The sequence below is a fragment of the Exiguobacterium sp. s26 genome (assembly GCF_018618235.1).
Lineage (GTDB): Bacteria > Bacillota > Bacilli > Exiguobacteriales > Exiguobacteriaceae > Exiguobacterium > Exiguobacterium chiriqhucha.
The window spans coordinates 1-57,671 of sequence record NZ_JACSLS010000002.1 but is presented as its reverse complement, the minus strand read 5'-3'; the positions used below and the strand labels follow the sequence as shown (position 1 = coordinate 57,671).

The following is a 57,671-nucleotide window of genomic DNA, read 5'->3' as shown; positions in this document are numbered from 1 at the left end:
CGGCCGCCGCATGCAAATTGAATCAGACCGAATCGAGGTGAGGGCCGGTATTCGTCACGGGGTGACGACAGGGGCCCCTATTTCGTTCTGGATCGAGAACAAGGACCATACTCATTGGCGGAACGTCATGCAGGCCGAACCGATCGATGCGGACGTGGAAATCAAACGCCGCGTCGTCCGCCCGCGACCAGGACATGCGGACCTCGTCGGCGGCTTGAAATACGACCATCGTGACCTGCGAGACGTCCTCGAACGCTCGAGCGCACGTGAGACGGCCGCCCGGGTCGCCGTCGGCGCCCTGAGCAAACAACTGCTCGCTGCTGTCGGGATGTCGCTCGTCAGCTATGTCAAAGTGATTGGCGGGGTCGAGGCCGATGCCTCATACGAGTCGCTCGACACATTGCGCGCCACGATCGAGGCGTCACCGGTCCGGACGATGGATGAGACGGCAGGCCAGGCGATGATGCATCGAATCGATGAGGCGAAAGCCGCCGGTGACTCGCTCGGAGGTGTCGTCTGTACGGAAGTGCATGGTGTCATCCCGGGGCTCGGATCGTACGTCCAATATGACCGGAAACTCGATGCGGTCATCGCTCGCGCCGTCATGAGTGTCAACGCCATCAAAGGCGTCGCGTTCGGTGATGGGTTCGAGATGGCGTATCGACCAGGGTCGGAAGTGATGGACCCGATCGCTTATGGTCCCGACGGCTATACACGCCTGAGCAATCATCTCGGCGGTTTCGAAGGTGGGATGACGACTGGGATGCCGATTGTCTGTACCGCAGTGATGAAACCGATTCCGACACTTTACAAGCCGCTCCAATCCGTTGATGTCGATACGAAACAACCGTTCCTCGCCCAAATCGAGCGAAGTGACGCCTGTGCCGTCCCGGCCGCATCGCTCGTCGTCGAGGCCGTCGTCGCGTTTGAGCTCGCCCGTGAGTTATGCGAGACGTTCGGACATGATACGGTCGGGCGCATCCAAGCGCGCGTCGACGCGTACCGCGAGGAGATTCGCACGTGGTGACGATTCGCGTGAACGCCTCGACTCCATATGACGTCACAATTGAACGAGGGGACGCCTGGCTCGACCGCGTCCCTTACTTCTCGTGCTCGACCGTGTGGGTCATCACGGACGAGACGGTAGATCGCCTGCACGGGAAGGCGTTTCGGACTCGTCTCGAGGCAAGCGCGCGTCCAATCGTCTGGTCGGTCGTCCGTCCGGGCGACGCATCGAAATCGCTCGCGACGATCGAACGTCTCGTCGCGGACGGGTTGACGTCTGGCTGTGACCGGGACACGCTCGTCGTCGCCTTTGGCGGCGGCATGATTGGCGACTTGGCCGGCTTTTTGGCGAGTGTTTATATGCGTGGCCTGCATTACATACAAGTGCCGACGACAGTTCTCGCCCACGATTCAGCCGTCGGCGGAAAAGTCGCGGTCAACCATCCGCTCGCCAAAAATGCGATCGGTGCCTTTTATCAGCCAGCGGGCGTCCACTATAACGTCGACCGTCTCGAGACGTTGACGGACCGAGACATACTGAGTGGGCTCGGCGAGTTAATTAAACATGCCTACTTGTCACGATACGTCCTCGGGCACTCGTTCGAGACCGAGCTGTTCACCGCCTTGGCGCAAGGACCGCTCGATTGGGAGGCGTGGCTCGCGCGTGGGATTGAAGTGAAACGACAGGTCGTCGAGACCGATGAACGGGAACACGGCGTAAGGACTTGGCTGAACTTTGGTCATACGTTCGGCCATGCGTTGGAGTCGGTCGAGGCGTACCGATTAGCGCACGGGGAGGCCATCCTATACGGAATGGTGTACGCCTTCCTTGTCGCCGGAGACGTCTCACGCGCGGAAACGCTCGCCGGATACGTGAAACAGCAAGCAATCACGCCGGTCGTCTGGCAGCCATTCGAGGCGTATCTCGAGGTGATGGGCCACGATAAAAAGAATCGAACTGGACAGATTCGCTTCGTACTGCTCGGTGAAGAAGTGACCGTGACGAGCGTCACGGCCGAACGGCTCGTCGAAGCGTATAATCAGTTGAAAGGGTGGTTTTAAGATGGGATTGAACGGATTGATACGCGTACCGAGCGATAAGTCGATCACGCACCGGGCGTTATTGCTCGGGGCCGTGGCGCACGGACAGACGACGGTGTACGACCCGCTCCTCGGTGAGGATTGCCGGTCGACGCTCGAGGCGATCCGTCGTTTGGGCGCACAAGTCGATGAACAAGCGGAACGACTCGTCATCACTGGCAGCCCGTCGCTCACGTCGGCGGAACTCGATTGCGGGAACTCCGGCACGACGATGCGTCTCTTGACGGGACTGCTTGCAGGCTACGACGGTACGTTCACGCTCACCGGCGACGCCTCGCTCTCGAAGCGACCGATGCGTCGCGTCACTGCCCCGTTGCGCGCCATGGGAGCCGACCTTGCAGGTGACGTCGCTCCGCTCCACATCCGAGGGCGGGCGTTGACGGGCATCGATTACACGTTGCCTGTCGCGAGCGCGCAAGTGAAATCGGCCATCTTATTGGCTGGACTCCGTGCGGACAGTCCGACGATCGTGCGCGAGCCGGTCTTGTCGAGGGATCATACCGAACGCATGCTGCCGCTGTTCAACGGGCAGATTGACATCACCTCGGAAGAGGGGGTTCGGACGATTCGGCTGTCGCCGTCCGTCCTGGAGGGCGCGACGGTGGCCGTACCGGCTGACCCGTCCTCGGCCGCCTTTTGGTGGGCCGGGGCCGCGCTTGTCCCGGATAGTCGCGTCACGACGACCGACGTCTGTTTGAACGAGACACGGATTGGCTTTTTGCGCACGCTCGAACGGATGGGGGCGCACGTTGACGTGACGAACGTCCGCGCACTCGGAGAAGAATCGGTCGGGGACGTCACCGTGTCGACGAGCACGCTCCATGGCATCCGGTTGGACGGGACCGCCATCCCACATCAAATCGACGAGTTGCCATTATTCGCCCTCGTCGCGTCGCAGGCATCGAGCCCATCGTCGGTCCGGGATGCGGGGGAGCTCCGCGTAAAAGAGACGGACCGGATTCAGACGGTCGCGAGCGAATTGAAGGCGCTCGGTGTCGACCTTCGCGAGACGGATGACGGCTTTGACGTCTATCCGAGCCGTTTGCACGGGGGACACGTCACCTCGCACGGAGATCATCGCTTGGCGATGATGCTCCAAATTGCGGACTTATTGACGACGGAACATGTGACGATTGACGACGTCGAGGCAGCGGATGTGAGTTATCCGCGCTTCCGTGACGATTTACAACGACTCGGTCGTGAGATAGAATAACGTCAATACGAGTAGCCGCTAGGAGGAATTTTGACGATGTTAGACGAAACAGAATTAAACCATATCATTGAGATGCTTGAAAAAGGTGAGACGGAGCATGCCCTCATGCATCTCGAATCGCTCGAGAAGGAAGGGTCGGACGAGGACCGGTTGGCCATCGCCGATCTCTACCTCGAACTCGGCCTCGCCGATCGGGCCGTCAAGTTGCTCGCGGCGCTATATGTCGATTATGCGGGCAACCCGCACGTCGCCTTGTCGCTCGCCGAGGCCTACTTGGACAGTGACCGGGAAGAAGAGGCGATTGCCGTCCTCGAGAAAATCGATACGACGGACAAGGAAGCGCATATGCGCAGTCTCGTCCTCCTCGCCGATTTATATCAATCACAAGGGTTGGACGAGGTCGCCGTCAAGAAACTGATGGAGGCGCTCGAGACGAACCCGGACGAACCGCTCCTCATCTACGGATTGGCCGAGTTGTACGCGTCGATCGGCTCGTTCGAACAGGCGGTCCCGCTGTACGCGCGTCTGCCGCACTTGCGCTTGCCGGAAGAACTCGATTATCAGGCCGATTACGCGGAGGCGCTCACGATGATCGGCTCTTTCGAAGAGGCACTCGATGAGTATGAGAAAGCGGAAGACCGCAACTTGAACACGATTTTCGGTCACGCCATGACGGCCCACCGCATCGGCCGTGACGAAATTGCCGTCAAACAGTTTGAGTCGCTTCGCTCGATGGACCCCGACTTCACGTCGCTCTATCTGCCTTACACGGAAGCGCTCGACGAACTCGGCCGCTTCGATGAGGCGCTCGAGGTGATTGGCCAAGGGATTGACCGCGACGACTATAACGATGAGTTGCGCACGGTAAAAGCGAAACTGTTCTTGAAACAAGGTCGGACAGATGAGGCGGTCACGGAATTGCGCGAGGCTCTCGCGTTGAATCCGGAGTCGCTTCAGGCGACTGAGCTGCTCTTATCGGTCTTGTTCGAAGGTGGGGACATGGAGGCCGTCCTCGAGACGATCGATGCGCTCGAGGAACATTCGACTTCCCCGCTCATGACATGGTACAAGGCGAAAGCGGCCTATGAACTTGAAGACTATGATACGGCCGTCACGTTATACCGGTCGATCGAGCAAGTTTATAAAGAGGACGTGTCATTTGCGATTGAATGGGCTACACTATTGATAGAAGAAGGACAGCGTGACCAAGCGCAACGAGTGCTCGAGCAAACGCTTGCGCTCACTGTCGATGTCGATGACCGCCAAGCACTTGAAGAGCGGCTCGAACGGTTGACGGATCACGATTAAACGATATAAAGGAGATGGGGTCATATGGTCGAGCGGAAAAGAACATTTTTAAAGCGATTCCTCGCTCATCATACGCTTCGTAAACGAGAAGCCAAGTGGATTATCGACTACTGGCTCAGACATCCAGAAAAACTCGGGAACGTTCATTTCGTCACGAACGCCTCGGTCTCACCGCGCAGTTTGATCATGACGGCGTATGGATTTGACGGCGAACCGTTCCGTTACCGTCGGGGTGACCTCATCACGGTCAATCCCGAGAAGGCGTATCACGACATCCGGCTCCACGACGGCGCCATCTACGTGGAGTTGAACTTTCAAGGCATGATGATTGATGAGCTGTGGATTGATATCGTGGAATTGAATCCGTTCGAACCCGTCGCCGAAGTGAAAGACGAAGTGACGACGTCGGCCCAGACGGTCATTCGGGCCTCGGTTGCCCAGTTCGAGGAGGAGCGTCTGCTCGTCGAAATCGATAAGGCACTCGACCGACGGGACGAGAAATTGTTCCGCAACTTGACGAGCCAGCTCCATCAAGTCCGAGCCTCAAAATTATTTTAATAAAAACAAGCGCTTCCGTTATGGTAAGCGCTTGTTTTTTGGTATATTAATGACGTAGGAATACACAATAATTTCACATTTCGTTCATAAGTTTCGCAGAGGGAACGATTGTAGGTACGCTACAATGAACATAATGATGTATGTCTAATGGAGAGGAGGAGGAAGATGAGGTTCGATGGTCTAGACGCGATGAAGTCGCTCTCAGAACGCCAATACGTCGATACGCTCGTCGTCCCGCTCGTCGAACTGGCGTTTGATGAGGACATGGTGCGCAAAGCCGAAGGAAACGAAGTCATCCAGGCGGTGGCACTTGAAACCGAGCGCCAATTGTCCGGCCGGACGATGCTAAGCCCGACAATCAGTTATGTCGACGCGGAGGCAGGGCGTGCGCTCGCCGAACAAGTTACTGTTCAGGCGACGGCATCGGGGTTTACCCACGTGTTGTTCATCTCCTCGGATTTGCGTTTCAAGGGCTCTGAACTGCCGATTATTTTCGTTCCGCCGCTTGCGTTGAAAGGCATGTCCGGCGAGCAGTCGCACACGATGGTTCAAAATTTTGCGACGCAAGTCATTACCGATCTTTCGAGCCGTTGGATGGCGACATGAAGCGGTTGACGTGGAGGTTTTATTGATATACTATTTTGTTGAGTGAGAAATTTTTGTGAAGAATGCATAAAGAATTATGGGGTTATGCACACGAATGAGGGGGGAACGAAATGGCTCAAAATGGGTCAAAAGTCACACGCCGTCAGTTCTTAACGTATACGTTGACTGGTGTAGGTGGCTTTATGGCGGCAACATTGATCAGTCCGATGGTCAACTTTGCGATCGATCCGGTCTTAAAAAAATCGGGAGCGGGCGATAAAGTAAAAGTCATCAGTCTTGATGACATCACGACTGAGCCGCAACGTGTCGACTTTAAGAAACAAACGCAAGATGCTTGGTATGAATTTGAAGAAACGCTTTCGGCGTGGGTATTTAAAGATGAGAGCGGCGAAATCATCGCCTTGTCTCCAATTTGTACGCACCTCGGCTGCCAAGTAGGATATGGTGGAGACCCGACTCGACCGACAGAATTCTTCTGCCCGTGTCACTTCGGTCGCTATGAGAAAGATGGAACGAACATTCCTGGTACGCCTCCGACTGCACCACTTGCACGCTACGAAAAAGAAGAAAAAGACGGCTTCCTATACTTGGGCAGTCCAGTCGCACAGTTGTGAGAGGGGGAATAGTCGATGTTACAAAAAATTTATGATTGGGTCGATGAACGCGTCGACATCACGCCGTTATGGCGCGACATCGCTGACCATGAAGTTCCAGAACACGTCAACCCTGCCCATCACTTTTCAGCATTTGTTTATTGCTTTGGCGGTCTGACGTTCTTCACGATCGTGATTCAAATTCTGTCAGGGATGTTCTTGACGATGTACTATGTACCAGACATCATCAACGCGCACGCGTCGGTGTACTATCTTCAAAACGAGATCGCGCACGGACAAATCGTTCGTGGGATGCATCACTGGGGCGCATCGGTTGCAATCGTCATGTTGTTCTTACATACGCTCCGCGTATTCTTTACCGGGTCGTATAAGAAACCTCGCGAACTCAACTGGGTCGTCGGTGTTCTCTTGTTCTTCGTCGTCTTGGCGCTCGGTCTTACAGGGTACTTGTTGCCGTGGGATATGAAAGCGTTGTTCGCGACGAAAGTTACACTTCAAATTGCCGAGAGTGTCCCGGTCATTGGTGGTATCGCCAAAACGCTTCTCGCCGGTGGCGAGATCGTCGGCGCACGGACGCTCACGAACTTCTTCGCCATTCACGTCTTCTTCTTACCGGCGGCCTTGTTCGGACTCCTCGGAGCCCACTTCTTGATGATTCGTAAGCAAGGGATCTCAGGACCGCTATAAGCCGATTCGAAGACAAAAAGGAGGAGAAACGATATGCATCGCGGTAAAGGGATGAAATTTGTAACCGACTCTCGAGTAGGAATCTCGAATCGGAAACAAAATATTGCTAAAGACTATTCAGAGTATCCAGGACGCACGGAAGCGTTCTGGCCGAACTTCTTGTTGAAAGAGTGGATGGTCGGTTCGGTCTTCTTGATCGGATTCATCGCCTTGACGATTGTCGAGGCCCCACCGCTCCAAAACATCGCCGATCCAACGAACACGTCATACATTCCGCTTCCGGACTGGTATTTCTTGTTCTTGTATCAATTGCTCAAGTATCAGTTCGCAGCAGGGGATTGGATCTTGCTTGGAACGGTCATCTTGCCAGGGGTCGCTTTCACGGCGCTCTTGATCGCACCATGGCTCGACCAAGGACTCGAACGCCGTCCGGCCAAACGTCCGGTCGCCATTAGCTTCATGCTTCTCGGCGTGTTGTCGATTTTCTACTTGACGTGGGAATCGGTTCAAACGACGCACTGGGATCAAGTTCATGAACAAGGGATCTTGGAAGTTCCGGGCGAGGGCCCTGAAATCGATACGGCCGCACCTGGCTATGAGATTTATTCGGCTCAGTCTTGTGTGAACTGTCACGGTCAGAACCTCGAAGGCGGGGCAGCAGCTCCTGCACTCGTCGGCACACAGTATACGGCCGAAGAGATCGCGGATATCGCGGTCAACGGTGTCGGTACGATGCCAGCCGGTCAATGGGATGGTTCGGATGAAGATCTCCAAGCCATGTCTGAATTCATCGCTTCATACGGTGAAGGCGGCGAAAACAACCAATAATCGATTGGTTCAAGAAGCGTGGCCCGTCTAACGGGTCACGCTTCTTTTTACTTCGCCTCCGTTGCGCTACAATAGAGAAAAAAAGGATGGAATACACGAATGATACATATGTTACGCCCGTTTCTCACCCATCGGACCGTCTTGGTGCTCCTGTTCATCATCAACTTGTTCGGAACGATTTACGGATATGTCTGGTATGAGCCCCAGCTCCGTGACACACCGCTCATCTATTGGCCGTTCGTGCCGGACAGTCCGACGGCCTCGTTCTTCTTCACGGTCGTGCTCGGCTTATGGATTGCCGGGAAGAAGTCACCCCTCATGGAGACGCTCGCCTTCGTGACGCTCATCAAATACGGGGTATGGGCCGTCATCATGAACATCTTGTTCTTACGGGAACTCGGTCCCGATGCCGAGACGTTCACTGTGCTCATGGCCGTCATGCTGATGGTGTCACACGGGGCGATGGCGTTCCAGGCGCTGTTGTACGCACCGTTCATGACATGGACGGTCCGCTCGTTCGTCTTGACGCTCATCTGGGTCATCCATAACGACGTCGTCGACTACGTGCTCGGACAATGGCCGCGTTATCCGTCACTGGCCGAACATATCGCCTGGATCGGCTACGGGTCGTTCTGGTTGACCGGAATATGTTTTTTTATGGGATACCACATCATCCTACGCACTTCGCTTGATAATAAGTTCATTAGAATGTAAAATCAGATTATCAAATACACGCAGAGGTGATAGAGAACATGTCATTAGGTGGCTATATTTTCTATCTTGCACTGATTATGCTCATTCCGTTATGGGCCCAGATGCGAGTGAAAAGTACGTACAAAAAGTTTCTCCAACAACCGATTCAAAGCGGAGTCACGGGTGCACAGGTCGCTGACTTCATCATGAAACAAAACGGCGTTCATAACGTCCGGATCGAGATGGTCGATGGTTTGATGAGTGACCATTACGACCCGGTCAATAAAGTCGTCCGTCTGTCGCGCGAAGTGTATCAAGGGTCGACGATTTCATCGGCTGCGATTGCGGCCCACGAGATTGGCCACGTGATTCAAGATGCATCCGACTATAAGTTGATGCGGGTCCGTCACCGTCTCGTCCCGGTCGTGAACATCACGTCGAACTTGTCGTTCCCACTTCTCTTAGGTGGTTTCTTGCTCGGCGCGATGGGGCTCGCCCAACTCGGTGTCATCATGATGCTCGGGGCGGTCGTGTTCCAACTCGTCACGTTACCTGTCGAATTCGATGCCTCGAAACGGGCTATGGCTGAATTGACGAGCCACGGCATCGTCACGGCAACGGAAGAGTCGGGCGCACGCAAAGTGCTCAACGCGGCGGCTTGGACATATGTGGCGGCCACACTTGTCGCCGTCGCCGAACTGATCCGCTTGGCGCTCATCGTCTTCATGCCACGTGATGAGTAGAATCAAGGGTCCCGTCCACGTGACGGGACTTTTTTAATTTTGCTTTCGAAAGGAGTAGCAGATGAATCAACCACAATTGACGAAAGCGGGACGGCTCCGCTTACAAGAACAGCTGGAGACGTTGCGCGGGGATAGCCGGCATGAAGCGCTCGAACGCGTCAAGACGGCCCGAAAGTTTTGTGATTTTCGTGAAGACGTGACGTACGTGGAGGCGGTCCGAGAACAAGAGCGGATTGAGACTAAAATTATCGAACTGGAGCGTCTGCTCGCCGATGCCGTTATCGTCGACGAGGGTCGGCCCGACGTCGTCGCGTTCGGGAGCCGAGTCGTCATTCGGGAATTACCGGACGGGAATGATGAGACGTATCGCCTCGTCGGTGAGCTCGAGGCTGATTTGGCGGAAGAAACGATTTCCGTATCGTCCCGCGGTTCATCGTGGCGTGAATCCCGTCAGCGATGGCCGTAAGATGGTCGCTGATAATCATGGCGGCCTTGCCAGCGTATGTCCCTTCTTGCATCGAGTCGATGACGCGGGCGCCGATATAGACGGCGAGGAGTGTGTACATCGCCTCGCGAATATCGAGATACGTCAAGCTGAGGACGATGACGAAAAAGTCGAACACGAGGAACGTCTTGCCGATTGACCATCCGACGTAACGTTGGACGAGTCGGGCGATGATATCGACGCCTCCCGTCGTCCCACCGTTATTGAAGATGATGCCGAGACCGACCCCGATGAAGAGACCGGCGAATAGACTCGCGAGCACCATATCGTCCGTCAAATCGATGATTAGATTCGAGTACTTGGCGATGAGGGCGTACCAGAGCGAGAAACTGAACGTCCCGATGAGCGTATAGATGAACGTCGTCCGCCCGAGCAGCTTGTAGCTGACAAAAAAGAGCGGGATGTTGAGCGCCAAGTTCGTGATCGATGGCGACCAGTCGAACAAACCGCGCAGAATCAAGGTGATGCCCGTGAATCCGCCTTCCGCCAAATTGTTCTGGACGTTGAAATGATAGACGCCGAACGCGAAAATAAAGGAACCAATTAAAATAAAGAATATATTGCGAAACCGAATCGGTAATTGTACCGTCATTTGGTTCACCTCCCACCTAGTAGCGTACTCGAAAAACCTCTCGATTGACTACCCTCTACATATGACATTCCGCGATGAGTCCGATATACTTTTCACAGAAGAGGTGATTTTATGAAAATAGTAGCAATTGGGGCCCATCCGGACGATATCGAAATCGGAATCGCCGGCATGACCGCCCAATGGACCAAGGCCGGGGTCGACGTTCTATACGTCGATTTGACGAGAGCGGAGCTGTCTTCGAATGGGGACGTCGTCACGCGCGGCATCGAAGCCGAAACGGCCGATCGGGTGCTCGGCATCCGTCGCATCAATCTCGGGTTCCCGGACCGGGGCCTGACCGGGGACGCAACTCAAATCGAGGCGATCGTCCGATTGATTCGGTCCGAGCGTCCGACACACGTTCTGTATCCATACGGCATCGACCGCCATCCCGATCACGGCGCCTGCGCCCGACTCGTCGAGGAGGCGCTCTTTAATGCCGGAATCCGTAAATACATGCCCGACGTCCCGGCATATCGGCCGTCGAGTGTCTATCAATATATGATTAACGCCCATACGACACCGGACGTCTGCATCGACATCACGGGGACAATCGAGCAAAAACTTGACGCCTTGCGTGCCTATGCCAGTCAGTTCACACCGGTCGACGGCGTGGCAACGCCGCTCACGGACGCCTATCTCGAACGGGTATTGGCGAGGGAACGTCACTTCGGTAGCTTAATCGGGACCGCATATGCGGAAGGGTTGATGACGAGCCGCCCATACGTGGTCCATCAGGCAGGTGAGCTCACATGAGTCTAAGAATCGGAGTTCTCTGTTATCCATCGGTCGGGGGCTCGGGCATTCTCGCCACTGAGCTCGGGATGAAACTCGCCGACCGGGGCCATGATGTTCATTTCATCACGTCGAGCATCCCATTCCGATTGAACGCTTATCATCCGAACATCACGTTCCACCAAGTCGAAATCAATCAATACTCGGTGTTCCGGTATCCACCGTACGACATCACGCTGGCGTCGAAGATTGCCAGCGTCATCCGGGCGTTCGGCCTCGATGTCATCCACGCCCACTATGCGGTGCCGCACGCCGTTTGTGCCGCCCTCGGACGCGAGATGGCGGGGACGAAGACACCGATCGTGTCGACACTCCATGGCACGGATATCACCGTGCTCGGCGAAGATGAGGAATTGAAGCCGGCAATTTTGTACGGCTTACGCCAATCGAACGCCATCACGGCCGTCTCGGACAGTTTGAAGCAAGAGACGCTCGAGCGGATCGGGTCCGACTTATCGATTGATGTCATCCACAACTTCATCGATGAGGCGGTCTATCAACCGCAGGCCGACACGTCCCTCCGCGAACGGTATGGCTTGTCCGATCAAGACCGGGTCGTCATCCATATCTCGAACTTCCGGCAAGTGAAGCGAATCGATCTCGTGCTCGAGGCGTTCCAGCAGATGAACGTCCCACATAAGAAACTGCTCCTCGTCGGCGACGGTCCGCTCATGGGAGCGATGCGCCGCCTCGTGAGCGAAATGGAACTCGAAGAGCAAGTCATCTTCGCCGGGAAGCAAGAACAAGTGGCGGCGCTCTTGTCGATTTGCGACGTCCACATCCTGTTATCGGACAAAGAGGCGTTCGGTCTCGTCGCGCTCGAGGCGATGGCGACGGGCGTCCCATCGGTCGTCAGCGATGCGGGCGGATTGCCGGAAGTCATCACTGACGGCGTGGAAGGGTTCGTCGTCAAACGCGGCGACGCGCTCGCGGCGACGAGAGCGCTCGAAGCGATTTTGCTCGACGGGGAACTGCATGCACGCTTCCGCACGAACGGGCTCGAACGGGCCAAACAGTTCGCGTCGGCCGATATCGTCACGGCATATGAATCGCTTTATGAACAGGTGGTGCGCCCATGACGGAATGGGAATACGCCAAACGGATTATCGAGACGATTAACGCCCACGGCGGCGAAGCGTATATCGTCGGGGGGGCCGTCCGTGACTATATGCGCGGTACGCTTCCGGATGACATCGATATCGCCACGTCGCTCTTTCCGGACGAAGTCATGCGCTTGTTCCCGAAATCGGTACCGACCGGAATCGATCACGGCACAGTGACGGTCATTCTCGACCATCATCCGTTCGAAGTGACGACGTTCCGGTCGGAAGGGACGTATTCGGATTCGAGACGGCCCGACCACGTGTCGCTCGGCGTCTCGCTCGAGGAGGACATGAAACGGCGCGACTTCACGATGAACGCGATGGCGTTCCACGATGGCAACGTCGTCGATTTGTTCGGCGGTCGGATGGATCTTGAGGCGCGTGTCATCCGTACCGTCGGCAGCCCGTACGAACGCTTCAATGAGGACGCGCTCCGCATCATGCGGGCGTTCCGCTTCATGGCCCAGCTCGATTTCCGTCTCGATGATGACGTGCAACGAGCTTCCCGCGAACTCGGTCATAAACTGCAAGACATCGCGATGGAGCGGGTCGCCATCGAGTTCGAGAAGTTGATGGTCGGTCCGGCGTATCGAAAAGCGCTGGCGGCGATACTGGACCTCGGCATCCATCAGTATTTACCGAACGTCTCGGCAGAACTGATTGAGCGCGTCATCGCCGACAGACGGACGCCGGTCAATCCGGTCGGCGGCTGGGCGCTGTTCGTCCATCATGCCGCTGCGACCGATTGGTTGACGCCGTGGAAACGCTCGAACGCGCTGAAACGGGAAGCGAACGTGCTCGCCCGGTTGTTCACGACCGGCCTCGACACGTTCACGATTTACGAGACGACGACGGCGACGCTCTCGACGTATCTCGACATGTCGGGTCGGACGGAGACGGCTGAACAGTTGAAGCGGCAGTTGCCGATTCAATCGCGCCGGGAGCTTCGCTTCGACGGCCGTGATGCGCTCCAAATCGGGGCCAAGGGCCCGCTCATCAAACAAGTGCTCGCCCACGTCGAACGGCTCGTGCTGGAAGGCGAGCTCGCCAACGAACCGGAACCGTTACGAAAGGAGGCGAAACGATGGCTTCAACACGCGGAAAAGTATTAAACCTGTTGCAGGACGGGGCGGTCTGGAGTGGTCAAGAGTTGGCCCGTCAATTAAATATTTCACGTACCGCTATTTGGAAGCATATCGAGACGTTAAAACAAGATGGGTATGCGATTGAGACGATTCCTCGAAAAGGGTATCAATTGTTCGGCCAGACCGACCGACTCGATGAGCCGGCGTTCGTATCGTTCCGAAAAGGGCGGTTCGGACAAGCCGTCCATGCGTTTGATCAAGTCGATACGACCCAACGCATCGCCCATGAATTGGCGCAAAAGGGCGTCCTCGAAGGAACGCTCGTCATCAGCGAGGAGCAGACAGCGGGACGAGGCCAACTCGGCCGGAACTGGTATAATCCGAGCCACGTCAATATCGCGGCGAGTGTCATCCTGCGCCCGGCGCTGCCGATTCGCGACGCCTCGAAGCTGACGCTCATGGCGGCGAGCGCGTTCGCGCGCGCTTTGCACGCGCAAGGTATCCCGGCCACCATCAAATGGCCGAATGACTTGTTGCTCAATGGGAAAAAAATCTGCGGCATCTTGACCGAGATGCAGACGGAGGGTGACCGGATTCAAGCCGTCATCCTCGGGTTCGGGTTGAACGTCAATAGCGATGTCATCCCGGACGAGCTCGCCCATCGCGCAACGTCCATCAAGCTGGAAACCAATCAGACGTATCGGAGAAGCGAGTTGCTCGCTCACTTGCTCGCCGAGCTCGAGACGGAATACGATTTGTTCCTCGCGTCAGGATTTGATTCTGTGCGCGCCCATTGGCTCGAACACGCCGCCTATCTGAACGAACCGGTGACGTTGACGGCGTCAGGGAAGCCAAGACGCGGGACGATGCGCGGCATTTCAGAGGATGGGGCACTCCTGTTGGAACATGAAGGAACGGTCGAGCCGATTTACTCTGCCGAGATCGCAGTTTGGAATGATTGATGGAAACGGGTTCGTGGTCTATAATGAATGTGCCGGACGCTATCGCTCGCGAAGTGTACCAGTACTGCAGACCGTCACTACATTTTTTTGTCTGCCTTGATCATTTTGACAGGGACAGAAGGACACTCATCTACTTGAGATTGTTTTCGTGCGCCTTCTTACCATTCGTGTAGGAAGGCGTTTTTTCTAACCTGTCTCCACATTAGGAGGAGAACTATATGCATACGATGACTTCGTTATTGAAGAAGATGAAGCAAGAAGAGAAATTGGTCATGTTGACCGCCTACGATTACCCGTCCGCAAAACTGGCCGAGGCTGCAGGCGTCGATATCATTTTAGTCGGGGACTCGCTCGGGATGGTCGTGCTCGGTTACGATTCGACGATTCCTGTGACAATCTCGGACATGGTCCATCACGCGAAAGCGGTTCGCCGCGGGGCCCGTGACACGTTCGTCGTCGTCGATATGCCGTTCGCGACATACCACGGTGATTTCGACCGCACGCTCCAAGCGGCCGCGACGTTGTTCCAAGACGGACAAGCCGATGCGATTAAACTTGAAGGGGCTGGCGAGGTGCTTGAAACGATCGAGCGTCTGACGAAAGTCGGTATGCCGTGTGTCGCCCACCTTGGCCTCACTCCGCAATCGGTCGGTGTGCTCGAAGGTTATAAAGTACAAGGCAAATCGCTCGAAGACGCAGAACAGTTGATTGCCGATAGCCTCGAGGCGGAGCGGGTTGGCGCGAAGATGCTCGTCCTCGAATGCGTGCCACATCAATTGGCCAAAAAGATTGCCGAGGCGCTCAGCATCCCGGTCATCGGAATCGGTGCGGGTGCCGATGTGGATGGCCAAGTACTCGTCTATCACGATATCTTGAAATATGGCGTCGACCGCCTTCCGAAGTTCGTCGAGGCATATGCCGACGTGAATGAAGTGGCGACGACGGCAATCCGCAATTACGTCGATGCGACGAAAGACGGCTCGTTCCCGCTCGAACGGCACACGTTCACGATGGATGAGTCATTGCTCGACACGCTCTACGGGGGCAAGGCATGAACATCGTCACGACCCCACGTTCGTTACAAGAAGCATTGACAGGTGTCGGGACGATCGGTTTCGTCCCGACGATGGGTTATTTGCATGAAGGGCACCTCAGTCTCGTCGAAGCGGCCAAGTCAGAAAACGACCTCGTCGTCATGAGCATCTTCGTCAACCCGACCCAGTTCGGACCGAACGAGGATCTCGACCGCTATCCGCGTGATTTCGAGCGGGACGAGGCACTCGCCCGCGAGGCAGGTGTCGACGTCTTGTTCTACCCGAACACGGAGACGATGTACCCGCTCGACATGGCACGTGTGACGGTGCGCACCGGCGCTGATGTATTATGCGGGGCCAGTCGTCCCGGTCATTTCGATGGCGTCTTGACCGTCGTTTCGAAACTGTTCAATCTCGTCCGTCCGACCCGCGCTTACTTCGGGTTGAAGGATGCGCAACAGGTCGCTCTAATCGAAGGCTACGTCCGCGACTATTTCGTCCCGGTCGAGATTCGCCGCTGTGCGATTATCCGTGAACCGTCGGGCCTTGCGAAATCGTCCCGTAACGTCTATTTATCGGAGTCAGAGAAGGTGGATGCGAGTGACATCAACCGTGCCTTGATCGAGGCGCGAGACGCCCTTGCGCAAGGTGAGGCGATTCGAGACGTGATGGAACGGCTCGAGGACCGCTTGAGCAACATTCCGAACAGCACGATCGACTATGTCGAAATCAAAGACTATCCGACGTTGACCGAGGTGACCTCCGCGTCAACCGAACTATTGATTGCTGTAGCGGTGCAGTTCGAACGGGCCCGCTTGATTGATAATGTGATTTGGAAGAGAGGATGAATCCAATGATTCGAACATTTATGCACGCAAAACTACACAAGGCGACCGTCACCGAGGCGAACTTACATTACGTCGGCTCGATCACGATCGATGAAGATTTAATGGATGCGGTCGGGATCATGGAAAACGAGCATGTCCACATCACGAACAACCATAATGGGGCTCGCATCGAGACGTACGTCATCAAGGGCGAACGAGGTTCAGGTGTCGTCTGTTTGAACGGGGCTGCGGCCCGTCACTTCCAAGTCGGGGACGTCGTCATTATCATGGCGTACGGTCAAATGACGGCCGAGGAAGCGAAACAACATCGTCCGAAAGTCGCCGTCTTGAACGAGCGAAACGAGATCGATCAACTTCTATACGAAGAAATCGCCCATACGATTTTATAAGACAAACGGGGATGTCCGCGAGAGGCATCCCCGTTTTTTCGTGTATCGTTCTATGGTAAGATGAGACAGACAGAAAGCACGAGCGTGCCGAAGATGGGATGGATGTTATGGACACCTATGTGATAGTGGATTTGGAGACGACTGGTCATTCCGTCAAGTCCGGCGACGAATTGATTGAATTTGCGGCGGTGGTCGTTCAAGGGAGTGAAGTGATTGAGCGCTACAGTACCTTGATTCGTCCGAGTCGCCCGATCCCGCCTTTTATCACGCAGTTGACGACGATTACGAATCAAGACGTGGCGGAAGCCCCGACGTTTGAGGAAGTGATCCCAGATATATGGAAGATGCTAGACGGGCAGATTTTTGTCGCCCATAACGTATCGTTTGATTTGAATTTTTTGAATGAAAGCTTAGAGTTGGCCGGGTATATCCCGTTCCAGGGCCGGGCCATCGACACGGTCGAGCTGGCACGGATTCTATACCCGACGCTCGAGAGCCACGCACTTGAGTCGCTCGCCGAGACGTTCAACCTCGTCCACACCGACGCGCACCGCGCGCTCAGCGACGCCGAGGCAACGGCTGAACTGTTCGTTCGCTTGGTCGAGCGGTTGCGCGCGTTACCGCTCGTCACGCTGAAACAATTGCGGCGGTTGTCCGAGTCGTGGACGAGCAACGTCGAGCCGCTGCTCGATGAGTTGATCATTCAAGTCGGGATTCGAGCCGACGACGAGACGACGTACGATATTCATCGGAAAATCGCACTGAGACGTCTCGTCGACACGTTCGAACCCGCCGTCGAACGCGAGCCGTTCGAGCCGTTCCTTCACCGGACGATTGAAGAGACGCTCCCGGCATTGTTCGGGCAATTCGAACCGCGTCAAAGTCAATTCGAGATGATGCGCCACGTCTATAAAGCGCTCGATGACGAAGCGACACTGTTAATCGAGGCGGGAACAGGGACCGGAAAAACGTTGGCGTATTTGATTCCGAGCGCCCATCACGCGCTCGAGACGAAACGACCGGTCGTCGTCAGCACACATACGATTCAATTGCAGGAACAGCTGTTGACTCGAGATTTGCCGATTTTAAAAGCGATTTTCCCTGAAGTCGAATTCACGTTGTTGAAAGGGAGACGCAATTACATCGACCTCCGCAAGTTCGAGATGATTCTCGAGGAGGCGAACGAAGGCTTGCTCCCGGCGATGTGCAAGGCGATGGTACTCGTCTGGTTGACCGAGACCGTGACAGGCGACTTGGAAGAGTTGTCGCTACCGGGTGCGGCGTCACAAGGGCCGGCCTCGTTCAAACGGCTCATCCAAGCCGACGCGGCCTCGGACTTCGGGCGTTTCGACCCGTGGTATAGCCGGGACTTCTTCACCCGGGCCGTCTTGCGCTCGAAAGAGGCCGATATCATCGTGACGAACCACGCCTTATTGTTCTCTGATTTGCAGCATCAGGCCGGGATTCTTCCGACCGATACGCCGCTCATCTTAGATGAGGCCCATCAAGTCGAGGAAGTCGCGTCGCATCACTTCGGTGTGACGTTCGACGCGATTCAGTTCGACCGCTTGTTCAAGTGGTTCGGTTACGGCGCCGATGGCAAGTTCCATTCACGCGTGCTCGGACTCGCTGATTTGACGGCCGTCGCGGAAGAAGCCGAGGCGTTCAGCAAGGCGACCGATCAAGCGCTCGCGCGCGTCGACGATGAACTGAACGATTTGCTCACGGCGCTCCAGTCGCTCGGTAAAAAGCGGGAGCAACGTCAAACCGTCCGCTTCGAGCGGGAAGGGGAGCCGTTCCGTCCGATTCGGGAAGTGGCGAAGCGACTCGAAGACCGTCTGCGGACACTCCGGACGACGCTCCGGCAACTGCATCGGCTTCTCGATGAGCATAAAGAACATATGACGTTCAAACAACGGGCCGTGCTCGGGGATTTGAAGGCGTTCATCGGGGACGTGCGCGATATCGAGAGCGTGCTCTACGAGACGATGCTCACGCGGGATGACGATGCTGTCAGTTGGGTCGAACTCAACCTGGCCCACCGTAAGTTGACTTCGGTGTATACGCAACCGGTCGAGATCGGTCCACTCTTGCATGAACGACTGTTCGCCAAGCGTCCGACCGTCTTGACGTCGGCGACGATGACCGTTTCGGGCCGATTCGGATTCATCGAACGCCGTCTTGGACTCGACGGCGAAGATGTCCGTCGCGTCGTCCTGGCGTCACCGTTTGATTTCAAGAAACAAGCGAAACTGTTTGTGCCGTCCGACATCCCGCTCATCAACGAGGTTCCGTTGCCGCGGTTCGTCGAACAGATTGCAGGCTCGATTGCCCAAATCGCCAATGTGACGAAAGGTCGGATGCTCGTCTTGTTCACATCGAACGAATTGTTGCGCTTGACGCATGAGGCCGTCAAAGACCAGCTTGATGAGGGCTATACGCTCCTCGCCCAAGGCGTGAGCGGCGGATCACGTAGCCGTTTGACGAAACAATTCAAGCGCATCGACCAATCGATTTTGTTCGGGACGGCCAGCTTCTGGGAAGGCGTCGACATTCCGGGCGAGGCACTCACTTGCCTCATTATCGTCCGACTCCCGTTCGCCCCGCCCGACCAACCGGTCATGCAGGCGCGGTCCGAGAAAATCGAGGCGACAGGCAAATCGTCATTCTTTGAGCTGTCACTCCCGCAAGCGGTCATCCGCTTTAAACAAGGGGTCGGCCGTCTGATTCGCTCGAAAGAGGATTACGGCGCCATCTTCGTCTTCGACCGTCGTGTCGAGACGACCCGTTATGGGAAGCAGTTCATTAACAGTTTGCCGGCCGTCGACCGAATCGACGGTCCGCTCGAGACCGCACTCGCCGAACTGGAGCTGTTTTTAGACGAGAAAGAAAAGACCGGCCTAGGAAATCAGAGATAACGCTAGGCATCGTGATATTATCGTTTTATAATAATGGGTATAGTGTTTTTTGAAGGAGGAGTAATCATGAATTCGAATATCGAGACGTTGGCGACGGTTCGAATCGAGCCGACGGCAGATGTATACAAAATTGTCGACTTGTTGAACCGCACGTTGAAGGGCCAAGATTTAATGTTCGGTCTTGCTTTAGAGAAAAAAGTGAATGATCCGAAGAAAGAAGAGATGGTGTTCACCATCTATCGGACGGAATGACACGGAAGACCAAAGTAGTGGTTGCGTTCATGACGGCACTCATCGGTGTCGTCATCGTATTTAGTGGCATCTATTGGTTCACGGTCGGTCATACCGAGCGCACGAAAGACAAGATGATCGAGGCGGCACGCGAGCGTCTCGAGACCGAGCAACCGTCCGTCAACATCGAACGGGCCGAGCTGTATAACGGGACGGAACCGTACGTCGTCTTCGAGGAGACGGATCAAGTCCAGTTCGTGCCAGTCGATGACAAGTTGCCGATTGTGACGCGTGACATCGCGTCGGTCGACCTCGATCAAGTCTGTGCCGAATCGGTCACAGAAACGGGCGGGTCACTCGTCAGCTGTAAATACGGGTTTGACGAACGGGCCTTGATTGAGGTCGTGACGAAATCAGGCGCATCGTATACGTATTCGTATTATACGCTCCAAGCGGGCGAATTTATTCGACGGGTCCAATTGACGGACTCGTAACGAAACCAAGGGGGAGTTTTTGTGGAACATCTATTGGCACAACGTGTAAAGCAGTTGACACCTTCAACGACACTCGCCATCACAGCGAAAGCGAAAGCGTTAAAGGCTTCGGGACAAGACGTCATCGGCCTCGGCGCCGGGGAACCGGATTTCAATACGCCGGAACGTATCATCGAGGCAGCCTGTCAGGCCGCGCGCGATGGTGACACGAAGTATACGCCATCAGGCGGGACGGTCGAATTGAAAGACGCGATCATCGAGAAGACGAAGCGCGACAGCAACTTGACGTTCACGCGTGCGGAGGTCATGGTCGCCTCAGGTGCGAAGCATGCCCTCTATACATTGTTCCAAGCGATTTTAGATGAAGGCGACGAGGTCATCATCCCGGTACCGTACTGGGTCAGCTATCCGGAGCAAGTGAAGCTCGCGGACGGTGTCCCGGTCTACGTCGATACGAACGAGTCGACGATGTTCAAATTGACGCCAGAGTTGCTCGAGGCGGCCATCACGGATCGGACGAAAGCGGTCATCTTGAACAGTCCGTCGAACCCGACCGGTATGATTTATACCGAGGCCGAGCTGTCGGCACTCGCGGACGTCATCAAACGACACGACTTGCTCGTCGTCAGTGACGAGATTTATGAGAAACTCGTCTACGGCGATGCGGAGTTCGTCTCGATCGCGACGCTTCCAGGGATGTTGGAGCGGACGGTCATCATCAACGGCGTCTCGAAGTCACACGCGATGACCGGATGGCGCATCGGTTATGCGGTCGGCGATAAGACGATTATCGAGGCGATGACGAACCTCGCATCGCACTCGACATCGAACCCGACGTCAATCGCTCAAGCGGCGGCGGTCGAAGCGTATAACGGGCCACAAGACGACGTCGAGATGATGCGTGTCTCATTCGCGGAACGACTCGAGATCGTTTATGAGCGTTTGATTGCCATCCCAGGCATCACATGCTTGAAGCCGCAAGGCGCATTTTACTTATATGCCAACGCCAAAGAGGCGGCATCGATGAGCGGGTACGACTCGGTCGACGCATGGTGTGAGGCCGTGCTCGGCGAAGCGTTCGTTGCCCTCGTCCCAGGCTCAGGTTTCGGACAGGACGACTACGTCCGCTTGTCTTATGCAACAGAATTGAAACGGGTATTAGAAGCGCTCGATCGAGTAGAAGACTTCATTACACGTAACGCTCGATAAGCGAAAGGATGGATATGGATATGACAACAATTTCAATCAGCCAATTTAAAGATTACGAAGGCCAGACGGTCCGCGTCGGAGCCTGGATCGCCAACAAACGTTCGAGTGGAAAGATCGCTTTCCTTCAACTTCGTGACGGGAGCGGTTTCGCTCAAGCCGTCGTCGTCAAAGCCGATGTAGCCGAAGAGTTGTTCGCGCTCGCTAAAGGCGTGACGCAAGAAACTTCGGTCTGGGTCACGGGTACGGTCAAATCGGACGGCGGACGCACGCCGCTCGGCTTCGAGCTCGAAGTGACGGCGATGGAAGTGATCGCGGAATCGGTCGATTATCCGATCACACCGAAAGAGCACGGCACCGAGTTCTTGATGGACAACCGTCACCTTTGGCTCCGTTCGCGTCGCCAGCACGCGATCATGAAAGTTCGTAACGAATTGATTCGGGCGACGTATGAGTTCTACAACCAAGAAGGTTTCGTGAAAATCGATCCACCAATCATCACGTCGAGTGCACCGGAAGGCACGACTGAGTTGTTCGAGACAGATTACTTCGGACAACCGGCCTACTTGTCACAAACGGGCCAGCTATACATGGAAGCTGCCGCGATGGCACTTGGCAAAGTATTCTCGTTCGGACCGACGTTCCGCGCCGAGAAATCGAAGACGCGCCGCCACTTGATCGAGTTCTGGATGATCGAGCCGGAGATGGCATTCTTCGACCACGACATGAGCCTCGAGCTCCAAGAGCGCTACGTCTCGTATATCGCCAAATCGGCGCTCGAGAACTGCCGCAACGAATTGGAACTGCTCGGACGCGACTTGTCGAAACTTGAGAAAGTCCAAGCACCGTTCCCGCGTGTCCGTTACACCGATGCGATCAAGTTCTTGAAAGACGAAGGCTTCGACGACATCGAGTACGGCGACGATTTCGGTGCCCCGCACGAGACGGCCATCGCCAACGCGCATGACCTCCCGGTGTTCATCACACATTGGCCGAAAGACATCAAGCCGTTCTATATGAAAGTCGATCCGGAAAACCCGGAACTCGTCCTCTGTGCCGACTTGATCGCACCGGAAGGCTACGGCGAGATTATCGGCGGTTCGCAACGTGAAGACGATTACGACCGGTTGAAAGAAGAAATCATCAAAGAAGGTCTCGATGAGACGGACGCGTACGACTGGTACCTCGAACTCCGCAAATACGGATCGGTCCCGCACTCTGGCTTCGGTCTTGGCCTTGAGCGTACGGTCGCCTGGATTAGCGGAATCGAGCATATCCGCGAAGCGATTCCGTTCCCACGCCTCTTGAACCGCATTCACCCATAATCGCCAATCGGGGATGACTTCGTCTTCCCCGATTGATTTGTCTAGAAAGGATGTGCGACATGGATGCACATAATCTAATCAAGCTGTTCGAACAAAATCCAGTCGTCGTTCCGAGAAAATTGTTCACGGAGGCGCGTCGCCTCAACTTGAGTCCGGTCGAGTTCAATCTCGTCATCCACTTGCTTGAGATGACGGGGGAAGGCATTGAGATGCCGCTTCCGAGCGAACTCGGAGACCGGATGAACGTGGCCGAGAGCGAGGCTCGTTCCGTCTTGCTCGGCTTGCTCCAAAAAGAGTTGATCGCCATCGATGCGTCGACCGAGGTTGAACGATACAGTCTGCTCCCGTTGTTCCTTGCACTCGAAGAAGGGGCGACACCTGAAAAGTCGGCTCATTCTTTAAATGAGAACATCATTCATACGTTTGAGCGCGAGTTCGGGACGATTACCCCGTTCGAGATCGAACAGATTGTCGGTTGGTTGACCGAGGACGGCTTCAGTGAAGAGCTGATTATGGCCGCGCTTCGGGAAGCAAAGCTTCGCAACGTACGCAACTTTAAATATATGGACAAGATTCTCAGAGTGTGGCAAGACCACAACGTCGAGTCACTCGAGGACCTCGTCGATTATCAACGGAGGAAAAAGTGATGTTGACGAGAGCCCAATTGACCGAAGTGTCTGACACGATGCGTCGCATGTTTCCGGACGCCCACTGTGAGTTGACGCACCGTAATCCGTTCGAGCTTGTCGTGGCCGTGGCGTTATCGGCGCAGGCGACCGATGCACTCGTCAACAAAGTGACGCCTGGTCTGTTCGAGACCTATCCGACCGTCGAATCGATGGCTGCGGCTGACGTCGCCGACATCGAGGCGTTAATCAAGCGCATCGGTCTCTATCGGAACAAGGCGAAAAACGTGAAGGCGCTCTCGATGCAAATCGTGAAACGTCACGACGGGATCGTCCCGTCGGATCGCGAATCTCTCGAGGCGTTGCCTGGCGTCGGACGGAAGACGGCGAACGTCGTCTTGTCCGTCGCGTTTCACGAACCGGCATTCGCCGTCGACACGCACGTCGAGCGCGTCTCGAAACGTCTCGGCATCTGTCGTTGGAAAGATAACGTCCGTCAAGTCGAGGACACGCTCATGAAGAAGTTCCCGCGCGAAGAATGGTCACAGCTCCATCACCAGTTCATCTTCTTCGGCCGCTATCACTGCAAAGCGCAACGTCCTGCTTGCGAGACATGTCCGCTGCTCGATATGTGCCGCGAAGGGAAGAAACGAATGAAGTCCAAGCAAGCGACCGGACAATGAACGGAAGCGTCTTCCTGATCACGAAATCGGGAAGACGCTTCTTATACGTACGGGGGTATTTTTTGATATACTCAATCCAGCAACCAGTTGGCAAGGAGGATGTATATGAATCAACCACGTATCGGCGTCCGAGAAAATCGATTCAATTTTATACTGCTCGTCGTGACAAACTTCTTTGTCGGATCGATGGTAGGGCTTGAGCGGACAATCTTGCCTATTATCGGAGAAGAGGATTTTGCTCTCATCTCGACCAGTGCGGCACTCTCGTTTATCATCAGTTTCGGATTCTCGAAGGCGGTCGTCAATTACTTCGCAGGAGCCATCGCCGACCGATACGGTCGCAAAAAAGTGCTCATCTTCGGTTGGGCAATCGGGCTCCTCGTTCCCGTGCTCGTCATATCAGCATCGGCATGGTGGGTGATTATCGTGGCGAACGTCTTGCTTGGGGTCAACCAAGGGCTGACGTGGTCGATGACGGTCAATATGAAAATTGATTTGGCCAAACCGACGGAGCGGGGACTGGCGGTCGGACTGAATGAGTTCGCGGGTTATATTGGCGTCGCCGTGATGGCGGCGGTGTCCGGGATGGTTGCCGTCACATACGGCAGTCGGCCGGAACCGTTCTACATCGGTGTAGTCGTCGCCTTGATCGGTCTCACGTTATCGTTGTTCGTCCGCGATACGACGAAACAATTACAGCTTCAGTCTATAGGTCAACCTGAAAAGACACGTTCGCCGAAACAGGTATTCCTGGCGACGACATGGAGAGATCGTTCGCTCTCAAGCCTGACGGTAGCCGGTCTGTCGACCAATTTGAAGGACGGCATGGCATGGGGCTTGTTCCCGATTTATTTTGCCGCCCAAGGGCTGAGTCTCGCGGAGATCGGGCTGATCGTGGCGCTTTACCCCGCGGCATGGGGCTTCTTTCAACTGTTCACCGGTGTGTGGAGCGACCGCATCGGACGAAAAGGGTTGATTGTCGCAGGGATGTGGGTTCAGGCCGGCTCGCTATGGGCGATTCTCGTCATGACCGACTATTGGCAATGGGTGTTCGCAGCGGTCATGCTTGGCATCGGGACGGCGATGGTCTATCCGACGCTCCAAGCCTCAATCAGTGACGTCGCCGAACATTCGTGGCGCGCCTCGGCGATGGGCGTCTATCGTTTTTGGCGCGACAGTGGCTATGCGTTCGGGGCTATATTTGCCGGGCTGTTGACCGATGTCTTGTCCATCGGCTGGGCAATCGGATTGGTGGCCGTGATCCCGTTTTTGGCCGGCCTCAACGCGCTCATTCGTTTGCGGGAGACGCTCCCGGGCTTGCGCCGAACATAAAAACTGCCTTGCCGAATGATGATCGGCAAGGCAGTTTTTAGTGATTCCACGGATGGTCGCTCCATTCGCGGCGCTTTTTCGTAATCGGTACTTTTTTGAATCCCCAGTTGCGGAAATCTTGGTCAGGACTTTCTTTACGAATGTAAATCTTGTCCTTGATGGCTTTGAAGATGCGGTTCTCATCCCCATAATGGACGAACCGTGGTTTTACTTCGATGACGCCGCGACGCACGCGCGAGAGCGGGAGGCAGACGAGGTCAGCGATTTCGAGACCTGACTGATACACCGTGTTCTGCTTCTCTGAAAAGATGAAGCCTTTGATTTTTTGACGGCTCTTCTCGACGTCGAGATGGACCGTCCCCGAATTGAAGATATCGAAGAACGCTTTTTGGATGAGCAAGTTCTGATAGTCATCCCGTGACTCCAAGACGACGCGGGCGCTGACGGCTTCCGTCTCTTCCAAAAACGCATAGAACGACTTCATCAAATGAGCGAATGCGACGACGTACGGGTCTTTCGGTGTCGAGTAGAAGTCATGGAGCTTTTGTTTATCGACCTCGACGCTGACGATCGTACAGTCGATATCGCGCAAGAAATCAGGCAACTTGTTCCAGAAATCACGAAGCATATCGATCGTGATGCCGTCTTCTTTCCCGTACGGATGCTCGGCTTTTAAAATCTCTTTTAAATGGAGCGGGATATTTTCTGTCTTGAACACGTCACGTTTGAAGGCGTGTAACCGACGTTTCAATTCGCAAGGCATGCCGGCCTCGTCGGCATCAATCGCATATTTATATTCCATCAATACGCCGGTCAGATTGAATTGCGTGTTCCCCTTTGGCGTTCCCGTCTCATCGACGAACATGACATACTTCTTTTGTGTTTCCATCTTACTCCTCCAACCATGGCTCTACTGCTTATAAAAGCGGGCCTGCTAATTGTTTATCAACCTTGGTTTACACTATTTATTGCACACTTTTTAGAAACTTCCGTCAATCTGCGTTTAATCCGCCCTGATTATGGCTAATAAGTAGAAGACTTATTTCAGAAAAATAAATAGCTTCTCCGTAACAAGGTCGTGTCAATTTGACTACACAATGCACTACATACTAGTTTAACATACGGGAGTTTGGTACGATATGGATTGCGGAAAATCCACACAGGAGTCGAGCGACAGAACTCGACAATCAGACTTCAGACGGAAGGAACGGCTGGGCGAACCTGTTAAACTAGATATTAGGGGTGACGACATTGTTCCATTATCCAAACGGAAAAAAGCCGCAACCTTCGGCTGGGCCGGCCCGATCGAATCCGCAGACGTATGCGAACCGAGGCATGAACCTCGAGACGCTACTGAACGACACGAACGAGTTTTATCGGCTCCACAGCCGGGCGGTCATCCATAAGAAACCGACGCCGCTGCAAATCGTGAAAGTCGATTATCCGAAACGGAGCGCGGCGAAAGTGACCGAGGCGTATTTCAAGCAAGCATCGACGACCGATTATAATGGGGTGTATCGCGGCAAGTATATCGATTTCGAGGCGAAAGAGACGAACAATAAAACGTCGTTTCCGCTCGGAAACTTCCACGACCACCAAATCCATCACATGCGCGAGTGTGAGCGGCATGGAGGGATTTGTTTTGTCATCATTCGGTTTAGCCGCTATAATACGCAATATGTGTTATCAACGGAGCAATTATTAGTCTGGTGGGAACAGCGCGAATCAGGACGCAAGTCGATTCCGCTCTCCTATATCGAGCAAGAAGCAATTGAAGTTCCAACCCGGGCGATGCCGGCCATCGATTATTTGACGGCGATTGAAGCATGGCTCGATTGAAATAGAAGGAGTGAAGCGTGAATGGAACGAAGTCGGATGGCACGTCGACAAGACACGACGAGCAATAAACGTAAACCAGCGGCCAAAAAGCCGAAACCAAAAGCGAAGAAGTCGAAGTTTCGGCGCATAATAACGATTTTAGGGATTTTATTCATCATCGGCGTCATCGCCGGCGGCGCATACACCGCGTATGCGATCGCGACAGCACCACCGCTCGATGAAGAGAAATTGGTCGATACGTACCCGATTCAGCTGTTATCGGCTGAAGGTGAACCGCTCGAAGAAAACGGACAGATTCGCGAGTACGTCTCAATTGACGATATCTCGGAAGTGATGCAACAAGCGGTCATCTCGATTGAGGACCGTCGTTTCTATGAACATAACGGGGTCGACTTGCGTCGCATCGGCGGCGCCGTGCTCGCGAACGTGACCGACGGCTTCGGGGCCGAAGGTGGTTCGACGATCACGCAACAGCTCGTCAAGCAGTCGTTCTTATCAACGGATAAAAAGTTGAAACGGAAACTGCAAGAGCAGTGGCTCGCCATCAAACTTGAGCGCGAGTACACGAAAGAACAGATTTTAGAGATGTACTTGAACAAAAACTATTACGGTTCAGGGGCATGGGGTGTCCAAGCGGCTTCGAAGACATACTTCAATAAGCCGGTCTCGGAAGTGAACTATCAAGAGGCGGCCATCTTGGCCGGTCTCCCGCAACGTCCGAGCGCCTATGATCCGATCAGTGGTGACCAAGAACTCACGCGTTACCGTCAAGAGCAAGTGCTCTCTTCGATGAAGCGTGACGGTCACATCACGGAAGAACAGTACAACGAGGCGCTCAACGTCGAGATTGCGGACATCATCTCACCAGGTGCCCAGTCAGAAGAAGAGTCGTATACACGTTCGATTTACGCCCGCGTCCAAGCCGAGCTCGAGGAAGACTACGGTCTCGAGCAGGCCGATATTTACGGGACGGGCTTGAAAGTATATACGTCAATCAATAAAGACTTGCACACGAAGTTCAATAGCGACATTAAGAACGATAACGTCAACCTTCCAACAAGTGAGTTCCCAGAAGATCTTCGTATGGGTGCGACCGTGCTGAATACGAAGACGGGTGAAATCGTCGCCGTCATTGACAGCGAACAAGCGAAACAAGGCGATAAGAACTATCGCGACTATTCGCGCGAGAAACGCCAAATCGGTTCCACGGCGAAGCCGTTCTTCGATTACGGTCCAGGGATTGAGAACGCACAGTGGTCGACTGGGAAAATTTTGATGGATAAACCGTTTCCTGAAGATGAGTTTAACCCGAAAAACTATTACTTGGATTACCGCGGTGCCAACACGATGCGCTACTACTTGACGATTTCCGGTAACACCCCGGCCGTCCGTGCCTTCTATGAAGTGCGTGATGAGTTCGGTCAAGAAGCGATTCAATCGTTCGTCGAGAACGTCGGCATCGAGCCGTCGATGTCAGGCGACGAGATGAACGCCTCGAACGCGCTCGGGACGGCGGAAGCAAGCACGACGCAAATGGCAGCCGCCTATGCCGCGCTCGGCACGAACGGAATGTATACGAAACCGCACTTGATTCAAAAAATCGAGTTCAATGACGGCTCAACCATCAACTCGCCGATCAAAGCGAAGCAGGCGATGGAAGACTATACGGCGTATATGTTGACAGACATGCTCCGTGACGTCGTCAGCGGTTCGAACGGGACGTATGAGCCAGGCGCTTTCCCATATGACGTCGCTGGGAAAACAGGCACGACGAACGATAAAAACGGTGACGAAAAGGATAAATGGTTTACGGGCTATACGACCGACTACTCGATTTCGGTATGGTCGGGACGTTCAAATGATGTACCAGTCTCGGAGTTTAAACCGAACTACGCCCAGTACTACTTCGAGTACATGATGCAAGAAGTGACGAACGCGACGGGACAACCGGACCGCTTCCAGCAACCGGAATCGGTGCTCTCGCTCGGCAACGAACTGTACGTCAAAGGGACGAAACCGAAAGATTTACAGCCGGATAAACTGGCCGCTCCGACCGGCGCATCGATTGACTACGATGTGCCAGGTGAGACAGGCACACTCTCGTGGTCGTATGACACGCAAGGTGTACAAGCCGCTGGCTATCAAGGTCTTTCGTTCACCGTGACGGAGACACGTCCCGACGGTAGCGAACGTGTCGTCGGGACGACCGAAGACACGAGCATCGCTATCGCCGGTCTGGCGGAAGGGCAGACTACGTTCACGATTGTCGCCAACGCGACGAATGCGCTCGTCGGCGATCAACAATCGAGCCCGCTCCAAACGTCTTATACGGTCGAACGAGGCGAAGAGCCTCCGGCCGAAGAGGAAGAAGAACCAGCCACGGAAGAGACGCCGCCTGAAGAGGAAGGCGAACCGACCGATGGCGAAAATACTGAGAACAACGGCAATAACGAGAATAATGAAAACAGCGAAAACAATGAGAATAACGGCAACGACACGAACACCGAAGACGAGAATACGGAACCACCGACCGAAGAAGAACCACCAGCCGATGAGACTGATGGGGAAGCGGATACGAATGGAGACGTCAGCCGTCAATCGACAGACTCGAATAGCCAGGGTAACGGCAACGGGAATGGCAACGGTGGTCGTGACTAAAACCGACTCACAGCAAACAGGGCGACATCAGCGCCCTGTTTTTCTGTTTCGTTTGCTATAATGAAAAGAAAGCGAATAGGATGGTGACACATGGTACAACTCTCACTGAAACGCAAGATGAAAGTGTTGTTTGTGATCGACCGACTGCAAGACGATGATTTAGGTATTCCGTTACACGGTATCAACGGCTTGAAAATGAGCCGATTGCTCGTCGAGGAGTCGATTCCGTTCGGACGTTTGATTGATGATCAAGCTGTGGCCGAGGCCAGTGGCCATCCTTATTTGAAACGAATCGGCGTCGAGACGATGTTCCTCGGCGACGAAACATTCTATCCAGAACTTCTGCGGGGCAAGCGTCAAGCGCTCTCGACGCATGAAGATTATCATAAAGCGGTGCAGCGTTACACGAAACACTTGCAAGCCGTTCATTCGAAATGCACGAAGCTACATACCATCGTCTTGTTCGGACGGTCGACGCAACGGTTGTATGACGATGCGATCATTCGACTCGAAGAAGAGAATGGACATGTTGCCGACGCCTTCAAAGAAATGGATGTGCTGCGTTTACCTGCTGTCCATCGGCTCGTACGCGATGAACGGATCGGCGAAGTGAAAGCAATCGTGGAGCGACTAGCACCTTCGAAATCGTAAAGAAGGTGAACCTCATGCGGAAAAAACGTTCCGTGGAAGAAATGATCCATATGCTCAAGACCGACCCGGGCTTTTCTCAAAACGTGACACATTGGCATACAGTCGAGGCGAAACCGGCCCGCTACGCACCGATTCCGTCGAGTGTGCCGCCAGATCTCGTCCGGGTGCTGCATGGCCGGGGAATTGAACAACTGTACACCCATCAAGCCGAAGCAATCGAGCAGACGTCGCGTGGGAACTCGACGGTCATCGTCACACCGACCGCATCCGGGAAGACGCTCTGTTACAATCTACCCGTCCTGTCGAAAATGATTGAACAACCGAACGCTCGGGCGCTCTATTTGTATCCGACGAAGGCGCTCGCGCAAGACCAAAACAGCGATTTGATGGAGATGGTCGAAGCGCTCGAGGGCGACTTGCGTTGCTTCACCTATGATGGCGACACAGCACCGGCAGCCCGAACGAAAGTACGGGACGCCGGCAATATCGTCATCACGAATCCAGATATGCTGCATTCCGGCATCTTGCCGCATCATACGAAATGGATTCGCTTGTTCGAGAATTTGGAGTATATCGTCGTCGATGAGCTTCATACGTATCGCGGCGTGTTCGGTAGCCATGTCGCCAACGTCTTCCGCCGCCTGAAACGGATTTGCGCCTATTACGGGAGTCATCCGAAATGGATTATGACGTCGGCGACGATTGCCAACCCGGTCGAGCTGGCTGAACTGTTGACGGAAGAAGACGTCGTCCTCGTCGACAATAACGGGGCGCCACAAGGCAAGAAGCATTTGATTTTCTATAACCCGCCCGTCGTCAATGAAGCGCTCGGCATTCGCCGGAGCGCGACGCTCGAGACGAAGCGCATCGCCTCCAAACTCGTCGAGGCGGACATCCAGACGATCGTTTTCGCCCGCTCACGCGTCAGGGTCGAAGTGTTGTTGACGTATTTACAAGAATTGACGCGGCGCGAGCTCGGTCCAAAGTCGATTGTCGGGTACCGAGGCGGTTACTTGCCGTCGGAGCGTCGCGAAATCGAGCGCCGGCTCCGTAACGGGGAGATTAAGGCCGTCGTCTCGACGAATGCGCTTGAACTCGGCGTCGATATCGGTCAATTGCAAGCGTGTGTGTTGAACGGCTATCCGGGAACGGTCGCCTCGATGTGGCAACAAGCCGGCCGGGCCGGACGCCGTCATTCCGAGGCGCTCGTCATCTTCGTCGCCTCATCGTCATCGCTCGACCAACTCGTCGTCGAACAACCCGATTTGATTTTAGACCGGTCTCCGGAAGCGGCTCGTCTCGACCCGAACAATTTAATCATCCTCGTCGACCATATGAAATGTGCCGCCTTCGAACTGCCTTTCCAGAAAGGGGAGCGGTTCGGCACAGTCGAGACGGAAGAGATTCTCGATTTCTTGACGGACGCCCACATTTTGCACGAACGGGCCGATAAATATTATTGGATGACCGATGCGTTCCCGGCCCATGACATCTCGCTTCGGACGAGTGACCAAGAGAACGTCGTCATCGTCGATCAAACCGCGAAGAACCAAGTCATCGGTGAGATGGATACGTTCAGCGCGATGACATTGCTCCACGACGAAGCCATCTATTTACATGGCGCCGAGCAGTATCAAGTCGAACGTCTCGATTTCGAAGAGAAGAAAGCGTACGTCCGACGCGTCGACGTCGACTACTATACGGACGCCAATTTGGCAGTCGAACTGAAAGTGTTGGAAGAGAACAAGACGACCGGCGTGAAGACGTTCGGGGAAGTGTCGGTCATCGCGATGGCGACCCTGTTCAAGAAAATCAAGTTCGGGACGCATGAGAATATCGGTTCCGGACCGATTCACTTGCCGGAGCGGGAACTTCATACGACCGCGACATGGTTCACGCTCGACGAACGGTTCGCCTACTCGGAAGCCGACATGGAAGACCAGCTCGAGGCGGTCAGCGATTTGTTGCGACGCCTAGCCCCGCTCTATTTGATGTGTGACACGCTCGATCTGTTCACGACGATTCAAATGAAAGCGACCCATACGAATAAACCGACCGTTTATTTATATGACCGCTATCCGGGCGGCATCGGGCTGAGCGAAGCACTTTATCGCGACGCCGATGAGGTCTTGGATGCGGCCATTCGAACGGTCGACGATTGTCCGTGCGAGAGCGGTTGTCCGCGCTGTGTCGGAATGATCGGCTACGGTGACTTTAAACAGCAGGTCGTCAGACAGTTGCAAGCATTGAAAGGAACGATATGAAAGCAAAACTATCACGACTCATTAAAACGAATGAACCGAAACAGGTGACCGTGACGCCGGACGACGTTGAACAGGCGAAGTGGCGCGAGCGCGGCGGAGAGATTTTGACGTTCGAACAAGAGTGGTGCGTCCGCTTGAAACAGATTTATCCACTCGATGAGACGTATCATGACTATACGTTCGGAGAGGCGAAAGCCTCGCTCGCGACATCGACCCATCCGTTCTTTCAAGTCGATGTGCCATCTGAACAGGTATTGTTCATGGACACCGAGACGACCGGGCTTCGCGGCTCCGGCACCTCAATCTTTTTAATCGGCTTCGCGCGCTTCCAAGACGATCATCTGGAGATGATTCAGTACGTGTTGCCGCACCCGGCATTCGAGACGGCGTTCTACTATCACTTCTTGAATGACATCGGCGACGAGGTTCGTTTCGTGACGTATAACGGCAAGTCGTTCGACTGGCCCCAAATCAAAACAAGGCATACGTTTGTCCGTTCGAAAGTGAAGGCGCTCCCGGCCGTCGGCCACGTCGATTTGTTGCATGCCTCACGTCGTCTGTTGAAACCGACACTTGAATCGGTCTCGCTCAAAGCGGTCGAGGCCCACTTCGGTCATGCCCGGACGGACGATATGCCTGGCTTTTTGGCGCCGATGCACTATTTTCAATACGTGAAAGAACGGAAACCGGATATCATCCAGCCCGTCATCGAACACCACCATGCTGACTGTTTGAGTCTTGTCTCACTCTATAAACGGCTCTGTCATCTCGTCGAAGCCGATGAGACGCCGTTCGGGGAAGAGCGGGCCCACTGGTTGAACGATCTCGGTAACGCCGAGGCGGCGCTTCAAGAATATGAGCGGCTTGAACAACCGACGAAACGTGCCTTGATGCGTCAAGCCCTGCTGTTAAAACGGACCGGCCAGATGGAGCAGGCGTTGCCGCTGTTCGAACAGGTCGGTACGGTCGAGGCATTCGTCGAGTTGGCGAAATATGCCGAACATCATCAAAAAGACATCAACCGAGCCATCACGTTCACCGAGCAGGCGCTGACGCTCTCGGAACGGAAAGAGACGGTGCTTCGACAGACCGCCTTGACCGAGATGCGGGCACTCCGTCACCGGATGAATCGGTTAGAAAGGAAGCGGTCATGAAAGTTGTCGCCATCACAGGATATCGGCCACATGAGCTCGGCATCTTCAAAGCCGACCATCCTGGCATCGATATCATCAAAGAAGCTTACGAGCGAAAAATAATGGAAGCGATCGAGCTTGGGGCCGAATGGTTCATCTTTAGTGGCACGAACGGTTGTGAATTGTGGGCTGGAGAAGTATTGTTAGAGTTAAGAGAATCTTATCCAATCAAAATTGCCGTGTTTCCACCTTTTTTACAGATGGAAGAGAAGTACAAGCCGTTTGAACAAGAACTGTTCATCCGCTTGCAGCTCGAGGCTGACTTTTTTGAACCGCTGACCCAACGTCCGTACGAGGACCCGAGCCAATTGCGCGCAAAAACCGCCTTCTTTTTGGACAAAGCAGCAGGATTAATCACGCTGTATGACGAAGAGACGGGGGGAAGCCCTCGTTTTCTCGTCGAAGGGGCTAAACGAAAACACCAGATGGAGTTATTCTTGATTACGCCGGAAGAGTTACGTGTAATCGAAGAAGAAAAACAATGGGAACAACATTGGGAGTGAAAATCATGCAGACCGAACTAACAGCTGAAGCCATTTATAAACAAGAATTCAAGACGGCCCTCCGTGGCTACTCACAAGAAGAAGTCGACCAGTTTTTGGACGTCGTCATCCGTGATTACGAGAAGATGACGAAAGAAATCGAACGGTTGCGCCAAGAGAACGAGTCGCTCCGTCGCGGTTCGAACGAACAAACAGCAGAACCGGTCAAACCGGCCCAGCCTGTCGCGTCGAACTATGATATGTTGCGTCGCATCTCGAATTTAGAAAAGGCCGTCTTCGGAAAACAGGTCGGTCCAAGCGAATAAAGGGAGGAGGTGGAGAAGATGTTACAAGTATTGACGGCCGTCAAGAAAGAACCTGAGAAACGACAGACGAAAGGCTTGTTCCGCACGAAAGAAGAAGTCATCGCACCACCGAAATCGTACACGGACGAGATCGTCGAGATCATTCGTCATACATGTCGCTTTGATTGGATGATGATTGAACACGTCCAGCTCGGTGATGACGTGCTCGATTATGTGTTGGTCGGACCGAAAGGCGTCTTTTTAGTCCGCATCAACCGGACGACGTCGGCCGTCCATATGACGAACCGGGATTGTCGTCTCGAGACGCCGCTCGGTTGGAAAAACATCTATCCGCATCCGATGGAAGAACTTGAGCGGATGACGAAGCACGTCCGGAGTGTCTTGAAGAGGCAATGCGGACAAGCTGTCCCCGTCACGTCATTTTTAATATTCCCGGAGACACCACGTCTCAAAGTGGAACGCATCAAAGCGAACTGTGCCGAGACGTTCGATGTGATTGACGATGTCATCACGAAGACGAAGCTCGAGCTGTTGTCTGAGGCGACGATTAAACACATCGCCTACTATTGCTCGGAGCGGCAAGTACATAAATGAAAATGGCGCTGAAGAGTCAGCGCCATTTTCATTGTGCCCGGTCGGACAAATACAAAGGCTGCAGACGATGTTAATGTCTACAGCCTGACACAACGGCGCTGTAGTCTCAGCGCCATTTTTATTTCAATAATTGTCGAGCCTTCTGTTCGTCTTTGCGATGGACGAACAAGGCGACCCGGTCGTCCAAGTTTTTGGCGAGCGGGCGGAACAGGCGGCCGGTCGGCAAACCGTGCTCGACGCGACACGTGATGCCTTGTTCTGTTAAGTACGTATAGTCGTCAAGCAGCGCCTCGCCTTGTTTGCCGAACGCCTCACCGAAGCGGACCCACTGCAAATTGCGGACGGCGCGGATCGAGACGAGCACAACGAATGTGATGCCTAAGACGATAATTAAAATAGTTTCCAAATTCAAAGCGTTCAACCCCTTCTTTACCTAATTTTAAGGGCGCAACCGCTTGAAAGCAACAACGATGGACCGGTATACTCAAAAGAAAGTGGGGGATGACTATGAAAACAACGATTCAATCGCGTCGCGAAGCCGTGACGCTGCTAGAAGACAAGCACGTGCTCTACATCCGCATCCATAACGGACAGACCGGGATGATCAAACAGACCGATGATGGCATCATCGTCGCAATCCCGAATGAAGAGACGGACAAAGTCGATTTTCGCAAGTTGGAAGATATCGAAGCGTTCGAGGCGTTTTATGACTTGACGCTGTCGAAACCAGGGACGCTTTATTACAATCAAGCGTAAACAAAAGCTCCACTCAAATCCGAGTGGAGCTTTTGTTATGGGGACGGCAACCAAGCTGCCATTGTCGCTTGTAGCGCTTCTGGGCGAAGGTGCCGCTGCTTGTGGAGCAGATAACCGTCTGGACGGATGACGAGGACGCCGCGTTTCATGAACAGCGATTTCGCGAGCTCGTTGCCTTGATCGAAGAAGGGACGGCTCGTCTTCGACAGCGTGATGATTTGGAAGAACGATTGATGGTCGTTCAAATAGTCATACAACGCGCTCGCGTCCCGTTTATCGTCGTCGAGCACGAGCACTTGGAAGCGGCCGTCGGCGACTTCTGAAATCTTCGTGCGGAGCCCGTCGTCCGTCCGGATAATCTCGATCTCCGGGAAAATTTTGCCTTCGGTGACGCGTAAGAACGGGACGCGGGAATGTCCAGGATATGACAAGTGTAACTGGGCAATCCGTTCCGTGATTTTTTGGTTGATGAGATTGACGCGCGTAAAGACGTCGGCGCCTAGCGCTTGGAACGGCAGTAGGACTGGGAGCGTCGTCTGCAACACTTCGGTCGCCACGTTCGTCGTCTGCAGGACGTTACGGGCCACATGTTCGCGCTCATCGCGATATGAATCGACGACGCGGAACGGGGCACCCGCCTTCAAATGAAGCCACAGCTTCCAGCCGAGGTTGAACGAATCGGCGATGCCGGTATTCATCCCTTGTCCGCCGACAGGTGAATTGATATGGGCGGCGTCACCCATGAGAATGACGCGATTGTGAATGAATGAGTCAACCATGCGGTTATGGACCCGGAACAATGAGAACCATTCGACCTCGTCGATTTCGACATCCATATGGCTGCGCTGTTCGATCAACTCACGCAATTCCGCCTCGCTGAACGACTCATCGCTCGCGAGATTGCCGGTGATGCGAATCGTGTCGTCCGTGAGCGGGAAGACTTCCAATACACCGCGGTCCGAAAAGAAAATATGCACCTCTTCACGCGAGATGTTCCATTTGGCTTTCATGTCGGCGAGCACCCACGATTCCTTGAACGATTTTCCGCTGAACGGCAGAGCGAGCATGCGTCGAATCGAACTGTTCGCTCCGTCGGCCGCCACGACATATTTGGCCTCGATTGTCCGGTTTGAGTCTGACTCCAAATGTGCGAGCACACGAGACGGGTAATGAGTCAGTGACACGAGCGCTTCGCCACGCTGGACGTAATGCCCGTGCTCGTTTAACGCCGCCTCGAGAATTGCTTCGGTCTCGTTTTGACGGAGCAACGTCACGAACGGATAGGGCGTGACGAGACGGGAGAATTCGAGCTTGGCCGTCCATTGCCCTGAAAAATATAGATTTCCTTTCTCGATGGTCCGCGCCCGGTCGAGCACTTCTTTGGCGACATCGAGACGAGAGAAGACTTCAATCGTCCGCGGTTGAATCCCGATGGCGCGGGAGTTGTTCGACGGTGTCGTCTTGCGATCGATGATTTCAAATGAGATTCCATATCTGGCTAACGTCAGCGCGAGCGTGAGTCCGGTCGGGCCCGCCCCGACAATCAATACATCAACTTGTTTGTCCACCACATCTACCATCTCCTATCATTAATAATGATATTTCCGACATTTGATGCGTTTAAACGAGGAGACAACGGTGGAACTGTAGAAACATAGAGAATGAGGTGGAGAACATGAAACAATCGTGGATCACGGAACAACAATTGCGTGACAGTTTTTCGATGGAAGAGAATTATGAACAGACGGCTGCCGTATTGATTCCTTTGGTCGAGGTCGATGGAGCGTGGCATGTCATCTTTGAAGTGCGCGCCCATACGATGCGGCGCCAGCCTGGAGAAATCTCATTCCCGGGCGGCCGTCTCGATCCTGGCGAGACCCCGGTCGAGGCGGCTGTTCGTGAGACGAGTGAGGAGCTATTGCTCGCGATGGAAGAGATTGAAGTGATCGGTCGCCTGCAACCCCTCGCAACGCCACATCGGCAACTGATCTATCCGTTCGTCGGAGTGATTCCGAAGGTCCCAGACGTCCGTCACACCGATGAAGTCGACCATCTGTTCTCAATCCCGGTCGAGACGTTGCTGTTGCTCGACCCGTTCCACGGCGAGATGGAATGGACGATGAATCCTGATCAAAATATTCCGTTTGACCGGATGGCGAATGCTAAAGCGTACGAAAAACGGGTAATTAAAATGAGAGAACCTTTTTATGAACATGAAGACTACATTATTTGGGGATTGACTGGAAAAATTTTGACACAATTTATTAAACGGCTTAAAGAAAACGTATTCAAACCGATATAATTTCGTTATAATGATAGAAACAAATTTAAGATTGGAAGTGAATGGGTGTGTCTGTAGAATTCGTTGTGGGTGATATCGTCAAGTCAACTCGTGAAGGTTGGGTCGCAGAAGTGACTGCCGTATTGACCAATACGGTCATCGGGGACGTTTCCATCATGGAAGAATTTCAACAGCTTGGTCTCGAATTCGAGAAGCAAGTTTTACTGAAAAAAGATTTGGAATTGATCGAACGCGCCAGCTGACCTTTTAATCGAAAGGGATGATTCAGGTGTCCATTGACAAAAAAGTTCGTGAATGGGAAGAGGCCGGTTTACTGGATGAAGTGACCGGTCAGCGCTTGGTCGAGTATGAACATAAGAAGTTGGCGGTCGGTGACAAACGTGAGCACAAACCGCCTATTCTTGTGATTATCGGATCGATTTTGCTCGCACTTAGTCTATTCAGTTTTGTCGCGGCCAATTGGCAAGCGATTCCTGATCTTGTGAAAGTCGCCATTTTTCTCGTGTTTATGGTCGGGATGTATGTGACCGCCGAACGCCTGCAAGTGAAAGCGTCACGCTATGTCACGCTATTCCGACTGTTAGGCGTCGCCTTTTTCGTCGCCACGATGATCGTCATTTTCTCGACGTATAATCTTTCCTCGCAAATTCCGTTCTTATTCTGGTTATTCCTTGCCGTCGCCGTCATGCACAAATTGATTTTCAAACATCCGATTTTTACGTTTTTGGCCGCACTCGCCGCCTTTTTGGCGATCACGAATAGTTTTCAAGGCATCGGCATCACGTTGATTGCGTTCGGATTGATCGTGACGTGGGTCTGGTTCCATTATGGGGACAATGAACTCGATCGCATTTTCGCCTGGTTCGGCTTCTACGGCCTATTGATCACGATTGGTCAGTACGCCGACTATGAAGGCCGCTTTTGGCCGCTATGGGCACTCGCTGCGCTACACGTCTTGTTTCTCGTTTATCGGGAGCGGGCCCAATGGAACTATCTGTACCTCTTCGTCGCTGCCGTCCTATCGATCGGCTATTTGATTAATGCGACGGAAGGCTGGTTGTCGCAACGAACACCGTCGGTCATCGAGGCGACAATCCTTTCGATCGTCCTCGTCGCCGTCTATTTGTTGCACCGACGTCCAGATTTGATGTGGGTCAGCCTGCTCGCCGTCATCCCCTTCTCATTGTTCGAGGATACGGGCATCTTGCTGGCCATCCTGCTTGAAGCGGTCGCCCTCGCTTATCTCGTCTATCAAGACCACAATCGCAAACCGATCGTGCTCGCCTTCATCTATTTCTTACTCGTTCAAATGACGATCTACTTCATCTATGTGTGGGATAAACTTGATATTTCACTCTTCTTCCTCATCGGAGCATTGATCGTCTTCGCATTGTCGCTCGCCTTGTGGTGGCGCAGCCGTAGTCGTACGACGAGAGGGGATGCTCAGACATGAAACGATTGACGCCTTGGCTAGTACCGATTGTGCAAGTGTTGATTGCCGTCGGGTTTATACTGCTCGTCTATGCGGTCTCCTGGTTCGGTGAGACGTATACGTTCAAAGCGACCTCCTACGAACCGTACGACCCGTTTTTCGGAGACTTCGTCTATTTGGAGTATGACTCGTTCGAAGGAAGACAAGATGTCGAGTCAGGGACAGTATACGTCTCATTCAAAACGGGGGACGATGGATATGCGACCATTGACCGGGTCAGTTCACGGCCGTTCTTTGGGGGCACTCGGGCCAACTATTACGACCGCCAAGTATATATTGATGATATGAGTTCGTATCGTGTCGCTGAGGAAGAGACATCAGCAATCGAAGGGGCGAAGACGTTCGAAGTGGACGTCGACGTGGCACCTTGGGGCATGGTAAGACCTCACGATTTGCGCTCGACCGAAGCTGAAACAGAATGACAATCAGATTACAGATTTGTTACACGAAATGTTGTAACGAATCTGTAATTTTTTATAAAAACGCTTGGTAGCGCTATGTTTCTTGTAAATGTTACAGATTGTAACCGACAGAGAGTCGATGTGTCAGAAATATTTCACTTCATCAAAATCCCTTCTCGGGGTCGGACGGGCATGGTAAATTAACTCCTGTTCGTTAGATGACGAGAAAGGTGCTGACCTATTGATTATGCATTCCTTAAAATACATGATGACTGTCCTACTTATGGCTGTGGGAACGTTCGCGTTTGCCGCGACGGCCGATGCCGCCCAAATCGGGATTGGGACGGAACAAAAAATTGTCCAAAACCCACTTGAATTGGAACGAAAAGCGATCGAGCAAGAACGCCAGCAAAAGATTGCACGAGAAAAACGACTAGCCGAACAGAAACGGATCGCGGAAGAAAAACGTGTCGCTGAAGCGAAACGGATTGCGGAAGAAAAACGTGTCGCCGAAGAGAAAGCCGAGCGAGAGCAGGCAGAGCGTGAAGCAAAAGCAGAACGTTTGGCCGAAGAGAAACGTGTCGCTGCCGAGCAGGCACGACAAGAAGAAGCGAAACATCAAGCCGCAACTTCGAAAAAGCAATCGACGGTGTCGACAACGACTGCAACTCCAGTCTCGACGACAGGACGCTCCATTCAAGCCGAGTCGACGGCGTACACGAACGATGCAGCCGATAACGGCTCATACGGGGGCCGCGTCTTGACGGCAACCGGTCATGATGTCACGGATTCGATTTTCTATAACGGCATGCGTATCATCGCCGTCGATCCAGCCGTCATCCCACTTGGAACGATTGTTCAAATCGAAGGTGTCGGTCAAGCGATCGCCCTGGATACGGGTGGACGCATCAAAGGAAATATCGTCGACTTGCTCGTCGACACGAAAGACGAGGCCATTAACTGGGGTCGTCGCCACATCACGATTACACTTCCATAACAGCAGGTTCTCCTTCAGGAGGACCTTTTTTGTGCCTTGCTTCATGTTTTTGCTTATCGGCAGTGGCCATACGCACCAGATAGCACGTCCGATTGTTTAACAAACGTTGGAAACGGGCAAACTAATATTTGACTTTCATGAAAAAGTTACGAGCCGAGGAGGGGTAGAGTTGATAGAATTTCAAAATGTGTCCAAGCGCTACGAAGACGGTACGCTAGCCGTCAAAGACTTGGATTTGACAGTCCGTAAAGGAGAGATTTTTGTCTTAATCGGGCCATCGGGGTGCGGGAAGACGACGACGATGAAGATGGTGAATCGACTGATTGACCATACAGATGGAAAAATCCTCATCGACGGGAAAGAGATTTATCAATTCGATATATACGAGTTGCGACGCAACATTGGTTATGTGCTTCAACAAATTGCCTTATTCCCTCATTTAACGGTCGAGGAAAATATTTCTGTCGTTCCCGAATTATTGAAATGGCCTAAACAGAAGACGAAGGACCGCGTGACCGAACTCATGAACATTGCAGGGCTGGATCCGGTCTTGCGAGTGAAAAAGCCGACGGAACTATCCGGTGGACAGCAACAACGCGTCGGCGTACTGCGGGCGCTTGCAGCCGATCCGGAAGTCATCTTGATGGATGAACCGTTCTCGGCGCTCGATCCGATTAGCCGAGGTCAACTTCAAGATGATATTAAACGCTTGAACGATGAGCTCGGGAAGACGATTCTGTTCGTGACCCATGACATGCAAGAAGCGATGAAACTTGGGGATCGCATCGCCTTGATGCGTGATGGCGAATTGGTCGTTATCGGTACTCCAGATGAAATCAGAGCGAGTACGGATCCGTTCGTCCTCGACTTTACACAACGTGGAAGAGGTGAGGTAGATGCTTGAGACATTTCAAAACCGGCGTGGCGAACTCGTCGAGGCGCTGATTGAGCACTTGCAGCTCTCCGTCGTATCACTCTTGATAGCCGTCTTAATCGCCGTTCCGCTCGGGATTTGGTTGACGCGTCGCAAGAAAGTGGCCGAGACCGCCATCGGCGTTACCGCCATCATTCAAACGATTCCTTCTTTGGCGCTCCTCGGTCTTATGATTCCGCTCGTCGGGATTGGTGCCTTACCGGCGACGATTGCCCTCGTGTTATATGCCTTGCTCCCGATTTTACGAAATACTTTCACCGGGCTGAACGAGGTCGATAAATCGCTCATCGAAGCGGCCAGGGCTTGTGGGATGAAACCGAACCAAAGTTTGATGAAAGTCGAACTCCCGCTCGCGCTACCGGTCATCATGGCCGGGATTCGAACGGCGATGGTGCTGATTGTCGGAACGGCGACGCTCGCCGCCCTCGTCGGCGCAGGTGGGCTCGGGACGTTAATCCTGCTCGGAATCAACCGGAACGACAACTATTTGATTCTGCTCGGGGCAATCCCAGCCGCCATCCTTGCCTTGTTGTTCGATTTCTTACTTCGCCAAATGGAAGGCGCGACGGCAACCCGCAACAAGACGAAATTGATTGCAGTCTCGACCGTGTTGGCGCTCATCGTCGCGGCCCCGCTCGCTTTCGGTCGAACACAACAGACCGATCTCGTCATCGCCGGGAAACTTGGGCCAGAGCCTGAGATTTTAATGAACATGTATAAACTATTGATTGAAGATCAGACCGATTTGTCCGTATCTGTCCGCCCGAACTTCGGAGAGACGACGTTCGTCTGGGGTGCACTGCAATCCGGAGATGTCGACATCTATCCGGAGTTCACGGGAACGGTGCTCGCCAGTCTCGTAAAAGAGACACCGAACTCGAACGATGCCCGTGAAGTGTATGAACAGGCTCGAGACGCGCTCGCCGATGACGGCTATGCGTTGCTTGAACCGATGCAGTTCAACAACACATACGCCATCGCGATCCCACGCGACTATGCCGAGCAAGAAGACATCACCGCCATCTCGGATTTACGAAACGTTCAATCGGATATTAAGGCCGGATTCACGCTCGAGTTCACAGACCGTGAAGACGGATACCCGGGACTGCAACAAGCGTATGGTCTCGATTTCCCGTCGGTCGTCTCGATGGAACAAAAGTTGCGCTATCGTGCCATCGCACGTGGAGACGTCAACCTCGTCGATGCGTATGCGACCGACCCGGATATCGCCGAGAACGAATTGCTTGTCCTCGAGGACGACCAACAGTTCTTCCCACCTTACCAAGGAGCTCCGTTAGTGAAACAAGAGACGCTCGATGAACATCCGGAAATCGAGGATGCCCTCAACCAATTGGGTGGTAAAATTACTGACGAAGAGATGTCTGAATTGAACCGTCGCGTCGCGTACGGGAATGAACGGGCGTACGACGTCGCGAAGGACTTCTTGGAGCAGGCTGGTCTGTTATGAGAGCATTGATTATCTCCAATCCCACGTCTGGCGGGAACGAGACGATGCTCGGTGAGGTCGTCGGGACGATTGAATCGTTATACGATGAGATTTTGATTCGGAAGACGCTCGCGCAAGGAGACGCCGGTCGCTTCGCCGAAGAGAGCGGGGCTTACGAGCACTTGATTGTCATCGGCGGGGACGGGACGCTTCATGAGGTCGTCAATGGCTTGATGAAGCTTCCGCGAGATGAACGGCCGACAATCGGTCTGATTCCGGCCGGCACGTGTAATGATTTCGCCCGTGCCCTTGCGCTACCGGTCGAACCAATCGAGGCGGCCCGTTTGTTCAAGATGAGTTACGCACAATCGGTCGATGTGATGCGAGTCAACGAACGGTACGGGCTCAACTTCATCGGGGTCGGCCTGATCGCGGACGCGTCGAGACAAATCGATCCGCTCCAAAAAGAATCACTCGGGTCGATTGGTTACTTTTTAGCGACGATCCGGCAGTTTCGTGAACTCGATCCGTTCGATGTTCGCATCGAACACGGTGGGGAAGTCGTCCACGATGGACCAGTCAGCTTCCTATATGTAGGGAACGGGGCTTATCTCGGGACGGTACCGACGAAACTCCCGACCCAGTCGTTCACGGACGGACTCGTCGAGGTCGTCCATAGTTCCGCCATCGGCTTCCCGATGATTCGTCAATTGTTGACCCAACAGCTCGGACTCGAACAGTCGTCTCCGGAATGGGTGCATCTACAGATGTCTCAACTGACCGTCCATTTAAATGAATCTCAAATCATCGACGTCGATGGGGAGCACTTCGAGGCGGAACGGCTGGACGTCGATGTCCTGCCAAGAGAGTTGTCATTTCTCGTCCCGTCACACTAAAAATCGATAAAAATTGCTGACAGAGAAAAGAATTCAGACTTTTCTCTGTTTTTAGTTGTTCTCATTTCTGAACCGTGTTAGTATTTCACTATTATTATGAAAAAAGATATGAAAACAGGAAGTAGGGATGGTAATGGCGCAAAATTCGTTCGCCTCAAAAATTGGATTCATCTTAGCGGCCGCAGGGTCTGCGATTGGTCTCGGTGCAATCTGGAAATTTCCGTATGTCACCGGCACAAGTGGAGGCGGCGCCTTTTTGCTCATGTTTTTAGCGTTCACGCTCTTACTCGGGTTACCGTTATTGATTGGTGAATTCATCGTCGGACGCTCGACACAAAAGACGGCACTGCTCGCCTTTAAAAAATTAGGGCACAGTCGTTGGACATTCGTCGGTTACCTGGGCGTCATCGCATGTTTCTTATTGCTCTCATTCTACAGTGTCATAGGTGGTTGGGTCTTGATATACATCGGGCTCGGACTGAGCGGGACGTTGAACGGACGTTCGCCTGATGAGTTCGGTGCCGTGTTCGGAGATGTCGTCTCGTCACCAGGCATCGCCGTGTTCGGTCAGTTCTTGTTCTTATTGATTACGCTCTTGATTGTCTTAAAAGGTGTCGAGGCTGGCATCGAGCGCATGAGCAAGATTTTAATGCCGCTCTTGTTCGTCAGTTTCATCGTGCTCGTCATCCGTTCGTTGACGCTTGACGGAGCGATGGAAGGGGTTCGCTTCTTCTTGCAACCTGACTTCTCTGCCTTGACCGGTGAATCGGTTTTGTTCGCCCTCGGTCAAGCGTTCTTCTCGCTATCGCTCGGTGTCGCGGCCATGTTGACGTACGCGTCGTACATTCAGACGAAAGGGACGCTCAATCGTTCAGCGAACATGATCGTTCTATTGAATATCGCTGTCTCGCTATTGGCAGGACTTGCGATTTTCCCGGCCGTCTTTGCTTCGGGTCTTGACCCAGCAGAAGGACCAGCACTGCTCTTCGTCGTCTTACCAGCGGTGTTCAACCAAGTACCGCTCGGAGGATTCTTTATGGTGTTGTTCTTCCTCTTGTTCACGTTTGCCTCGATTACATCGTCGATTGCGATGCTCGAAGTCGTCGTCGCCGGTGTGACAGACAAGTTGAACGAGAAGAAACACACAATCTCGAAGCGCAACGTTACCCTGTTGTCAGCGGCTATCGTCTTCGCAGTCGGAATTCCATCTGCGCTTTCATTTGGTGTCATGAGCGAGATGCAGTTCTTGGGCGGTCGTACGTTCTTTGATTCGATGGATTACATCGTCAGTTACATCTTGATGCCGGTCGGTGCACTCTTGACATCGATTTTCGTCGGATATGTCGTCGATCAACGCATTCTGAAAGAAGAGATTCAAACGTCAGACATCGGTGTAAAGTTGTACCCGATTTGGCACTTCTTGATCCGTTACGTCATTCCGGTGACGGTCGCCGTTGTCATGGTGACGACGTGGGTCAGATTATAACGTTTGCAACCTCCTGATTCGTCGAATCAGGAGGTTTTTGTACTACCATTTTTCGTTCTTGCGACCGAGGGAGTGAACGGGAGCGTTATGCTAAGCTTAGAAAGATGACGAAACTTTTTTTGAAGGGTCACGTAAGGTACAATAGAAGTATCATGAGACGAGGTGAAACGGATGAAAACATGGATGAAATGGGCCCTGACTGGGGCGATCCTATATTTTGCCATAAGCGTTTTTGATTTCTCTTGGTTGTTTATCATCGTCGGGGCGCTCGTATTGAACGAAGTGTGGTCGAACAATAAACGGCGGAAGCGGGCACCCGCGCCTGTTGCCAAACGGGCCAAGAAGAAACTATTGCTCGATGAAGACGAACCGTTCGTCGGTTCGCGCATTCTGAAACCACTCGAAGAAGCGGCGCCGGTGCGTCAATTCGAAGCGACAGATGATTTGGAGCTGCAATTTCTGCAGCGGACGATTGAACAAGGCTATGAAAAGTTACAACAAATCGACCGCGTCTTGCCTGAAATTAAAGACATCGAGGTGCGGCGTGAGATGAAGGCGGTCTCGAAAGAAGCACACGAACTGTTCGCTGAGCTGTTCGAGAACCCTCAAGATGCGAAGCACGTGCGTGACTTGTTCACGTTCTACTTGGACTCGCTCGTGTCAGTCGTATTGAAATTTAAAGAACTAGAAGGAAAACGCGTCGTCATTCAAGAAGAGACACGTGAACAGTTGATAACCAATATGCGGCTTATCGTCGACAAGTTCAAACAACAGCGCAGTCGTCTCCTCGAAGATGACGCGGTCGATTTTGAACGAGAGTTGATCATGATGGAGAGAGTATTGGCCGATCAACCAGAAGGGAGAAAAAAGCATGACTTCATCGAATGAAACGAACTGGCAGTCATGGCCAGAAGAAGAACTCACTTCCCAAACGAAAACGAAGACGGAAACCGACGCAATCTCAGACCCGTCCGTTGACTGGTCATCAATGACCGATAAACATGAGGTGCCGGCGATTCAAGTAAATGCTGACGTCCCACAAGCGCACCGGGAACGGATCACGCGCATCGCGGAGTCAATCGATATTAAAAAGACAGATTCCGTCATGCTATTCGGTTCGAACGTACAACGTGAACTATCACAATTCTCGGACCAAATCTTGACCGAGGTCCGGATGAAAGATGGCGGAGACGCCGGCAAGCTATTGTCCGACTTGATGCAGAACGTGCGCAAGATGGACCCGGACATGTTGCAACCGGAGAAGAAGAGCTTCATGGACAACCTTCCGCTCATCGGCCGGGCCAAGAAGAAAGCCGAGAACTATAAGTTGCAGTTTGAAAAAATGAGCGTCTATTTAGAAGAGGTCATCCATAATCTAGACCGGGCCAAATTCGGCTTGATGAAAGATATCACGATGCTCGATCAAATGTACGATAAGAACAAACGCTACTTCGAAGAACTCAACGTCTATATCGCCGCCGGCGAGACGAAACTCGACCACGTGCGGAGCTATGAGATTGCCCCGCTTCGTCAAGAAGTCGAGATGTCGAAAGACCAGGTCAAACTGCAACAGTTGAACGATATGATTCAACTCGCGGACCGGTTCGAGAAAAAGTTGCATGATTTGAAACTGAGCCGGACGATCAGCCTGCAGATGGCCCCACAAATCCGGGTCATCCAGCAGAACAACCAGATTCTAGCCGAAAAAATCGAGTCGGCAGTCGTCAATACGATTCCGCTCTGGAAAAACCAAGTCGTGCTCGCGCTCAGCTTGACGCGTCAAAAGACGGCGCTCCGGATGCAGCAAGACGTGACGAAGACGACGAACACGTTGCTCGAGCAGAACTCGAAGATGTTGAAAGATTCGTCAATCGAGATTGCCACAGAGAACGAGAAAGGCATCGTCTCGGTCGAGTCGCTCAAAGTGGCGCACGAGAACTTGCTCTCGACGCTCGATGAGACGCTCCGGATTCAACAAGAGGGACGTCAGAAGCGTCGTGAGGCGGAACGTGAACTCGATCGGATGGAGCACGAGTTGAAAGAAAAAGTCATCGAGATTGCTTCGAAAAACAAAGAGTTGCCAAAAGAGACTGGATATTGAACGGGGAAAGTCTGAGCATTCAGACTTTCCTTTTCTTCGAGGAGGATCAACAATGGATAAACAACACCTATGGGACGAGACGTGGTTACAGTTTGCCGATATGATGGCGGTACGTCATTCGAAGTGTGCCTCTAAAAGTGTCGCTTGCGTCATCGTCAAAGATGAGAAGCCGATTTCGATTGGCTTGAACGGCACGCCGCCGGGGCATACGAACTGTAATGAAATCTTCTTAAAGCGGGATGACGGATTTTATAAGCGTGCTGAGTATGTATCCGCGAATGCGGTCGACTTGCTCGAAACGCCGGTCTCGTTCATTCATGACGGTGTGACCTATATCAAATGCTCGGACCCGTACGATCATCACAATTGGTCGAAACAGCATGAGATTCATGCTGAAATCAACGCGATCGGAAAGCTCGCCGCCGATTCGACGAACGCATTCGGGGCGACGGCTTATGTGACCCATTCGCCGTGCCACGCCTGCTCGCTCGCCTTGATTGCCTCCCGCGTCGCTCGTGTCGTCTATGCGGTCGGTTATGAACATGGCGACGGTCTCGATTTAATGCGCGAGAGCGGAATTGACGTGGTACATATGCCACTTGAAAAAAGTTTTAAAAACACATTGTAAACGTTTACATTCGGTGTTATATTATTAATGTACTGCCAATGGTGTTTTACTCTTCCATTATTTGTCTCTCCTCGGAGGGACCTTTTTTTATGTTCACAACTAGGTGAGACAAAAATTCCACAAAATGTTCAACATTTCACAAACTTTTAGTGTGTTCCTCTCTTATAATGAAAGTAGATTAACGAGAGGGGAAATGTTACATGGAAAAACAAGTTCGTTTCACTGATGGTGCCTATGATGTGGAAGCGTTGATCACACTCGAAGAGGTGTGGGAAGATAAGTTCGCGATTGGAACGCATAAAGAGTTGGCGGTCAAAGCACTAAAGATTAATGGCAACGATATTTCAGAAATGAAGCACGTCCGCGCGCTACTCCGTTACTATCCGACGCTCGGTGTATCAGGTATCTTGCTCGCGCTCGATGATGCGGCAGCCGAAATCGTTCGTATGTCGGGCGACAAGGATCCTGCACTTCAGTTCGTCGAACTCGTGGCGTTACAGATGGACGAGGCGTCTACGGAGGAATTAAAAGGTTTATACGCTGAAATGGCGGTCTAAATAACAAAGGATGACAACTCCGTCATCCTTTTTTCATTTTTAGGTTGCATTGCCGAATCAGTATGGTATTATTGTCAATAGATGAAGAAATGGAACGCCATATCGTTATCGACAACCAAAAATGGGGATCTAGATAGCTAGATCGCTGTGAAAAAGCCACGTTCATAGGAACGTGGCTTTTTTTTGTATTGTTTCGAACCCAGCGCCCACGTCTTTGGCGATATGGGCGTCCGATCCGAGCACGAACGGGATTCCGAGTCTGGACGCCTCAGATGCGACGTCGATGGCATACGGCTGTCCGCATTCAGGCTTGCGCAGTCCGGCCGTATTGAGGTCGAGACCGAAACCGCGAGCGGCCATCGTCTGGAGCAGGCGCGACTGTTCGGCCAGGACGTTTGAGCGGTCCCATACATACTTGGTCTGATATTTGATTGGTAAATCGATATGTCCGATGCGGTCCACTTTCAGGCGTTCCCAAGGGAATACGAGGCCGGCAGCGAGCGCCGAATAGTATTGTTTCATCACAGCCTCGAACGAACCGACACGTTCGACGAGGATATGAAACGTCTCGAGCGAGAAGTCGACAGGCAGGAGCTCACCGGCGACGAGTAGAAAGTGTTGAGACAAGATTGTTTCATCTAATACGTCGGCATACGGCTCGAGCAACGCCAACGTCTCAGCTTCATAGCCGGGCAAGTAGTCGATCTCTAAGCCGAGGCGAAGGTCGAGTTCGGGATACTTCCGTTTTAACGACTGCACGGCCTCGATATAATCCGGAAGCAATTCGAACGCCATCGCCGAATCTTTGTCTGGTGTTGGGTCTTGAAACCGGGCTGGGAGCGGAGCATGTTCTGTGAACGTGAGCGTCTTGATACCACGGGCTAACGCCTGTTCGACGTACGCCTGGAGCGGGTCTGTCGAGCCATGTGGACAAAATGGGGTGTGAAGGTGACCATCACGGGTAAAGTCAATCATCAAGCGACATTCCTTTCGAGTTCGCCGGTTGACAGCACCGGCTTGGTTTGATAAATTTAACACACTACTTTAGTTTGGTAAAGTGATAATAAGATAAAGGGTGATATTGATGATTTGGTTCAATACTAAAGGGTCCATCCCGGAAGGATGGCACGAATTGCAAGGGGAGGACGTTCTGCGTCCGAAGCAGTGGATGTTATCATTTCTAGAGCGAGCCGAATCAAACGGCTATAGCGTGATCGAACCGCCACTCGTAGAATATTATTCGCACTATCAAGACTTGGCCTTGTTCGATGAGTCGGCCTATTATCGTCTGTTCGGGAATGACGGCGAATTGCTCGTCATGCGCCCAGACTATACGTTACAAATCGCCCGGAAACTCGCGGACGGTCATGAGCCGATGCGTGTCGCGTACGCCGGTGCCGTGTATCGGCGTACCCCGAAGCACTCGGGACAGCCGCACGAGCGTCAACAGCTCGGTCTCGAATGGATTGACGGGGACGCTCCAGATATGGAGTTGATCGCCTCGTTTCTCAGTATGACCGAGCGCGTCTTGCCGCAAGACGGACTCCGGATTCAAGTTGGATCGGCAGCCTTGGTCGCCGCAGTGGCGGACGAGGCCGGTATCCCAGAACGGACGTTACGCCAATATTTGGCGCTCCGTAACTTGGAATCGCTCCGAGAACTCGCCGATACGTATCAATACCCGTTAATCGCGAAATTACCGTTCCTGATTGGTGACTCGGCACTTGATGAGTTACGGGAAGTCGCTGAGCCAAGCTTGACGGCTGCAATCGAGGAAGTCGAGCGGGCGGTCGAACATTTACGGTCCATCGGTTTGAACGTCTCGTACGACTTTGGTCAGACCGGTGATTTTGATTACTATTCAGGATTGACGGTGACAGGCAGCATCGATGGACGGCGCGTCCTCTCGGGCGGTCGCTATGATTCACTATACGGACATTTCGGCCAATCGCGACGGGCGTTCGGCCTGTCCCTTGATTTAGAACAGTTAGGTGAGGTGATTTTATGAAAGTAGCGATTGCCAAAGGGCGCATTGAGAAAGCGGCCCGAGACTATTTCGAACAAGTCGGACTCACGGTTTGGCCGGAGAAGCGCGGCCGCGAACTGACGGTCGAAGTCGACGGGCATGAGTTCATCTTCGTCAAAGGGGATGATGTCTATAAATACGTCATGCACGGCGCGGCAGATGTCGGTGTCGTCGGCGGAGACATCTTGCGCGAGAAGACACCGGGCGTGCTTGAAGTCGTCGACTTACCATTCGGCCGTTGTCGTATGGCTGTCTGCGGACCGGAAGAACGAAAGAACGGGACGAAAAAATTGAAAGTCGCGAGCAAATATCCGAATATCGCCATCTCTCACTTCGCCTCGAAACGACAGAACGTCGAAGTGATTGCGTTGAACGGATCGGTCGAACTCGCACCGCTTACAGGACTCGCCGATTGCATCGTCGATATCGTAGAGACGGGGGCGACGCTGCGCGCGAATGACCTTGAAGAATACGAGACGATTTTCACGGTGAACGCCAAGTTCATCACGAGTGAGGCGGCTCTCGCCAACAATCCTGATGAATTGAAGGCGTGGATTCGTCGCTTGAGCAAGGAGGATGCCCGATGAGTACAGAAACGAACCGGGCCCGGCGGGAAAGCTGGGCAGAAGCGGTCAAACCGATCCTCGAGGCCGTAGAGTCGAACGGGGACGAGGCGCTCCTCGCGTTCACGAAAAAATTTGACGGCGTCGACAAAATCGAAACGGTCGATTTGACGACGTTTACGCCACCTGACGCATATGCTGAACTGACCGAGGCGTTGACGCTCGCGGCCGAACGGATTCGTACGTTCCACAGTCGTCAGCGACGTCAAGACGATGTGTATGAAGACGAGATGTTCCGACTTGGACGCCGTTTTATGCCACTCGACTCGGTCGGCGTGTACGTGCCAGGCGGGACGGCCGTCTATCCGTCGAGCGTGTTGATGAACATCATTCCGGCGAAAGTGGCCGGTGTGAAACGTGTCGTCATGGTGACGCCGCCGAAACAAGACGGCATCGATTTGTCGTTATTGATTGCGGCAAAAATTGCAGGGGCGGATGAATGCTATCTCGTCGGCGGGGCGCAAGCCGTGGCCGCCTTGGCGTTCGGCACCGAGACGATTCAACCGGTCGATAAAATCGTCGGTCCCGGGAATGCCTATGTCGCGACGGCAAAATCGCTCGTCTCCCATATCGTCGGCATCGATTCGGTCGCTGGACCGTCCGAGGTGCTCATCATCGCCGATGAGACGGCCAATCCGAAATGGGTCGCCGCCGATTTGCTCGCCCAAGCCGAACACGATGTCGAAGCGACGGCACTTGCGCTCGTCACGACTGACGAATTGGCCGAAGCGATTCGACAAGAATTAGAACGACAATTGGCTGAATTACCGCGGCGTGACATTGCGATAGAGGCGATGAAGCGCGGGGGTGTCCTCGTGAAGACGAAGGCTGAGGCGATTCGTTATGCGAACGAGATGGCGGCTGAACACGTCCAACTCGCCGTCGCCGACCCGGAAGATTACATGCAAGCCATCCGTCACGGCGGATCGTTCTTCCTCGGTCATGAAGCGGCGGAGGCGTTTGGGGATTACATCGCTGGACCGAACCACGTCCTGCCGACGAGCGGGACGGCCCGTTTCTCGAGCGGCCTCTCGGTCGATGATTTTTACCGACGCCAGACGTTCCTGCAAATGACAGAACTCGATGAGCGCATCACGCGTGCCGCGATTCGAATCGCGCAACAAGAACAACTTGACGGCCACGCCCGGGCGATGGCGGTCCGATTGGAGGACGTATGAGACTGAACTATGAGACGATTCCACGCTACGTCCCGCATGCGGTCAAAGGGCACGCGTTGAATCAAAACGAAAGCCAATATGTCTTCCCAGAGCGCTTGAAGACGGCTATCCGAGAGCTTCCGCTCGACTTGAGCCACTATCCGGTCGACGAGTTGACGGCGCTTAAACAAAGCTATGCGGCGTATGCCGGTGTGAGCCCGCAGCAACTCATGGTCGGCAGTGGCAGTGACGAATTGCTCGCGATTCTCTGTCAGGCCATTCTCGATGCCGACGACGTCGTCGCCGCACCGATTCCAGACTTTTCGATGTATGGCATTTACACGCATATCGCCCGTGGGAATTTCGTGCAGCCGGATGCGGACGGATTGTCGTTCGAGGCGATCATGCAAACGATTGAGGCGGAACGGCCGAAACTTGTCCTCATATCGAACCCGAACAATCCGACCGGGAAGATGTGGTCGCTTGATGATCTCGAGACGATTGCTAGTCGAGTCCCGTATTTGGTCGTCGACGAAGCGTATATCGATTTCACGATGGAAGATTCATTCAAAGACCGCCTGGCGGACCACGCGAACGTCATCATTCTCCGGACGTTATCGAAAGCGTTCGGACTCGCGAATCTGCGCATCGGCTTCATGATCGCCGATGAGCGCTTAATCGAGAAGATTGATCGGTTCCGCTCTCCGTTCAATGTGAGTGGGCTGAGTGCGGCCGTGGCGACGGTCGTGTTGAACGACTCCGCTTATATCGATGAGTCGATCAGTTTCCATCAAACGCAGCGACAAAAGCTTGAGACGTTGCTCGCACCGATTGGGAACGTCTTACCGAGCCGTGCTAATTTCCTTTACGTCGAGACACCGGACAGCGAAGCTTGGGCAGCCCGCTTCCTTGAAAAAGATGTACATGTTCGCGCGTTCGCAGACGGGATTCGTGTCAGTGCCGGAACGGACGAGGCATACCGCTTGCTTCAACAAACGATAGAAGAGGTGACTTCACTTGAGAACAGCTGAGACGAAACGAGAGACAAAAGAGACGAACATCGAGCTCAAGCTTGATTTGAACGGGACGGGGCAAAGTGACGTGAAGACAGGCGTCGGCTTCTTTGACCACATGCTGACACTGTTCGCGTTCCACAGCCAAATCGATTTGACGGTCCATGTCGAAGGGGATACGTGGGTCGACGCTCACCATACGGTCGAAGACGTCGGGATCGCCCTCGGGCAGATGATCAATCAAGCGCTCGGCGACAAGGTAGGCATTCGCCGCTACGGCACGAGTTATTTGCCGATGGACGAGACGCTCGCGCGTGCCGTAGTCGACGTGTCGGGCCGTCCGTTCCTCGTCTACCGGGCCGAAATCAAAAATCCGAAACTCGGAGACTTTGACACCGAGCTCGCCGAAGAGTTTTTCCGGGCCGTGGCGATGAACGCCCGCTTGACGCTTCATCTTGAGGTGCTCTACGGGTCGAACTCGCACCATATGATTGAAGGGCTGTTCAAAGCGTTCGGTCGCGCCCTCGCTGAAGCGATCGGGCAAGACGGATCGAATCGACTGCCTTCGACGAAAGGACTGATCGAAGGATGAAGGTCGCGGTCATCGATTATGGAATGGGCAACGTGTTCAATGTCGAACGGGCGCTGCAAGCCATCGGCTGTTACGTCACCATCACGAACGATCCTGTAGACATCGAGGCAGCTGACGCTATCTTGCTGCCGGGCGTCGGTGCGTTCCCGCAGGCGATGCAATCGCTGAACGAGACGGGACTGATTCCGCTGTTGAAACGATCGGCACAAGAAAAACCGTTCCTTGGCATTTGCCTTGGCATGCAGCTCTTATTCGAGTCGAGCACGGAAGGGGTGCCGACAGAAGGGCTCGGTTTGATTGAAGGCCGCGTCGAACGGATGCGTGCGAAACGTCTGCCGCACGTCGGCTGGAACTCGATTTTGCGAGACGAGGACGTCTATTTCGTTCACTCGTATCACGTCGTGACCGACCCGACCCATGTGATCGCTTCTGCCGATTATATGGGGGAAGACGTGCCAGCCATCGTGCAAAAAGGGCTCGTCACGGGGATGCAATTCCACCCGGAGAAGAGCGGCGCGTTTGGACTCAGTTTATTGAAAGAATGGAAGGAGGCGGTCGAACGTGAGATTACTACCGGCCATTGATTTGATTGACGGAAAAATCGTCCGCTTGACAGAAGGCGATTTCAATACAGAAGAACAGTACGGAGACCCGTATGAGAAATTGAAAGAGTGGCAAGGGCGCGTCCCGATGCTCCACTTGATTGATCTCGAAGGGGCGAAAGCTGGCGAACCGAGACATCTCGATGTCGTCCGCTTTGCCAAAACGTGCGGTTTCTTCGTTCAGACCGGCGGGGGCATCCGTTCCGAGGAAGCGCTCGACGCAGTCATGGCGACCGGTGCGGACCGGGTCTTGCTCGGGACAAAAGCATTCACAGACCCGGATTTCTTGGACCGGGCGCTCGCGAAGTACGGGGATCGTGTCGCCGTCGCCCTCGATGCCTATGATGGCATCGTCGCCGTCAACGGCTGGCAAGAAGCGACCGACTTAAAAGATATCGATGCCGCGAAAGGCCTCGTTGACCGTGGTGTCAAAACGATTCTCTATACGGACATCGGGTCGGACGGAAAGTTGAACGGACCGAATCTCGAGCGGATGAAGGCGCTGCGTGAGGCTGTTTCGGTCACGCTCATCGCTTCGGGCGGTGTGACGACCGAGGCTGATGTCGAAGCACTTCAAGCGGCCGGCATCGACGAAGCGGTCGTCGGGAAGGCATTACTCTCCGGACAAGTCAGCCTCGATGACTTGATCGAGTGGGAGGCGCGCCATGCTTAAACGTCGCATCATTCCGTGTCTTGATGTGAAAGACGGTCGTGTCGTCAAAGGAATCGAGTTCGTGGCACTCCGGGATATCGGCGACCCGGTCGAGATTGCTAAGTATTATGACGCATCCGGTGCGGATGAGCTCGTATTTCTAGATATCACTGCGAGTACGGAACGCCGCCAGACGATGCTTGACGTCGTCAGTGCCGTCGCCCGGAAAGTGTTCATTCCGCTCACGGTTGGTGGCGGTATTCGGTCGCTTGAGGATATTTCCTCGCTCTTAAAAGCCGGGGCCGATAAAGTGTCGCTCAACACGCTCGCCGTCGAATCACCCGATTTGATTAAACGAGCGGCCGAGCGGTTCGGGTCACAATGTATCGTCATCGCCATCGACGTCAAGTTCGAAGACGACGATTACTTCGTCTATACGTATGGCGGGAAGAACCGGACCGAGTTGCGGGCCGTCGATTGGGCAAAGCAAGTGGCTGCACTTGGGGCGGGTGAACTGCTCGTCACGTCGATGAATCAGGACGGAAAGCAGAGCGGCTACGATTTGCGAATCCTTGATTTGCTCCGGGACGCCGTCGATATCCCAATTATCGCCTCTGGCGGTGCCGGGAACGCAAATCATGTCGTCGACGCGCTCGAGAAGGTCGATGCGGCGCTACTCGCCTCGATTTTGCATGACCGGAAAACGACAGTGGAAGAGGTGAAACACGTATGCAGCGAGCACAACTTGCCGATGCGGTTCGTTACGACGCAAACGGATTGATTCCAGCCATCATCGTGTCGACAGAGGACGACGCCGTCCTCATGTTAGGCTACATGAACGAGGAGGCGATTCAGAAGACGCTCGAGACGAACACGGTCACGTTCTGGTCACGTTCGAAAGGGCGACTCTGGATGAAAGGGGAGTCGAGCGGAAATACGCTCGAGCTCGAAAGCATCCACGTCGATTGTGATCAAGACGCACTCTTGGTCCGGGTCCGTGCCAATGGGCCGACGTGTCATACGGGAAATCGAAGCTGCTTTTTTACGGAGGTGGAAGGATGATTCACGAATTAGAGAAGTTGATTCAAGAACGACAGGCGTCACCGAAAGAAGGGTCGTATACGTCTTATCTATTCGACCAAGGTGTCGACAAGATTGCCAAGAAGTTTGGGGAAGAGTCGTTCGAGGTCGTCATCGCGGCACTGAACGATGAAGATTTGGTCGAAGAGTCGGCTGATCTCTTGTACCATTTGCTCGTCTTGCTCGCCGCCAAAGGCGTGTCATTACAAGACGTCGAAGCGCTCCTCGCCAAACGGCACGGGACGACGACTCCGGCAAAACCACGCCGAGACGTCACTGACTGGTAACACAAAAAGGAACGAAGCCATTATGATATGCTCCCCAATAGGTAGACAGATGAAATAACAAATCTGTTTATCTGATTGGGGAGTGTTTTTTATGGCGAGAAGTCGGCATTCA

At 53.7% G+C, this 57,671-nt stretch carries 60 protein-coding genes and 3 pseudogenes (1 of these 63 running past the window's edge); 58 read left to right on the top strand and 5 right to left on the bottom strand.

Features of this window, described 5'->3' with window-relative positions; translation table 11 throughout:
- The 12 genes and pseudogenes from aroC to KNP82_RS15510 form a co-directional block, all read left to right on the top strand.
- Positions 1-1,027, top strand: the 3' portion of a protein-coding gene (aroC, locus tag KNP82_RS02730; protein WP_214826967.1) for a chorismate synthase. 134 nt of this gene lie to the left of the window's left edge; 1,027 of the gene's 1,161 nt are visible here — the last part of the coding sequence; its start codon lies beyond the left edge, outside the window; it ends in the stop codon at positions 1,025-1,027.
- Positions 1,021-2,067, top strand: coding sequence for a 3-dehydroquinate synthase (locus tag KNP82_RS02725; protein ID WP_214826964.1), 1,047 nt, complete (start codon positions 1,021-1,023; stop codon positions 2,065-2,067). The genes aroC and KNP82_RS02725 overlap by 7 nt, the downstream gene beginning before the upstream one ends.
- A gap of 1 nt (position 2,068) precedes the next feature.
- Complete coding sequence (gene aroA / locus KNP82_RS02720; RefSeq protein ID WP_029595660.1) at positions 2,069-3,319, top strand: 3-phosphoshikimate 1-carboxyvinyltransferase; 1,251 nt, start codon at positions 2,069-2,071, stop codon at positions 3,317-3,319.
- A gap of 36 nt (positions 3,320-3,355) precedes the next feature.
- The gene (locus tag KNP82_RS02715; RefSeq protein WP_021067205.1) at positions 3,356-4,627 is read left to right on the top strand and encodes a tetratricopeptide repeat protein; all 1,272 of its coding nucleotides are present in this window, start codon (positions 3,356-3,358) and stop codon (positions 4,625-4,627) included.
- Positions 4,628-4,651: 24 nt separating this feature from the next.
- Positions 4,652-5,185: a ReoY family proteolytic degradation factor gene (locus tag KNP82_RS02710; protein WP_021067206.1), complete on the top strand. Its 534-nt coding sequence runs from the start codon at positions 4,652-4,654 to the stop codon at positions 5,183-5,185.
- 165 nt (positions 5,186-5,350) lie between these two features.
- The gene (locus KNP82_RS02705) at positions 5,351-5,791 is read left to right on the top strand and encodes a DUF2487 family protein (protein WP_021067207.1); all 441 of its coding nucleotides are present in this window, start codon (positions 5,351-5,353) and stop codon (positions 5,789-5,791) included.
- 110 nt (positions 5,792-5,901) lie between these two features.
- A complete protein-coding gene (locus KNP82_RS02700) occupies positions 5,902-6,405 on the top strand; it encodes a QcrA and Rieske domain-containing protein (RefSeq protein ID WP_021067208.1) in 504 nt (167 codons plus the stop codon).
- A gap of 15 nt (positions 6,406-6,420) precedes the next feature.
- Complete coding sequence (gene qcrB, locus KNP82_RS02695) at positions 6,421-7,092, top strand: menaquinol-cytochrome c reductase cytochrome b subunit (protein WP_021067209.1); 672 nt, start codon at positions 6,421-6,423, stop codon at positions 7,090-7,092.
- 33 nt (positions 7,093-7,125) lie between these two features.
- Entirely contained in the window at positions 7,126-7,920 is a 795-nt protein-coding gene (locus KNP82_RS02690) for a menaquinol-cytochrome c reductase cytochrome b/c subunit (protein ID WP_021067210.1), read from the top strand.
- Between the two features lie 99 nt (positions 7,921-8,019).
- Entirely contained in the window at positions 8,020-8,634 is a 615-nt protein-coding gene (locus KNP82_RS02685; protein WP_029595659.1) for a DUF1405 domain-containing protein, read from the top strand.
- 38 nt (positions 8,635-8,672) lie between these two features.
- Positions 8,673-9,356, top strand: coding sequence for a zinc metallopeptidase (locus tag KNP82_RS02680; protein ID WP_029595658.1), 684 nt, complete (start codon positions 8,673-8,675; stop codon positions 9,354-9,356).
- A gap of 61 nt (positions 9,357-9,417) precedes the next feature.
- Positions 9,418-9,723, top strand: a pseudogene (locus tag KNP82_RS15510) (GreA/GreB family elongation factor); the annotation flags it as partial.
- Here KNP82_RS15510 and KNP82_RS02670 read toward each other — a convergent pair.
- Positions 9,686-10,453 carry a YitT family protein gene (locus KNP82_RS02670; RefSeq protein ID WP_251128619.1) on the bottom strand — a complete coding sequence of 256 codons (768 nt, stop codon included), beginning with the start codon at positions 10,451-10,453 and terminating at the stop codon, positions 9,686-9,688. The pseudogene KNP82_RS15510 and the gene KNP82_RS02670 overlap by 38 nt on opposite strands.
- A gap of 111 nt (positions 10,454-10,564) precedes the next feature.
- On the opposite strand from KNP82_RS02670, the gene bshB1 reads away from it, so the two are divergent.
- The 15 genes from bshB1 to KNP82_RS02595 all read left to right on the top strand — a co-directional run bounded on the left by bshB1 (position 10,565) and on the right by KNP82_RS02595 (position 25,523).
- Entirely contained in the window at positions 10,565-11,248 is a 684-nt protein-coding gene (gene bshB1, locus KNP82_RS02665; protein ID WP_058763415.1) for a bacillithiol biosynthesis deacetylase BshB1, read from the top strand.
- Positions 11,245-12,366 (top strand): N-acetyl-alpha-D-glucosaminyl L-malate synthase BshA, encoded by a 1,122-nt coding sequence (bshA, locus tag KNP82_RS02660; protein WP_214799530.1) that lies wholly within the window; start codon positions 11,245-11,247, stop codon positions 12,364-12,366. Before bshB1 ends, bshA begins: the two co-directional genes overlap by 4 nt.
- Positions 12,363-13,502 (top strand): CCA tRNA nucleotidyltransferase, encoded by a 1,140-nt coding sequence (locus KNP82_RS02655; protein ID WP_214799532.1) that lies wholly within the window; start codon positions 12,363-12,365, stop codon positions 13,500-13,502. Before bshA ends, KNP82_RS02655 begins: the two co-directional genes overlap by 4 nt.
- On the top strand, positions 13,475-14,437 hold the full coding sequence (locus tag KNP82_RS02650) for a biotin--[acetyl-CoA-carboxylase] ligase (RefSeq protein WP_214799535.1): 963 nt from the start codon (positions 13,475-13,477) through the stop codon (positions 14,435-14,437). The genes KNP82_RS02655 and KNP82_RS02650 overlap by 28 nt, the downstream gene beginning before the upstream one ends.
- Before the next feature lie 218 nt (positions 14,438-14,655).
- Positions 14,656-15,492, top strand: a complete 837-nt coding sequence (gene panB / locus KNP82_RS02645) for a 3-methyl-2-oxobutanoate hydroxymethyltransferase (RefSeq protein ID WP_021067219.1) — start codon at positions 14,656-14,658, stop codon at positions 15,490-15,492.
- On the top strand, positions 15,489-16,319 hold the full coding sequence (gene panC / locus KNP82_RS02640; protein WP_214755837.1) for a pantoate--beta-alanine ligase: 831 nt from the start codon (positions 15,489-15,491) through the stop codon (positions 16,317-16,319). Before panB ends, panC begins: the two co-directional genes overlap by 4 nt.
- A 5-nt stretch (positions 16,320-16,324) precedes the next feature.
- Complete coding sequence (gene panD, locus KNP82_RS02635; protein ID WP_021067221.1) at positions 16,325-16,708, top strand: aspartate 1-decarboxylase; 384 nt, start codon at positions 16,325-16,327, stop codon at positions 16,706-16,708.
- A gap of 107 nt (positions 16,709-16,815) precedes the next feature.
- Positions 16,816-19,626: an ATP-dependent DNA helicase DinG gene (dinG, locus tag KNP82_RS02630; RefSeq protein WP_214826956.1), complete on the top strand. Its 2,811-nt coding sequence runs from the start codon at positions 16,816-16,818 to the stop codon at positions 19,624-19,626.
- A gap of 66 nt (positions 19,627-19,692) precedes the next feature.
- Entirely contained in the window at positions 19,693-19,878 is a 186-nt protein-coding gene (locus tag KNP82_RS02625; RefSeq protein WP_021067223.1) for a YpmA family protein, read from the top strand.
- 29 nt (positions 19,879-19,907) lie between these two features.
- Complete coding sequence (locus KNP82_RS02620) at positions 19,908-20,351, top strand: hypothetical protein (RefSeq protein ID WP_236355676.1); 444 nt, start codon at positions 19,908-19,910, stop codon at positions 20,349-20,351.
- 21 nt (positions 20,352-20,372) lie between these two features.
- The gene (locus KNP82_RS02615) at positions 20,373-21,560 is read left to right on the top strand and encodes a pyridoxal phosphate-dependent aminotransferase (protein WP_214755844.1); all 1,188 of its coding nucleotides are present in this window, start codon (positions 20,373-20,375) and stop codon (positions 21,558-21,560) included.
- 20 nt (positions 21,561-21,580) lie between these two features.
- Positions 21,581-22,882, top strand: a complete 1,302-nt coding sequence (asnS, locus tag KNP82_RS02610) for an asparagine--tRNA ligase (RefSeq protein ID WP_021067226.1) — start codon at positions 21,581-21,583, stop codon at positions 22,880-22,882.
- A gap of 59 nt (positions 22,883-22,941) precedes the next feature.
- Positions 22,942-23,529 (top strand): DnaD domain-containing protein, encoded by a 588-nt coding sequence (locus KNP82_RS02605; protein WP_021067227.1) that lies wholly within the window; start codon positions 22,942-22,944, stop codon positions 23,527-23,529.
- A complete protein-coding gene (nth, locus tag KNP82_RS02600; protein WP_214826953.1) occupies positions 23,529-24,191 on the top strand; it encodes an endonuclease III in 663 nt (220 codons plus the stop codon). Before KNP82_RS02605 ends, nth begins: the two co-directional genes overlap by 1 nt.
- A 105-nt stretch (positions 24,192-24,296) precedes the next feature.
- On the top strand, positions 24,297-25,523 hold the full coding sequence (locus KNP82_RS02595) for an MFS transporter (protein ID WP_214799539.1): 1,227 nt from the start codon (positions 24,297-24,299) through the stop codon (positions 25,521-25,523).
- Between the two features lie 37 nt (positions 25,524-25,560).
- On the opposite strand, the gene KNP82_RS02590 is transcribed toward KNP82_RS02595, so the two are convergent.
- Positions 25,561-26,412, bottom strand: a complete 852-nt coding sequence (locus KNP82_RS02590; protein ID WP_021067230.1) for a DUF3800 domain-containing protein — start codon at positions 26,410-26,412, stop codon at positions 25,561-25,563.
- Positions 26,413-26,765: 353 nt separating this feature from the next.
- Between KNP82_RS02590 and recU the strand changes: the two genes are divergently transcribed.
- The 8 genes from recU to KNP82_RS02550 all read left to right on the top strand — a co-directional run bounded on the left by recU (position 26,766) and on the right by KNP82_RS02550 (position 35,530).
- Positions 26,766-27,362 (top strand): Holliday junction resolvase RecU, encoded by a 597-nt coding sequence (recU, locus tag KNP82_RS02585; RefSeq protein ID WP_029595649.1) that lies wholly within the window; start codon positions 26,766-26,768, stop codon positions 27,360-27,362.
- Between the two features lie 21 nt (positions 27,363-27,383).
- Positions 27,384-30,020 (top strand): transglycosylase domain-containing protein, encoded by a 2,637-nt coding sequence (locus tag KNP82_RS02580; RefSeq protein WP_214755847.1) that lies wholly within the window; start codon positions 27,384-27,386, stop codon positions 30,018-30,020.
- A gap of 90 nt (positions 30,021-30,110) precedes the next feature.
- Positions 30,111-30,671 (top strand): hypothetical protein, encoded by a 561-nt coding sequence (locus KNP82_RS02575; protein WP_251128618.1) that lies wholly within the window; start codon positions 30,111-30,113, stop codon positions 30,669-30,671.
- 14 nt (positions 30,672-30,685) lie between these two features.
- Positions 30,686-32,935, top strand: a complete 2,250-nt coding sequence (locus tag KNP82_RS02570) for a DEAD/DEAH box helicase (RefSeq protein WP_214826951.1) — start codon at positions 30,686-30,688, stop codon at positions 32,933-32,935.
- Positions 32,932-34,089, top strand: a complete 1,158-nt coding sequence (locus KNP82_RS02565; protein ID WP_214826941.1) for a ribonuclease H-like domain-containing protein — start codon at positions 32,932-32,934, stop codon at positions 34,087-34,089. The genes KNP82_RS02570 and KNP82_RS02565 overlap by 4 nt, the downstream gene beginning before the upstream one ends.
- On the top strand, positions 34,086-34,631 hold the full coding sequence (locus tag KNP82_RS02560; protein ID WP_021067236.1) for an SLOG family protein: 546 nt from the start codon (positions 34,086-34,088) through the stop codon (positions 34,629-34,631). The genes KNP82_RS02565 and KNP82_RS02560 overlap by 4 nt, the downstream gene beginning before the upstream one ends.
- Before the next feature lie 5 nt (positions 34,632-34,636).
- A complete protein-coding gene (gpsB, locus tag KNP82_RS02555; protein ID WP_214826938.1) occupies positions 34,637-34,936 on the top strand; it encodes a cell division regulator GpsB in 300 nt (99 codons plus the stop codon).
- Positions 34,937-34,954: 18 nt separating this feature from the next.
- Complete coding sequence (locus tag KNP82_RS02550) at positions 34,955-35,530, top strand: NERD domain-containing protein (RefSeq protein ID WP_214713747.1); 576 nt, start codon at positions 34,955-34,957, stop codon at positions 35,528-35,530.
- A 118-nt stretch (positions 35,531-35,648) separates the two neighbouring features.
- Here KNP82_RS02550 and KNP82_RS02545 read toward each other — a convergent pair whose 3' ends face one another.
- Entirely contained in the window at positions 35,649-35,942 is a 294-nt protein-coding gene (locus KNP82_RS02545; protein WP_021067239.1) for a hypothetical protein, read from the bottom strand.
- 95 nt (positions 35,943-36,037) lie between these two features.
- On the opposite strand from KNP82_RS02545, the gene KNP82_RS02540 reads away from it, so the two are divergent.
- Positions 36,038-36,286 carry a hypothetical protein gene (locus KNP82_RS02540; protein ID WP_021067240.1) on the top strand — a complete coding sequence of 83 codons (249 nt, stop codon included), beginning with the start codon at positions 36,038-36,040 and terminating at the stop codon, positions 36,284-36,286.
- Positions 36,287-36,321: 35 nt separating this feature from the next.
- Here KNP82_RS02540 and KNP82_RS02535 read toward each other — a convergent pair whose 3' ends face one another.
- Positions 36,322-37,857: an FAD-dependent monooxygenase gene (locus KNP82_RS02535; RefSeq protein WP_483299304.1), complete on the bottom strand. Its 1,536-nt coding sequence runs from the start codon at positions 37,855-37,857 to the stop codon at positions 36,322-36,324.
- Between the two features lie 152 nt (positions 37,858-38,009).
- Between KNP82_RS02535 and KNP82_RS02530 the strand changes: the two genes are divergently transcribed.
- The 13 genes and pseudogenes from KNP82_RS02530 to KNP82_RS02470 all read left to right on the top strand — a co-directional run bounded on the left by KNP82_RS02530 (position 38,010) and on the right by KNP82_RS02470 (position 49,527).
- Entirely contained in the window at positions 38,010-38,588 is a 579-nt protein-coding gene (locus tag KNP82_RS02530) for an NUDIX hydrolase (RefSeq protein WP_483299305.1), read from the top strand.
- Positions 38,589-38,629: 41 nt separating this feature from the next.
- On the top strand, positions 38,630-38,830 hold the full coding sequence (locus KNP82_RS02525) for a DUF2187 family protein (protein WP_021067243.1): 201 nt from the start codon (positions 38,630-38,632) through the stop codon (positions 38,828-38,830).
- Positions 38,831-38,847: 17 nt separating this feature from the next.
- A complete protein-coding gene (locus KNP82_RS02520) occupies positions 38,848-40,041 on the top strand; it encodes a DUF2157 domain-containing protein (RefSeq protein ID WP_214755855.1) in 1,194 nt (397 codons plus the stop codon).
- A complete protein-coding gene (locus tag KNP82_RS02515) occupies positions 40,038-40,502 on the top strand; it encodes a GDYXXLXY domain-containing protein (RefSeq protein ID WP_214799546.1) in 465 nt (154 codons plus the stop codon). The genes KNP82_RS02520 and KNP82_RS02515 overlap by 4 nt, the downstream gene beginning before the upstream one ends.
- A 262-nt stretch (positions 40,503-40,764) precedes the next feature.
- Positions 40,765-41,478 carry a 3D domain-containing protein gene (locus tag KNP82_RS02510; RefSeq protein ID WP_021067246.1) on the top strand — a complete coding sequence of 238 codons (714 nt, stop codon included), beginning with the start codon at positions 40,765-40,767 and terminating at the stop codon, positions 41,476-41,478.
- Between the two features lie 169 nt (positions 41,479-41,647).
- Positions 41,648-42,364, top strand: a pseudogene (locus KNP82_RS02505) (ABC transporter ATP-binding protein); the annotation flags it as partial.
- Between the two features lie 10 nt (positions 42,365-42,374).
- Positions 42,375-43,880, top strand: coding sequence for an ABC transporter permease/substrate-binding protein (locus KNP82_RS02500; RefSeq protein ID WP_021067248.1), 1,506 nt, complete (start codon positions 42,375-42,377; stop codon positions 43,878-43,880).
- A complete protein-coding gene (locus KNP82_RS02495; RefSeq protein ID WP_029595632.1) occupies positions 43,877-44,755 on the top strand; it encodes a diacylglycerol/lipid kinase family protein in 879 nt (292 codons plus the stop codon). Before KNP82_RS02500 ends, KNP82_RS02495 begins: the two co-directional genes overlap by 4 nt.
- A 133-nt stretch (positions 44,756-44,888) precedes the next feature.
- A complete protein-coding gene (locus KNP82_RS02490; RefSeq protein WP_029595631.1) occupies positions 44,889-46,241 on the top strand; it encodes a sodium-dependent transporter in 1,353 nt (450 codons plus the stop codon).
- Between the two features lie 171 nt (positions 46,242-46,412).
- A complete protein-coding gene (locus KNP82_RS02485; RefSeq protein ID WP_029595630.1) occupies positions 46,413-47,129 on the top strand; it encodes a 5-bromo-4-chloroindolyl phosphate hydrolysis family protein in 717 nt (238 codons plus the stop codon).
- The gene (locus tag KNP82_RS02480) at positions 47,113-48,342 is read left to right on the top strand and encodes a toxic anion resistance protein (protein WP_029595629.1); all 1,230 of its coding nucleotides are present in this window, start codon (positions 47,113-47,115) and stop codon (positions 48,340-48,342) included. Before KNP82_RS02485 ends, KNP82_RS02480 begins: the two co-directional genes overlap by 17 nt.
- A gap of 52 nt (positions 48,343-48,394) precedes the next feature.
- Positions 48,395-48,970 carry a deoxycytidylate deaminase gene (locus tag KNP82_RS02475; RefSeq protein WP_029595628.1) on the top strand — a complete coding sequence of 192 codons (576 nt, stop codon included), beginning with the start codon at positions 48,395-48,397 and terminating at the stop codon, positions 48,968-48,970.
- 200 nt (positions 48,971-49,170) lie between these two features.
- Positions 49,171-49,527, top strand: a complete 357-nt coding sequence (locus tag KNP82_RS02470; protein ID WP_029595627.1) for a hypothetical protein — start codon at positions 49,171-49,173, stop codon at positions 49,525-49,527.
- Positions 49,528-49,689: 162 nt separating this feature from the next.
- On the opposite strand, the gene hisJ is transcribed toward KNP82_RS02470, so the two are convergent.
- Positions 49,690-50,502 carry a histidinol-phosphatase HisJ gene (gene hisJ, locus KNP82_RS02465; protein WP_214826932.1) on the bottom strand — a complete coding sequence of 271 codons (813 nt, stop codon included), beginning with the start codon at positions 50,500-50,502 and terminating at the stop codon, positions 49,690-49,692.
- 109 nt (positions 50,503-50,611) lie between these two features.
- Here hisJ and KNP82_RS02460 point away from each other — a divergent pair, with 109 nt between their 5' ends.
- The 9 genes and pseudogenes from KNP82_RS02460 (at position 50,612) to hisIE (ending at position 57,559) form a co-directional block, all read left to right on the top strand.
- Positions 50,612-51,535 (top strand): ATP phosphoribosyltransferase regulatory subunit, encoded by a 924-nt coding sequence (locus KNP82_RS02460; protein ID WP_214713734.1) that lies wholly within the window; start codon positions 50,612-50,614, stop codon positions 51,533-51,535.
- Positions 51,532-52,140 (top strand): ATP phosphoribosyltransferase, encoded by a 609-nt coding sequence (hisG, locus tag KNP82_RS02455; RefSeq protein WP_214826924.1) that lies wholly within the window; start codon positions 51,532-51,534, stop codon positions 52,138-52,140. The genes KNP82_RS02460 and hisG overlap by 4 nt, the downstream gene beginning before the upstream one ends.
- Positions 52,137-53,354, top strand: coding sequence for a histidinol dehydrogenase (gene hisD / locus KNP82_RS02450; RefSeq protein WP_214826921.1), 1,218 nt, complete (start codon positions 52,137-52,139; stop codon positions 53,352-53,354). Before hisG ends, hisD begins: the two co-directional genes overlap by 4 nt.
- A complete protein-coding gene (locus KNP82_RS02445) occupies positions 53,351-54,364 on the top strand; it encodes a pyridoxal phosphate-dependent aminotransferase (protein ID WP_214826918.1) in 1,014 nt (337 codons plus the stop codon). The genes hisD and KNP82_RS02445 overlap by 4 nt, the downstream gene beginning before the upstream one ends.
- Positions 54,351-54,938, top strand: a complete 588-nt coding sequence (gene hisB, locus KNP82_RS02440) for an imidazoleglycerol-phosphate dehydratase HisB (RefSeq protein ID WP_214826915.1) — start codon at positions 54,351-54,353, stop codon at positions 54,936-54,938. Before KNP82_RS02445 ends, hisB begins: the two co-directional genes overlap by 14 nt.
- Positions 54,935-55,522 carry an imidazole glycerol phosphate synthase subunit HisH gene (gene hisH / locus KNP82_RS02435; protein ID WP_021067261.1) on the top strand — a complete coding sequence of 196 codons (588 nt, stop codon included), beginning with the start codon at positions 54,935-54,937 and terminating at the stop codon, positions 55,520-55,522. Before hisB ends, hisH begins: the two co-directional genes overlap by 4 nt.
- On the top strand, positions 55,500-56,213 hold the full coding sequence (gene hisA, locus KNP82_RS02430; protein WP_021067262.1) for a 1-(5-phosphoribosyl)-5-[(5-phosphoribosylamino)methylideneamino]imidazole-4-carboxamide isomerase: 714 nt from the start codon (positions 55,500-55,502) through the stop codon (positions 56,211-56,213). The genes hisH and hisA overlap by 23 nt, the downstream gene beginning before the upstream one ends.
- Positions 56,206-56,973: an imidazole glycerol phosphate synthase subunit HisF gene (gene hisF / locus KNP82_RS02425; RefSeq protein WP_021067263.1), complete on the top strand. Its 768-nt coding sequence runs from the start codon at positions 56,206-56,208 to the stop codon at positions 56,971-56,973. The genes hisA and hisF overlap by 8 nt, the downstream gene beginning before the upstream one ends.
- Positions 56,922-57,559 (top strand): annotated as a pseudogene (hisIE, locus tag KNP82_RS15725) (bifunctional phosphoribosyl-AMP cyclohydrolase/phosphoribosyl-ATP diphosphatase HisIE). Before hisF ends, hisIE begins: the two are co-directional and overlap by 52 nt.
- Positions 57,560-57,671: the final 112 nt, after the last annotated feature.

Coding starts and splice junctions, on each gene's coding strand:
- KNP82_RS02550 (WP_214713747.1), top strand. CDS start 34,955: ATGTTACAAGTATTGACGGCCGTCAAGAAAGAACCTGAGAAACGACAG.
- KNP82_RS02575 (WP_251128618.1), top strand. CDS start 30,111: ATGGTACAACTCTCACTGAAACGCAAGATGAAAGTGTTGTTTGTGATC.
- KNP82_RS02510 (WP_021067246.1), top strand. CDS start 40,765: ATGGCTGTGGGAACGTTCGCGTTTGCCGCGACGGCCGATGCCGCCCAA.
- KNP82_RS02715 (WP_021067205.1), top strand. CDS start 3,356: ATGTTAGACGAAACAGAATTAAACCATATCATTGAGATGCTTGAAAAA.
- KNP82_RS02520 (WP_214755855.1), top strand. CDS start 38,848: ATGATTCAGGTGTCCATTGACAAAAAAGTTCGTGAATGGGAAGAGGCC.
- KNP82_RS02590 (WP_021067230.1), bottom strand. CDS start 26,412: ATGGAAACACAAAAGAAGTATGTCATGTTCGTCGATGAGACGGGAACG.
- KNP82_RS02470 (WP_029595627.1), top strand. CDS start 49,171: ATGGAAAAACAAGTTCGTTTCACTGATGGTGCCTATGATGTGGAAGCG.
- KNP82_RS02595 (WP_214799539.1), top strand. CDS start 24,297: ATGAATCAACCACGTATCGGCGTCCGAGAAAATCGATTCAATTTTATA.
- bshA (WP_214799530.1), top strand. CDS start 11,245: ATGAGTCTAAGAATCGGAGTTCTCTGTTATCCATCGGTCGGGGGCTCG.
- nth (WP_214826953.1), top strand. CDS start 23,529: ATGTTGACGAGAGCCCAATTGACCGAAGTGTCTGACACGATGCGTCGC.
- panD (WP_021067221.1), top strand. CDS start 16,325: ATGATTCGAACATTTATGCACGCAAAACTACACAAGGCGACCGTCACC.
- KNP82_RS02710 (WP_021067206.1), top strand. CDS start 4,652: ATGGTCGAGCGGAAAAGAACATTTTTAAAGCGATTCCTCGCTCATCAT.
- KNP82_RS02445 (WP_214826918.1), top strand. CDS start 53,351: ATGAGACTGAACTATGAGACGATTCCACGCTACGTCCCGCATGCGGTC.
- aroA (WP_029595660.1), top strand. CDS start 2,069: ATGGGATTGAACGGATTGATACGCGTACCGAGCGATAAGTCGATCACG.
- panB (WP_021067219.1), top strand. CDS start 14,656: ATGCATACGATGACTTCGTTATTGAAGAAGATGAAGCAAGAAGAGAAA.
- KNP82_RS02525 (WP_021067243.1), top strand. CDS start 38,630: ATGGGTGTGTCTGTAGAATTCGTTGTGGGTGATATCGTCAAGTCAACT.
- KNP82_RS02565 (WP_214826941.1), top strand. CDS start 32,932: ATGAAAGCAAAACTATCACGACTCATTAAAACGAATGAACCGAAACAG.
- KNP82_RS02515 (WP_214799546.1), top strand. CDS start 40,038: ATGAAACGATTGACGCCTTGGCTAGTACCGATTGTGCAAGTGTTGATT.
- gpsB (WP_214826938.1), top strand. CDS start 34,637: ATGCAGACCGAACTAACAGCTGAAGCCATTTATAAACAAGAATTCAAG.
- KNP82_RS02680 (WP_029595658.1), top strand. CDS start 8,673: ATGTCATTAGGTGGCTATATTTTCTATCTTGCACTGATTATGCTCATT.
- KNP82_RS02460 (WP_214713734.1), top strand. CDS start 50,612: ATGATTTGGTTCAATACTAAAGGGTCCATCCCGGAAGGATGGCACGAA.
- KNP82_RS02570 (WP_214826951.1), top strand. CDS start 30,686: ATGCGGAAAAAACGTTCCGTGGAAGAAATGATCCATATGCTCAAGACC.
- KNP82_RS02540 (WP_021067240.1), top strand. CDS start 36,038: ATGAAAACAACGATTCAATCGCGTCGCGAAGCCGTGACGCTGCTAGAA.
- panC (WP_214755837.1), top strand. CDS start 15,489: ATGAACATCGTCACGACCCCACGTTCGTTACAAGAAGCATTGACAGGT.
- KNP82_RS02605 (WP_021067227.1), top strand. CDS start 22,942: ATGGATGCACATAATCTAATCAAGCTGTTCGAACAAAATCCAGTCGTC.
- KNP82_RS02490 (WP_029595631.1), top strand. CDS start 44,889: ATGGCGCAAAATTCGTTCGCCTCAAAAATTGGATTCATCTTAGCGGCC.
- KNP82_RS02670 (WP_251128619.1), bottom strand. CDS start 10,453: ATGACGGTACAATTACCGATTCGGTTTCGCAATATATTCTTTATTTTA.
- KNP82_RS02485 (WP_029595630.1), top strand. CDS start 46,413: ATGAAAACATGGATGAAATGGGCCCTGACTGGGGCGATCCTATATTTT.
- qcrB (WP_021067209.1), top strand. CDS start 6,421: ATGTTACAAAAAATTTATGATTGGGTCGATGAACGCGTCGACATCACG.
- KNP82_RS02690 (WP_021067210.1), top strand. CDS start 7,126: ATGCATCGCGGTAAAGGGATGAAATTTGTAACCGACTCTCGAGTAGGA.
- KNP82_RS02625 (WP_021067223.1), top strand. CDS start 19,693: ATGAATTCGAATATCGAGACGTTGGCGACGGTTCGAATCGAGCCGACG.
- hisG (WP_214826924.1), top strand. CDS start 51,532: ATGAAAGTAGCGATTGCCAAAGGGCGCATTGAGAAAGCGGCCCGAGAC.
- dinG (WP_214826956.1), top strand. CDS start 16,816: ATGGACACCTATGTGATAGTGGATTTGGAGACGACTGGTCATTCCGTC.
- KNP82_RS02685 (WP_029595659.1), top strand. CDS start 8,020: ATGATACATATGTTACGCCCGTTTCTCACCCATCGGACCGTCTTGGTG.
- hisH (WP_021067261.1), top strand. CDS start 54,935: ATGAAGGTCGCGGTCATCGATTATGGAATGGGCAACGTGTTCAATGTC.
- KNP82_RS02500 (WP_021067248.1), top strand. CDS start 42,375: ATGCTTGAGACATTTCAAAACCGGCGTGGCGAACTCGTCGAGGCGCTG.
- KNP82_RS02495 (WP_029595632.1), top strand. CDS start 43,877: ATGAGAGCATTGATTATCTCCAATCCCACGTCTGGCGGGAACGAGACG.
- KNP82_RS02580 (WP_214755847.1), top strand. CDS start 27,384: ATGGAACGAAGTCGGATGGCACGTCGACAAGACACGACGAGCAATAAA.
- KNP82_RS02655 (WP_214799532.1), top strand. CDS start 12,363: ATGACGGAATGGGAATACGCCAAACGGATTATCGAGACGATTAACGCC.
- KNP82_RS02480 (WP_029595629.1), top strand. CDS start 47,113: ATGACTTCATCGAATGAAACGAACTGGCAGTCATGGCCAGAAGAAGAA.
- bshB1 (WP_058763415.1), top strand. CDS start 10,565: ATGAAAATAGTAGCAATTGGGGCCCATCCGGACGATATCGAAATCGGA.
- KNP82_RS02650 (WP_214799535.1), top strand. CDS start 13,475: ATGGCTTCAACACGCGGAAAAGTATTAAACCTGTTGCAGGACGGGGCG.
- hisF (WP_021067263.1), top strand. CDS start 56,206: ATGCTTAAACGTCGCATCATTCCGTGTCTTGATGTGAAAGACGGTCGT.
- KNP82_RS02530 (WP_483299305.1), top strand. CDS start 38,010: ATGGAAGAGAATTATGAACAGACGGCTGCCGTATTGATTCCTTTGGTC.
- KNP82_RS02700 (WP_021067208.1), top strand. CDS start 5,902: ATGGCTCAAAATGGGTCAAAAGTCACACGCCGTCAGTTCTTAACGTAT.
- hisD (WP_214826921.1), top strand. CDS start 52,137: ATGAGTACAGAAACGAACCGGGCCCGGCGGGAAAGCTGGGCAGAAGCG.
- KNP82_RS02475 (WP_029595628.1), top strand. CDS start 48,395: ATGGATAAACAACACCTATGGGACGAGACGTGGTTACAGTTTGCCGAT.
- KNP82_RS02560 (WP_021067236.1), top strand. CDS start 34,086: ATGAAAGTTGTCGCCATCACAGGATATCGGCCACATGAGCTCGGCATC.
- KNP82_RS02620 (WP_236355676.1), top strand. CDS start 19,908: ATGACGGCACTCATCGGTGTCGTCATCGTATTTAGTGGCATCTATTGG.
- KNP82_RS02705 (WP_021067207.1), top strand. CDS start 5,351: ATGAGGTTCGATGGTCTAGACGCGATGAAGTCGCTCTCAGAACGCCAA.
- asnS (WP_021067226.1), top strand. CDS start 21,581: ATGACAACAATTTCAATCAGCCAATTTAAAGATTACGAAGGCCAGACG.
- hisJ (WP_214826932.1), bottom strand. CDS start 50,502: ATGATTGACTTTACCCGTGATGGTCACCTTCACACCCCATTTTGTCCA.